Source organism: Burkholderia sp. BCC1999 (assembly GCF_905339975.1).
Lineage (GTDB): Bacteria > Pseudomonadota > Gammaproteobacteria > Burkholderiales > Burkholderiaceae > Burkholderia.
On sequence record NZ_CAJPHP010000013.1, the window covers coordinates 168,710 to 226,380 of the forward strand.

Annotated in this window: 48 protein-coding genes (2 of these 48 running past the window's edge); 21 read left to right on the forward strand and 27 right to left on the reverse strand. The window is 67.1% G+C overall.

The features are described 5' to 3' along the window. Positions 1–82: the 5' end (the start) of a hypothetical protein gene (locus U5809_RS20575; RefSeq protein WP_322087909.1), read on the reverse strand. The gene continues 203 nt to the left of window position 1, outside the view; the window shows 82 of its 285 coding nt (coding positions 1–82); the start codon lies at positions 80–82; its stop codon lies beyond the left edge, outside the window. A 295-nt stretch (positions 83–377) separates the two neighbouring features. On the opposite strand from U5809_RS20575, the gene U5809_RS20580 reads away from it, so the two are divergent. Continuing rightward, entirely contained in the window at positions 378–542 is a 165-nt protein-coding gene (locus U5809_RS20580; protein ID WP_322087911.1) for a hypothetical protein, read from the forward strand. A 199-nt stretch (positions 543–741) separates the two neighbouring features. Here U5809_RS20580 and U5809_RS20585 read toward each other — a convergent pair whose 3' ends face one another. Both U5809_RS20585 and U5809_RS20590 read right to left on the reverse strand, forming a co-directional pair. Continuing rightward, complete coding sequence (locus U5809_RS20585) at positions 742–945, reverse strand: cold-shock protein (protein ID WP_322087912.1); 204 nt, start codon at positions 943–945, stop codon at positions 742–744. A 235-nt stretch (positions 946–1,180) separates the two neighbouring features. Then, positions 1,181–1,465 carry a hypothetical protein gene (locus tag U5809_RS20590; protein WP_322087978.1) on the reverse strand — a complete coding sequence of 95 codons (285 nt, stop codon included), beginning with the start codon at positions 1,463–1,465 and terminating at the stop codon, positions 1,181–1,183. A 453-nt stretch (positions 1,466–1,918) separates the two neighbouring features. Here U5809_RS20590 and U5809_RS20595 point away from each other — a divergent pair, with 453 nt between their 5' ends. The 4 genes from U5809_RS20595 to U5809_RS20610 all read left to right on the forward strand — a co-directional run bounded on the left by U5809_RS20595 (position 1,919) and on the right by U5809_RS20610 (position 6,395). After that, complete coding sequence (locus U5809_RS20595; protein ID WP_322087913.1) at positions 1,919–2,134, forward strand: hypothetical protein; 216 nt, start codon at positions 1,919–1,921, stop codon at positions 2,132–2,134. Positions 2,135–2,283: 149 nt separating this feature from the next. After that, a complete protein-coding gene (locus U5809_RS20600; protein ID WP_322087914.1) occupies positions 2,284–4,668 on the forward strand; it encodes a DNA polymerase II in 2,385 nt (794 codons plus the stop codon). 155 nt (positions 4,669–4,823) lie between these two features. Continuing rightward, entirely contained in the window at positions 4,824–5,156 is a 333-nt protein-coding gene (locus tag U5809_RS20605; protein ID WP_322087915.1) for a DUF4148 domain-containing protein, read from the forward strand. A 111-nt stretch (positions 5,157–5,267) separates the two neighbouring features. Next, the gene (locus U5809_RS20610; RefSeq protein WP_322087916.1) at positions 5,268–6,395 is read left to right on the forward strand and encodes a molecular chaperone DnaJ; all 1,128 of its coding nucleotides are present in this window, start codon (positions 5,268–5,270) and stop codon (positions 6,393–6,395) included. A gap of 62 nt (positions 6,396–6,457) precedes the next feature. Here U5809_RS20610 and U5809_RS20615 read toward each other — a convergent pair whose 3' ends face one another. Both U5809_RS20615 and plcR read right to left on the reverse strand, forming a co-directional pair. Continuing rightward, a complete protein-coding gene (locus U5809_RS20615; protein ID WP_322087917.1) occupies positions 6,458–7,834 on the reverse strand; it encodes a pectin acetylesterase-family hydrolase in 1,377 nt (458 codons plus the stop codon). Between the two features lie 66 nt (positions 7,835–7,900). Further along, positions 7,901–8,614 carry a phospholipase C accessory protein PlcR gene (plcR, locus tag U5809_RS20620; protein ID WP_322087918.1) on the reverse strand — a complete coding sequence of 238 codons (714 nt, stop codon included), beginning with the start codon at positions 8,612–8,614 and terminating at the stop codon, positions 7,901–7,903. A 429-nt stretch (positions 8,615–9,043) separates the two neighbouring features. Between plcR and U5809_RS20625 the strand changes: the two genes are divergently transcribed. The 5 genes from U5809_RS20625 to U5809_RS20645 all read left to right on the forward strand — a co-directional run bounded on the left by U5809_RS20625 (position 9,044) and on the right by U5809_RS20645 (position 15,369). Beyond that, entirely contained in the window at positions 9,044–10,270 is a 1,227-nt protein-coding gene (locus U5809_RS20625; RefSeq protein ID WP_322087919.1) for an amino acid deaminase/aldolase, read from the forward strand. Between the two features lie 68 nt (positions 10,271–10,338). Then, a complete protein-coding gene (locus U5809_RS20630; RefSeq protein ID WP_322087920.1) occupies positions 10,339–11,739 on the forward strand; it encodes a D-arabinono-1,4-lactone oxidase in 1,401 nt (466 codons plus the stop codon). Beyond that, a complete protein-coding gene (locus U5809_RS20635; protein ID WP_322087922.1) occupies positions 11,736–12,920 on the forward strand; it encodes an MFS transporter in 1,185 nt (394 codons plus the stop codon). Before U5809_RS20630 ends, U5809_RS20635 begins: the two co-directional genes overlap by 4 nt. A gap of 138 nt (positions 12,921–13,058) precedes the next feature. Then, the gene (locus U5809_RS20640) at positions 13,059–14,255 is read left to right on the forward strand and encodes a porin (protein ID WP_322087923.1); all 1,197 of its coding nucleotides are present in this window, start codon (positions 13,059–13,061) and stop codon (positions 14,253–14,255) included. A gap of 94 nt (positions 14,256–14,349) precedes the next feature. After that, on the forward strand, positions 14,350–15,369 hold the full coding sequence (locus tag U5809_RS20645; RefSeq protein WP_322087924.1) for an AraC family transcriptional regulator: 1,020 nt from the start codon (positions 14,350–14,352) through the stop codon (positions 15,367–15,369). A gap of 27 nt (positions 15,370–15,396) precedes the next feature. Here U5809_RS20645 and U5809_RS20650 read toward each other — a convergent pair whose 3' ends face one another. Then, positions 15,397–16,674: a Zn-dependent hydrolase gene (locus tag U5809_RS20650; RefSeq protein WP_322087925.1), complete on the reverse strand. Its 1,278-nt coding sequence runs from the start codon at positions 16,672–16,674 to the stop codon at positions 15,397–15,399. After that, the gene (locus U5809_RS20655) at positions 16,671–18,056 is read right to left on the reverse strand and encodes a dihydroorotase (protein ID WP_322087926.1); all 1,386 of its coding nucleotides are present in this window, start codon (positions 18,054–18,056) and stop codon (positions 16,671–16,673) included. The genes U5809_RS20650 and U5809_RS20655 overlap by 4 nt, the downstream gene beginning before the upstream one ends. A gap of 99 nt (positions 18,057–18,155) precedes the next feature. Here U5809_RS20655 and U5809_RS20660 point away from each other — a divergent pair, with 99 nt between their 5' ends. From U5809_RS20660 to U5809_RS20690, 7 genes are all read left to right on the forward strand, one after another. After that, positions 18,156–19,046 carry a LysR family transcriptional regulator gene (locus U5809_RS20660; protein ID WP_176048700.1) on the forward strand — a complete coding sequence of 297 codons (891 nt, stop codon included), beginning with the start codon at positions 18,156–18,158 and terminating at the stop codon, positions 19,044–19,046. Between the two features lie 260 nt (positions 19,047–19,306). Beyond that, positions 19,307–20,398, forward strand: a complete 1,092-nt coding sequence (locus tag U5809_RS20665) for a DUF917 domain-containing protein (protein ID WP_322087927.1) — start codon at positions 19,307–19,309, stop codon at positions 20,396–20,398. A 15-nt stretch (positions 20,399–20,413) separates the two neighbouring features. Next, complete coding sequence (locus U5809_RS20670) at positions 20,414–22,054, forward strand: urocanate hydratase (RefSeq protein WP_322087928.1); 1,641 nt, start codon at positions 20,414–20,416, stop codon at positions 22,052–22,054. Between the two features lie 36 nt (positions 22,055–22,090). After that, positions 22,091–23,413, forward strand: coding sequence for an MFS transporter (locus tag U5809_RS20675; protein ID WP_322087929.1), 1,323 nt, complete (start codon positions 22,091–22,093; stop codon positions 23,411–23,413). A 17-nt stretch (positions 23,414–23,430) separates the two neighbouring features. After that, positions 23,431–25,065: an aromatic amino acid ammonia-lyase gene (locus U5809_RS20680; protein ID WP_322087930.1), complete on the forward strand. Its 1,635-nt coding sequence runs from the start codon at positions 23,431–23,433 to the stop codon at positions 25,063–25,065. Positions 25,066–25,212: 147 nt separating this feature from the next. Further along, complete coding sequence (locus U5809_RS20685) at positions 25,213–26,313, forward strand: porin (RefSeq protein WP_176048705.1); 1,101 nt, start codon at positions 25,213–25,215, stop codon at positions 26,311–26,313. A 66-nt stretch (positions 26,314–26,379) separates the two neighbouring features. After that, positions 26,380–27,450 (forward strand): porin, encoded by a 1,071-nt coding sequence (locus U5809_RS20690; RefSeq protein ID WP_322087931.1) that lies wholly within the window; start codon positions 26,380–26,382, stop codon positions 27,448–27,450. Positions 27,451–27,469: 19 nt separating this feature from the next. On the opposite strand, the gene U5809_RS20695 is transcribed toward U5809_RS20690, so the two are convergent. Beyond that, on the reverse strand, positions 27,470–28,174 hold the full coding sequence (locus U5809_RS20695) for a GntR family transcriptional regulator (protein WP_322087932.1): 705 nt from the start codon (positions 28,172–28,174) through the stop codon (positions 27,470–27,472). 183 nt (positions 28,175–28,357) lie between these two features. On the opposite strand from U5809_RS20695, the gene U5809_RS20700 reads away from it, so the two are divergent. The 4 genes from U5809_RS20700 to U5809_RS20715 all read left to right on the forward strand — a co-directional run bounded on the left by U5809_RS20700 (position 28,358) and on the right by U5809_RS20715 (position 34,936). Further along, positions 28,358–29,578, forward strand: coding sequence for a pyridoxal-phosphate-dependent aminotransferase family protein (locus U5809_RS20700; RefSeq protein ID WP_322087933.1), 1,221 nt, complete (start codon positions 28,358–28,360; stop codon positions 29,576–29,578). Positions 29,579–29,779: 201 nt separating this feature from the next. After that, positions 29,780–31,054, forward strand: a complete 1,275-nt coding sequence (locus tag U5809_RS20705) for an MFS transporter (protein ID WP_322087934.1) — start codon at positions 29,780–29,782, stop codon at positions 31,052–31,054. A gap of 52 nt (positions 31,055–31,106) precedes the next feature. Next, a complete protein-coding gene (locus U5809_RS20710; RefSeq protein ID WP_322087935.1) occupies positions 31,107–31,868 on the forward strand; it encodes a 2-keto-4-pentenoate hydratase in 762 nt (253 codons plus the stop codon). Positions 31,869–31,897: 29 nt separating this feature from the next. Further along, positions 31,898–34,936, forward strand: a complete 3,039-nt coding sequence (locus tag U5809_RS20715) for an FAD-binding and (Fe-S)-binding domain-containing protein (protein ID WP_322087936.1) — start codon at positions 31,898–31,900, stop codon at positions 34,934–34,936. 488 nt (positions 34,937–35,424) lie between these two features. Here U5809_RS20715 and U5809_RS20720 read toward each other — a convergent pair whose 3' ends face one another. From U5809_RS20720 to U5809_RS20810, 19 genes are all read right to left on the reverse strand, one after another. Beyond that, positions 35,425–36,132 (reverse strand): hypothetical protein, encoded by a 708-nt coding sequence (locus U5809_RS20720; RefSeq protein WP_322087937.1) that lies wholly within the window; start codon positions 36,130–36,132, stop codon positions 35,425–35,427. Positions 36,133–36,391: 259 nt separating this feature from the next. Then, positions 36,392–37,297 carry a LysR family transcriptional regulator gene (locus tag U5809_RS20725; RefSeq protein WP_322087938.1) on the reverse strand — a complete coding sequence of 302 codons (906 nt, stop codon included), beginning with the start codon at positions 37,295–37,297 and terminating at the stop codon, positions 36,392–36,394. Positions 37,298–37,374: 77 nt separating this feature from the next. Further along, on the reverse strand, positions 37,375–38,619 hold the full coding sequence (locus U5809_RS20730) for an acyl-CoA dehydrogenase family protein (protein WP_322087939.1): 1,245 nt from the start codon (positions 38,617–38,619) through the stop codon (positions 37,375–37,377). Between the two features lie 34 nt (positions 38,620–38,653). After that, positions 38,654–39,412, reverse strand: a complete 759-nt coding sequence (locus tag U5809_RS20735; RefSeq protein WP_322087940.1) for a glucose 1-dehydrogenase — start codon at positions 39,410–39,412, stop codon at positions 38,654–38,656. A 7-nt stretch (positions 39,413–39,419) separates the two neighbouring features. After that, positions 39,420–40,184, reverse strand: a complete 765-nt coding sequence (locus tag U5809_RS20740) for an SDR family oxidoreductase (RefSeq protein ID WP_176048715.1) — start codon at positions 40,182–40,184, stop codon at positions 39,420–39,422. Positions 40,185–40,242: 58 nt separating this feature from the next. Then, positions 40,243–41,274, reverse strand: coding sequence for a phosphotransferase (locus tag U5809_RS20745; protein WP_282508086.1), 1,032 nt, complete (start codon positions 41,272–41,274; stop codon positions 40,243–40,245). Between the two features lie 20 nt (positions 41,275–41,294). Continuing rightward, complete coding sequence (locus U5809_RS20750) at positions 41,295–41,969, reverse strand: histidine phosphatase family protein (RefSeq protein ID WP_322087941.1); 675 nt, start codon at positions 41,967–41,969, stop codon at positions 41,295–41,297. A gap of 167 nt (positions 41,970–42,136) precedes the next feature. Continuing rightward, positions 42,137–43,426, reverse strand: a complete 1,290-nt coding sequence (locus U5809_RS20755; RefSeq protein WP_322087942.1) for an acyl-CoA dehydrogenase family protein — start codon at positions 43,424–43,426, stop codon at positions 42,137–42,139. Between the two features lie 171 nt (positions 43,427–43,597). Further along, positions 43,598–44,275, reverse strand: a complete 678-nt coding sequence (locus U5809_RS20760) for a TetR/AcrR family transcriptional regulator (protein WP_176048719.1) — start codon at positions 44,273–44,275, stop codon at positions 43,598–43,600. A 167-nt stretch (positions 44,276–44,442) separates the two neighbouring features. Further along, complete coding sequence (locus tag U5809_RS20765) at positions 44,443–45,915, reverse strand: FAD-dependent oxidoreductase (RefSeq protein ID WP_322087943.1); 1,473 nt, start codon at positions 45,913–45,915, stop codon at positions 44,443–44,445. Between the two features lie 11 nt (positions 45,916–45,926). Continuing rightward, positions 45,927–47,168: a thiolase family protein gene (locus tag U5809_RS20770; RefSeq protein WP_322087944.1), complete on the reverse strand. Its 1,242-nt coding sequence runs from the start codon at positions 47,166–47,168 to the stop codon at positions 45,927–45,929. Between the two features lie 25 nt (positions 47,169–47,193). Further along, complete coding sequence (locus U5809_RS20775) at positions 47,194–48,747, reverse strand: AMP-binding protein (RefSeq protein ID WP_322087945.1); 1,554 nt, start codon at positions 48,745–48,747, stop codon at positions 47,194–47,196. A 39-nt stretch (positions 48,748–48,786) separates the two neighbouring features. Beyond that, entirely contained in the window at positions 48,787–49,917 is a 1,131-nt protein-coding gene (locus tag U5809_RS20780) for a saccharopine dehydrogenase family protein (protein WP_322087946.1), read from the reverse strand. Positions 49,918–50,090: 173 nt separating this feature from the next. Next, on the reverse strand, positions 50,091–50,762 hold the full coding sequence (locus U5809_RS20785; RefSeq protein WP_322087947.1) for a c-type cytochrome: 672 nt from the start codon (positions 50,760–50,762) through the stop codon (positions 50,091–50,093). Next, positions 50,762–52,240, reverse strand: a complete 1,479-nt coding sequence (locus U5809_RS20790) for a flavin monoamine oxidase family protein (protein WP_322087948.1) — start codon at positions 52,238–52,240, stop codon at positions 50,762–50,764. Before U5809_RS20790 ends, U5809_RS20785 begins: the two co-directional genes overlap by 1 nt. A 47-nt stretch (positions 52,241–52,287) precedes the next feature. Further along, positions 52,288–53,256, reverse strand: coding sequence for a WD40/YVTN/BNR-like repeat-containing protein (locus U5809_RS20795; protein WP_322087949.1), 969 nt, complete (start codon positions 53,254–53,256; stop codon positions 52,288–52,290). A 31-nt stretch (positions 53,257–53,287) separates the two neighbouring features. After that, positions 53,288–53,578 carry a hypothetical protein gene (locus U5809_RS20800; protein WP_322087950.1) on the reverse strand — a complete coding sequence of 97 codons (291 nt, stop codon included), beginning with the start codon at positions 53,576–53,578 and terminating at the stop codon, positions 53,288–53,290. A gap of 30 nt (positions 53,579–53,608) precedes the next feature. Beyond that, positions 53,609–55,969, reverse strand: coding sequence for an efflux RND transporter permease subunit (locus tag U5809_RS20805; protein WP_322087951.1), 2,361 nt, complete (start codon positions 55,967–55,969; stop codon positions 53,609–53,611). A gap of 62 nt (positions 55,970–56,031) precedes the next feature. Then, a protein-coding gene (locus tag U5809_RS20810; protein WP_322087952.1) for a DUF1302 domain-containing protein crosses the window boundary here: on the reverse strand, positions 56,032–57,671 show its 3' portion. The gene runs 205 nt beyond the window's last position; 1,640 of the gene's 1,845 nt are visible here — the last part of the coding sequence; its start codon lies beyond the right edge, outside the window; the stop codon is at positions 56,032–56,034.

The window sequence follows — 57,671 nt, forward strand, 5'->3', positions numbered from 1 at the left end:
TGTGCGGGCTGCCATTCAGCGCCGGCACGTGAGGGTAAATCAGTGGATAAATCTCGAATCCACGGTAGATATGCATGCTCATGACGAACTCCTGGCGTTCGGCCACGACGCATCGCATGGGCGAACACATCCGGCCTGCATCCCCGTTGCGGAGCGGCCGATAGGGTGAAAGGGACAACGTTGCAGCGCGGAGGCGGGGCGATGCAGCAAGCGGGTATCGGGAGGGGCGAGCGGCCGGTGAGCTGGTGCCGGCACGGATGAACCCATCATACGCGCATCGTTTGTCGGACGCCCAACTTATTCCGGGTTGCGCGCGGCAATGCGCGCAGGTGCGATCGCACGGCATACGGTATTCGGCCACGAGGCCGACGCAAGCCGTGCCGCACGATTCCGATCGCGATTACAGCGTCGGCACGCGCTTCTTCGGGCGCGATTTCGTGACTGCGGCGGGTTTGGGCGGAACCCAGTTCAATGCGGTGCCGAGCCTGGGCAGCACGATCGCCGGCTTGGCACGCGGCGGGGCCTTGTTGCTACGGGACTGACTTCGGGTCATGCGGGTTCTCCTGCCGCACCGCTCGTGCGATCCAATGAGCGTGACGCATCAAGTCACGTGCGCAACCGAACACGCACGCTGCGCTGCGTGTCCACGCAGCGGCGTGCGTACGGGCACGACGTCGGTGCGTCACCCGTGAAGCGGCGATGACGTGCCGCTTCGTGAGCGACGCGGACGGCCCGGGGCAATTACAGCGGGGTAATGTTCGACGCCTGCAGTCCCTTGGGGCCCGTCTTCGTCTCGTAGCTGACCTTCTGGCCCTCGGCGAGAGTCTTGAAGCCCTCGCCGCGAATCTCGGAGAAGTGGGCGAACAGATCGTCGCCGCCGCCGTCGGGCGTGATGAAGCCGAAACCCTTGCTGTCGTTGAACCACTTGACGATACCGGTATCCATGTTAGATCTCCTGAAAATATGGATGAGCGCACGTCCCCGGAAAGGACGCGGACACAAAAAATAATCAAGGAGGGAGAGGACAACGAATACCGCAGGCTGCGGTCGATGATGAGCAGCAATCGCGCTTCTTGAATACTTACGCGGCCGACAGTACGCCTCGCCAACAGGTGTGTCAAGCGCTTTCGGCCGCGGGGTAGAGCGCGCGGCGACCGTTCGCGCCGCCCCGACGACACCCTCAGAGGGAGGCCAGCAAACGCAACTGATGCTCGGTTTCGGTGCCGTTGATCAACGCAAAGAACCCGGTCTCGCGACGCTCGACCACCGACAGGCCCTCGGTGTCGGAGAAGATGTTCCACGCGACGTCGTCGACATGCGCAAACCCGCCGCGCGATCGTGCAAACGCCCGCAACAGCGGGCTCGCCTCGCGGCGAAGCACCAGGCGATCTTCATTCAATACGTACGGTGCCAAACCGGCACGCAGGACGAGGTAACAGGGAATGGCACTGCGATCGATTTTCATGGGCACGCCGTTTCTTCCGGAGGTACGTTGCCGATCTCGCTCGTGTCGACGCGAACCACTGAACAGCGCTTGCTTCACTATACGCGCACCGCTGCCCGGCACGCCATCGCCACCGCGCGAAGGCCCGTCACGGCTGCGGAGATCCGCTAGAAATTTCGCTATACAAACGGATTGAACGGCGTACCATCGAGGCGTCGGATGACCGGTGGCCGATTCCGGCGCATTGCGCTGCATACCTCCTTGAATTCGATCGGGCCCCTCACCTCGACCGATCGCCCCGGCGCCGTCGATCGGCATTGATGCCCCCTTCCTGCCCCGTCGCTTGAGCGTGGCTCCGAAGCAGTTCCGGAGCAGCGGGCCTTCTCCTCTCCCTGCGGGCGGCATCCGGTTTGCCGGTCCATCCTTTACCCTCCCGCGCCAGCCCACTCGCGGTAACCCGACAGGGAGGAGCCCATGCTCTTCGACACGACACGTTTCCGGATCGACCCGACACCGCGCAGGGCGGACGACGAATACATCGCGCATGCGCGGATCACCACGATTCTTCTGGATGGAGATGAGCAGGAAGTTCACGCCAGCGGCGACCTCGCCGGCTTCGATGCGCGCGATGACGCAGTAGCCTACGCGACCCACTGGGCCGAAGGATGGCTGAACGCGCAGTTCGGTTGAGCACGTACGATCCGCAACCGTGGAGGCGACCCGCAACGGCGGAACGTGAACCGTTCGAGCGATGCCGGCTTCGCGCACGGCCGGCGCGAGCGTGAACTCGTCCCAAGCGCTAAAATCCGCCGCCTGAGCATCCACGACGAGCAAGCGTTTTGACGGCGTTCGAGCAGGGTTTCATCCTCACCCGCCACTGGCGGGACACCGCATCCGGCATCGAGATCGAGTTCTGGCTGGCAACCGAACAAGGTCCGCGCCGCGTACGCTTGCGCCCGCAGGAAGCCGTCGCGTTCATCCCGGCCGATCAGCAGGCGCTCGCCGAACGCACGCTGGCCGGCGAGCGCGAAGCCGAGCTGCGCCCACTCGCGCTGCGCGACTTCCAGCAGCGGCCGGTCGTCGGCCTCTATTGCAAGCGCTACCGCCATCTGTCCGGACTCCAGAAGCGCCTGGCCGCGGCCGGCGTCGACGTCTACGAAGCCGACGTGCAACCGCCCGACCGCTACGCGATGGAGCGCTTCATCACGGCCTCGGTGCAGTTTCGCGGCCAGTCCGGCCGCGACGGCACGCTGACCGGTGGCGAACTGAAGCCCGCAGACGGCTACCGCCCGACGCTGCGCTGCGTGTCGCTCGACATCGAGACCAGCGTCCACGGCGAGCTGTATTCGATCGCACTCGAAGGCTGCGGGCAACGGCAGGTCTACATGCTCGGCCCGCCGAACGGCGACGCAAGCAGCGGCGCAGGCACGCCGGACTTCGCTCTCGACTATTGCGACAGCCGGGCCGCGATACTCACGCGGCTCAACGAATGGTTCGAAACACACGATCCCGATGCGGTGATCGGCTGGAACCTCGTGCAGTTCGACCTGCGCATCCTGCATGCGCATTCGGAGCAATACGGCATCCCGCTGAAGCTCGGCCGCGGCGGCAGCGTGCTCGACTGGCGCGCGCACGGCCAGCAGCCCGACCACTTCTTCGCGGGCGCGGCCGGCCGGCTGATCCTCGACGGCATCGACATGCTGAAATCCGCGACGTGGACGTTCCCGTCGTTCAGCCTCGAATACGTGTCGCAGGCACTGCTGGGCGAAGGCAAGTCGATCGACAACCCGTACCAGCGGATGGACGAGATCCAGCGCCGCTTCGATCACGACAAGCCCGCGCTCGCGCGTTACAACCTGAAGGACTGCGAGCTCGTCACACGCATCTTCGACAAGGCCGACCTGCTGTCCTTCGCGCTCGAACGCGCGAGCGTCACGGGCCTCGCGGCCGATCGCACCGGCGGCTCGGTCGCGGCGTTCACGCACCTGTACCTGCCGCGCATGCACCGGCTCGGCTATGTCGCGCCGAACCTCGGCGACGTGACGGGACAGAACAGCCCCGGCGGCTTCGTGATGGATTCGCGCCCCGGCCTGTACGACTCGGTGCTCGTGTTCGACTACAAGAGCCTCTATCCGTCGATCATCCGCACGTTCCTGATCGATCCGGTCGGCCTGATCGAAGGGCTCGCGAACCCCGGCGACGACGCATCGGTGCCCGGCTTCCTCGGCGCGCGCTTCTCGCGCACCGCGCACTGCCTGCCCGATGTCGTACGCCGCGTATGGGAAGGCCGCGACGATGCGAAGCGGCAACGCAACGCGCCGCTGTCGCAGGCGCTGAAGATCATCATGAATTCGTTCTACGGCGTGCTCGGCTCGACGGGCTGCCGCTTCTTCGACCCGCGCCTCGCGTCGTCGATCACGATGCGCGGCCACGAGATCATGCATCGCACGCGCGAGCTGATCGAAGCTCAGGGTTACGAAGTGATTTACGGCGATACCGATTCGACGTTCGTGTGGCTCGGCCGCGCGCACGACGACGACGAAGCCGGCATCAAGGGCCGCGCGCTCGTAGAGCACGTGAACCGCTGGTGGCACACACACCTGCGCGACCACTTCGGGCTCGACAGCGCACTGGAGCTGCAATACGAACGGCACTACCGCCGCTTCCTGATGCCGACCGTGCGCGGCGCGGAAGAAGGCAGCAAGAAGCGCTACGCGGGCCTCGCGGCCGCGGCCGATGGCGGCGAGGACCTCGTGTTCAAGGGGCTCGAAACGGTGCGCACCGACTGGACGCCACTCGCGCAGCAATTCCAGCGCGAGCTGTACCGGCGGGTGTTCCGGCGCGAGCCGTACCAGGATTTCATTCGCGACACCGTGCGACGCACGCTGGCCGGCGAATTCGACGATCAGCTGGTCTACCGCAAGCGCGTGCGCCGGCCGCTGCGCGAGTACGAGCGCAACGTGCCGCCGCACGTGCGCGCGGCGCGGATCGCCGACGAGTTCAACCACGCGCAGGGCCGGCCGCTGCAGTATCAGCGCGGCGGCTGGATCAGCTACGTGATGACGACGGCCGGCCCCGAGCCGCTCGAAACGATGCGCTCGCCGATCGACTATGCGTTCTACCTGAGCCGCCAGCTTCAGCCTGTCGCCGACGCGATCCTGCCGTTCCTGCGGGACGATTTCGAGCGCGTGATCTCCGGGCAGGGGCAGTTGTTCGGCGACTGACGTCGTGGCGGCACGGCGACGCGGCCCGCCCGTCGCGCACTGTGGCGTATTCCGGAAACACAGTTCACCTGGAATCGGCATTTATCCGGCCGGCTTGGATTCCTAAACTTGCGTCGTCGGGTAAGCCAACCGCCACGCAACCGTCTGAGGAAACCATGAAATCGATCGCTGCCACCATCGCCACCGTCGTCGCCGTCACCGCTACCGCGACTGCCCTGCTCGCCGCTCCGGCCGTGTCCTACGCGCAGTCGTCGCACTCGACGCTCACGCGTGCGCAGGTTCGCCAGGAACTGTTCGACCTCGAAGCCGTCGGCTACGACCCGGTCGCCAGCAACGGGGACAACTATCCGGGCGACATCGTCGCCGCGCAGGAACGCCTGACCGCCAAGCGCCTCGCCGAACGCAAGAACGCCGAGGCAGCCTACGGGTCGAATGGCGCACCGGCTATGGAAGCAGGCACGCCGGCAGTTGCAACCGTGAAGCAGTAACGCGCGCGGCCGGTCGCGTCGGAAAAGAGCGCCGCTCCGGGCCGCCCGCGGCCCGTCCGGCTAAAATACCGGCCTGCCGCGCGTCCCGCCGCGGCCGGAGGACATTCAATCATGACCGCACGTCGCGGTGCCGCGGTCGCCATCGCACCCGGACACGAGACAGCCAGCCTGTCGAAAGCCCAGAACACGTTCAATACGCTCGTCAAGCAGATCGAAAAGCGGCGCGAGCGGCTGGGCGCCTGGGACGCCGTGATGCCGGCCTTCCAGAAGAAATTCGTCGACGGGCTGCTGCCGCTCGAACAGGCCTCGACGGCGTTGCGGATCCGCTTGCTCAATCTGCTCGACGACGCATTCCTGCAGAAGGGCTTGAGCAAGGCCGAACAGCGCACGCTGTCCGGGCTGATCGCCGACATGGCGCGCAACCTGCTCGACTTCAGCGACGACGCGCAGTTGAAAGTCATCTACAACCGGCACCACGCATCGGGCGACGACGGCCGCGCAGCGGCCGACCGCGCACCGGCAAGGCAAGAACCGGAGCCGATTCCCGACGTTGCACCGGCGGACGATCTCGATTCGCTGTCGCCCGACGAACTCGCCGAGCGCATGCAAGCGGAACTGGACGAGCAGTTCAGGCGCGACATGGCCGAGCACGAGGCCCGCGAAGCACAGCGTGCGAAGCGCAAGAAAGCGCCCCGACAATCGGCCGCGCAAGCGAAGCGCGAGGCCGAGCAGGCCGAATCGAGCAAGTCGATCCGCGAGGTCTATCGCAAGCTCGCGAGCGCGCTGCACCCCGATCGCGAAACCGATCCTCAGGAACAGGCACGCAAGACCGTACTGATGCAGCGGGTCAACCACGCGTATGAGAAGGGCAATCTCCTGCAACTGCTCGAACTGCAACTGGAAATCGAGCAGATCGACCGGCGCGCGATCGACGGCCTGAGCGAAGCACGGTTGACGCGCTACAACGGCATCCTGGAGGAACAGCTCCGCGAGCTGGATCAGGAGATTCAGCACGTCGAAACCGGCTTCCGGCGAACTTACGGGATCGCGCAGTCGGTCAAGGTCGCGCCCGATACCGTGATGCGCATGCTCACGCGCGACATTGCCGGCATGCAGCGCAGCAACCACGACCTCACCGTGGCGCTGCGCGAGTTCGACGATCCGGAAAACGTCCGGGTCTGGCTGAAGGACATGAAGCGCCGGCCTGCTTCGTCCCGCTTCGACGACGATTCTTTCTAGGCGCGGTTCGACCCTGCGGAAACGGCGGCACACCACGCCGCCGCCCGCCCGGACACCCTGCCTTACGCCTTGTGCCCCGAGATCGGCCCTGCTTCACCGGTCAGGTTGAACACGCTGTCGATCCACGCGAGAAACGTCGAGAACGTGAAGTCCGACCACTGCTGCGTGCGGAACGCCTTCATCACCGGCGTATCGGCCGGGTCCTGCTGGTTCAGCAGGTTGTCGACGAACGTGCCGATGTCGGCATCGGTGCCGTTCTCGTGAATCCCCGACCCGGTGAAGCTGACGGCCGTCACCTGGTGGTCGTCGATGAAGTCGTTGCGCGCCCACGGCATGAAGTAGCCGAAGTTCGGCAGCGGGTTCAGCGTCTGCTTGAGCCCGTCCAGTTCCTTCGCGAACATCGCGAGCGACAGCGAATCCTTCGTCGCATCGTCGGGCGCCGCCATCACGGCCGGCACGAACGCGCGATAGTGATACGCGGCGATGATCTTGTCGCGCTGGTAGCTGGAAAAACCGAAGCGATCATGCGGAAAGGTCGCCGACAACGCCGCGTACGCGCTCCCCATGTTGCCCGGATCGAAACGGCTGGTCAGCCGGCTGTTCACGGTGATCATCCCGTCGGGGCCCGTCATCCCCCACTCGGTGCGCACCTTGTCGTACAGGCCGACCGACGGATGCGCGGCCGCATCGGCATCGAACGGCGTGTTGAACACCGTACCGGCATCGTCGAGCAGCGAACTATGCGCCTGCGGCTGCAGCGTGTTGCGCAGCGTCGCGTAGTTCGCGAGCGTGCCGTAGCCGCCCGCGCTCATCCCGTACACGAGCAGCCGGTTCGGCTTGCCGAAGCCGTGCGATGTCAGCCACTGCGCGACCGCCTGGATGTTCTTCAGCCCGCTGTAGTGCTGGAGGCGCCAGTCGCCGGAGGGCGACGTATAGTTGCGCACCGCGCTGCCCATGTGGATATCTCCGGTGCAATAGGGCACGAAAACCTGTGTCCATTGCTGCGTCTCGACCTTCGGCTCGCCGACGAGAATGTGCGCGAGATCCATGCGGGTGAGCAGCGGCGACAGGAACGACGACAGCAGGCTCTCGTTCGCGGTGCCGTTCATGTAGTTGTGCGGGATGCCGTCCGGATTGAAGCCGCCGAGGCCGGCCTCGGCGCCGGTCGACGTCTGCGTGCAGGTACCGTAGTTCCAGCACGCGCCGCCCGGCTCCATCATGTACAGCAGGTTGTCCGACTGCGCGCGATTGATGTAGAAGCGCATCGGCGTGCCGTTGCCGCACGATGCGCCGCTACTCTCCGGCAACGTCACTTCGTACCACGAATAATAGGGAATCGACGGATCCGGCATGGTCGTATCGGCCGCGTGGCCGTTCAGTGCCGCGCAACCGAGCAGCGTCGCGACGGCGACGCGCAGCAGGCATCGTGCTGTGGACATCTCCCCTCCTTGTCGATGGACATGACGCGGCCGCCGGGCATCGTCCCGGCGTCGCGGATTCGGCGCTCAATGCGCGCCGGACGGTGAAGCGCCGTCGAACAGCTGGACACGCAACGCCTGCAGGCGCTGCGCGATGACGGTCTGTTGCTGGTCGGGATCGGCAATGCTCGCCTGAACCTGCCGGACGACGTCGCGGCTTTGCCGCTCGTACGCGAGATAGCGCGGATCCTGCGCGGGCGACGGGCCGACCGTCTGCTGCGCATACGTATCCCATTGCGCGCGCATCGACCGGATCGCCGCGCTGCGTGTCGCAGGATCGGCCTCGGTATCGGTCAACAACGCCGCGCTGAGCGCTTCCGCCTGCACGGGCACGATTTCGTTGCGCGCGACATGGTCGGGAAGTTCGTCGAGAATCCGGCGCGCGAGCGCGTCGCGCTCGCCTTGCGGCAGGCTGTTGCGGCGATCGCCGTACGCGGCGACTTCATCGCGGAACCGCGCGAACGCGACGATGCGCTTCACTTCCGCGTCGGCGTCGGGGCGCCCCGCGAGGCTGCGGCGCAGCGCGTCGACATCGAGCCGCCGCTCTTCGGGGCCGGGCGTCGCGGCGCCGGTGCCGAACGCATCGGCCGCGCCTGGCTGCGCGCTCGCCATCGCAGCCGTCGTGCCCGATGACGCGGCTTGCGCCGGTGTCGCTGCTTCATATCGCCAGATTGCAACGACGGCCACGCCGATCGCCGCGATCGCGCCTGTGCGCCGCCAGAGTGCCCTGTCCTTCTTCACGTCGCCTCCTCGTCACGTCATGCCGTTCTGCGCCGGTGCACCGCGAGTAGGTTCTAGGTCGAATCCGGCACGCAGTCAAAAGCGGCGCTAGAACGCAGGCACTAAACCTGCTCGCCTCGGCCGCGCCCGGCAAAACGTTTGAAACGCGTTTCGTTGCCGCTCGGGCACACGCGGCATGTCGCGCGCCACGCCCGTGCGGCGGCGGTTCGGGCCGGTGCACGTCCTGCGAGTCGCGGCGCCAAGCAAGGCACGGTCCAGCCGAACGTCGCGCGGCGGCGCCCGTTCGGCGTGGCCGATACGGATGGCCGGATCGGACCCGTCTAACGACCCGCTCAGCGCTTGGTCACCATTTTGGCCAGCCCTATGCTGATTTCCGACACGCGCCGAACGGTCGACGCGACACACACCCGAACCAGCCGAGCCCGTTCCATGAGCCGTGCAGACCTTCCGCTTCGCGCCCCTGCGGCCGTCCGCGACTACCGTTACTACCGCGACGCGCTCGCGGGCCGCCGGCTCCCCGCCGCGTTCGTCGATCTCGATTGCCTCGACGCCAATCTCGCCGACCTGAAGCGCCGCGCGCACGGCATGCCGATCCGGCTCGCGACGAAGTCGGTGCGCTCGCGCGAGCTGATCGGCGCCGTGCTGGCCGCGGGCCCGTTCATGCAGGGGCTGCTGTGCTATTCGGCCGCGGAGGCCGCTTGGCTCGCGGACGGCGGGTTCGACGACATCGTCGTCGCCTATCCGACCGTCGAGCCCGACGACCTGCGCGCGGTGGCCGCGCAACTCAGGCTGGGCCGCTCGATCACGCTGATGGTCGACGACGGCGCTCAGGTGGACGCGATCGACCGGATCGCGTACGACGAACGCGTAACGATCCCGCTCGCAATCGATCTCGACATGTCATCGGCATATCCGGGCCTGTACTTCGGCATGTACCGCTCGCCGGTACGCGACGTGGCCGGCGCACTCGCGCTCGCCAACCGCATTCGCGAGCGGCAGCACGTGCGGCTCGACGGGCTGATGGGCTACGAAGGGCAGATTGCCGGCGTCGCCGACACCGAACCGGGCGGCGGCGCACGCAACGCGCTGGTGCGCCACCTGAAGCGCCGCTCGGCGCGCGAGATCAATGCGCGCCGCCAGGCCGCCGTGCAGGCGCTCGTGGCAGCCGGCCACACGCTGCGTTTCGTGAACGGCGGCGGCACCGGCAGCTTCGAGAGCACGCTCGGCGACGCGTCCGTCACCGAGCTCGCGGCCGGCTCCGGCCTCTACGCGCCGGCGCTGTTCGATCACTACGCGGCATTCCATGCGCAGCCGGCCGCCGGCTTCGCGCTGCCGGTCGTGCGGATGCCGCAGTCGGGCATCGCGACCTGCTCCGGCGGCGGCTATATCGCGTCCGGCCCGGCCGGCAAGAGCCGCCTGCCGCGCCCCTGGCTACCGGCCGGCTGCACGCTGATCGCCAACGAAGGCGCGGGGGAAGTGCAGACACCCGTGCGCGTGCCACCCGGCTTCGCGCCGGCCATTGGCGATCCGATCCTGTTCCGCCACGCGAAAGCCGGTGAGCTGTGCGAGCGTTTCAACACGCTGCTGCTGATTCGAGGCGGCCGCGTGGTCGGCGAGGCGCCCACCTATCGCGGCGAAGGCAAGAGCTTCTTCTAGCGGGCTGCGTGGTCCTCATTCAAACCGCTCAAACCAAACCATTCAAACGAAACCCACGGAGACAACGCATGTGGCGCAACTGGTCCGGATATGTCTGCAGTCCTGATGCAACCGTATCGACGCCCGCGTCGCGCACCGCGCTCGCGGCCGTGCTGCGCGATGCGGCGGCTTCGGGCGCCACCGTGCGCGCGGCGGGCGCCGGTCATTCGTTCTCGCCGCTCGTGCAGACCGACGACGTGATCCTGTCGCTCGATGCCATGCAGGGCGTGATCGACGTCGACCGCGACCGGCGCGTCGCGCGCGTGCATGCGGGCACGCGGCTGTGGGCGCTGGGCCCCGCGCTCGCCGCGCACGGCCTCGCGATGGAAAACCTCGGCGACATCAACGTCCAGTCGATCGCCGGCGCGACCAGCACCGGCACGCACGGCACCGGCATCACGCTCGGCAACCTGTCGACGCAGATCGACAGCCTGACCTTCCTGTGCGCGGACGGCAGCGAGATCCGCGCGACGGCCGACACGCATCCCGACCTGTTCGCGGGCGGCCGGATCGGGCTCGGCGCGCTCGGTGTGCTGACCGAGATCGGCCTGCGCCTCGTGCCGGCGTTCAACCTGCGCCTCGAGCGCGGCGGCATGCGGCTCGACGATTGCCTCGCGCAAGCGGACGCGCTGATCGCGAAGCATCGCTCGTTCGAGTTCTACTGGTTCCCGCACACCGACACCGTGCTGACCAAGGCGTGGGACATGACCGACGAGCCGGCCGACGCCGTGCACTGGGCGAGCCGCGCCTCCGAATCGTTCCTCGAGAATACGGTGTTCGGCGCGCTATGCGGGCTCGGCCGGCGCGTGCCGTCGCTGTGCCCGGCGCTGAGCCGGCTGTGCGCGTCGACCGTGTCGGCCGGCCGGCATGTCGATGCGGGTTACGCGATGCTGTCGACGGTGCGTCGCGTGCGCTTCAACGAAACGGAATGGTCGGTGCCGGCCGAACGCGGCGCCGATGCGCTGCGCGAAATCCGCGACTTCATCGCGCGCCGCAGCTTCCCGCTGATGTTCCCGATCGAATACCGCTGGGTGCGCGGCGACGACATCTGGCTGAGCCCCGACTACGGGCGCGACAGCGTGCGCATCTCGGTGCACCAGTATCGCGGGATGCCGTTCGACGCGTACTTCTCGGGCGTGCAGGCGATCTGCCGCAATCACGGCGGGCGGCCGCACTGGGGCAAGGTGCATACGCTGCGCGCGGCCGAGCTGGCCACGTGCTACCCACACTGGGACGACTTCCTCGCGCTGCGCGAACGGATGGACCCGCACGGCCGCTTCCTGACGCCGTACCTGCGCACGCTGTTCGGGCTACGGCAAAGCTCATCGGCACCCGCGCCGGCTTCCACGGCCCGCCGAGGGACACACCCGATGCACGAAACGGCCGGCGTCGCGCAAGATCGGCCGCGTTCCAGCCAGGAGGCTTCATGAGCACCGCCACGCTGCACACCGCCGCACCGTCGCGCCCCGATCCGTCGACCGGCGCCGTCGTGCGCCTCGCGCTCGCGTTCGCGGCGGCCACCAACGGCCTGATCCTGTCGCCGTTTCTCGTCGCGGCCGTGATGACGCGCTTCCGGCTCGACGAAGGCACGGCGACCGCGCTCGTCAGCGCCGAGATCCTCGGCATCGCGATCAGTTGTGCGCTGCTGTCGCACCGGATCGCGCGCGCCGCGCGGCCGTTCACGCTGGCCGGCATCGTCGGCACGATCGTCGGCCAGGCGGCCAGCGCGGTCGCGCCCGGCGTCGCATCGGCGGCCGCCGCGCGCGGGATGACGGGGCTGTTCGAAGGGATGCTGTTCGTCGTCGTCGCATCGGGTGTGTCGCAGCGCGCGTCGACCGACCGCCTGTGGGGGCAAATCAACCTGCTCGCGGGCGGCATCAACGGCGGCATCCTCGTGCTGATCTCCGCGCTGCCGGCCGCGTGGCTCGGCCGCTGGGTGTTCGCGCTGCTGGCTGCCGTCGTCGCCGTGCTGGCGCCCGCGATCCGCGGCATCGACGCGTTCGCGAGCGCGCAGTCGCAGGCCCGCGTACGCGGCCACGCGCTGCCGTGGCGGCCGGTCGTCGCGATCTGGGTCGTGACCGCGCTCGTGTACGGCGTGCAGGCGTCGCAATGGGCGATTGCCGGCTTCGTCGGCGAGCGGGCCGGGCTGTCGCCGACGACGATCGGCGTGCTGCTGTCGGTGTCGTCGCTGCTCGGCTTCGTCGGCGCGGCGATTCCGTCGCACCCGGCCAGCCACAAGCACCGCCTCGTGCTGATCTGGGCCGCTCAGCTCGCGATGATCGGGTCGATCGAATGGTTCTTCGCCGCGCGCGGCGGCAGCGCGTACTTCCTGAGCCAGTTCGTGTTGAACAGCGCGTTCTTCGTCATCGTGCCGTTCCTCACTGGGATGCTGTCCGACGTCGACCCGGACGGCTCGCTCGTCGCGCGCACGCTCGTCGTCACGTTCTTCGCGGCCGGTATCGGCACCGCGCTGTCCGGCGCGCTGCTCGACCGCTTCGGCGGCACGCATGTCGCCCACGTGCTGTGCGTGGCCGTGCTGGCGGCCGCGCCATGCGTGCGCATCGCGTTGCGTCGCGCGGAATCGGGCGCCGTGGCCCGCGCGTCGTCCTGATCGCACTGCGCAACGGCGTGGCCGCGACGCACCACGAGATTGGCCGCCACGGCCGTGGCCCGCGCAAATTTGGTTTTCTACAGTCGTTTCCGGCAGTGCAACGCTGCCGGCCCCCTGACCGATGTGGAGTCCAGAAGAATGAATCGTCCCGATAGCATTCGCGCGGCGTGCTGCGCGGTGATGGTCCTGGCCAGTGCCGGCGCGCATGCGCAAAGCAACGTGACGCTCTACGGCGTGATCGATGCGGGCATCCGCTACGAGACGCACGGCGTGTCCTATGGCGCCGACGGCACGCCGGTGTCGACCGGCCGCAAGATCTCGATGGCCGACGGCGGCGGCCTGACCGAAAGCTACTGGGGCCTCAAGGGCAATGAGGATCTGGGCGGCGGGCTGTCCGCGCAGTTCAACGTGGAAAGCCACTTCGGCCCGAACAGCGGCGCCATCGTGCCGGCCGGCTCGCCGAATTTCTTCCAGGTCGCGTACGTGGGACTGACGTCGACGTCGCTCGGCCAGCTCTCGCTCGGGCGCCAGTACAACGTGCCGTTCGAGATGGTGTCGCTGACCTTCGGCTCGAACCTGTGGGCCGGCCCGCAGGACCCGTACTTCAACCTGTTCAAGCCGGAGCAGACGATGCTCGCGGGCGCGCGCACCAGCAACATGATCCAGTACGGCGCGCAGCTCGGCAGCTTCTACCTGCTCGCGCAATACGCGCCAGGCGGTCACGCGGGCGGCGGCGTGAACGGCGGCCAGCTCGGCGCGGCCGCCGCGTATGCGCCGGACAAGGGGCCGTTCACGGTCGGCGCATCGTTCATGCGCAGCTGGGACGACGTCACGCACGGGAAATTCGACATCTGCACGGGCGGCGGCTCGGTGACGATCGGCAACGCGACCGTCAACGCCGGCTATATCGAGAACGCGCGCGACAACGACTTCACGTCGTTCGAGAACGGCCCGTTCAGCCCGACCGACCTGGCCGGGCTCGGCATCATCTCGCCCGCGCAGGTGGTCGACCCGACGACACCCGGCGGGTTCCGCCGCCGCAAGATGGCGCTCGCGGGGCTGACGTACCGCTTCACATCGGCGTTTACGGCGGCCGTCAACGCGTGGTGGACCCAGCAGTCGGGCTACACGTCGGACTTCGACGGCCGCGCGCGCCAGTTTCAGGTGATCGCCGGCTACAGCCTGTCGAAGCGCAGCATGCTCTATGCGGAAGTCGACTATGCGATCTACCGAGGCGGGCTGGTCGGCGCGCAGCTGGTCGGCGTGAACGGGCAGGCGCCGAGCACGAGCACCACGCAGCTCGGTGCGACGGTCGGCCTGCGCCACTACTTCTGACGCGGGGTCGCATGGCATGTGGGCGATAACGGTCGGGGCGGCACCCCGGCCGGGCGGGACGAGTACAATCCGTGGAAAAAAACAGGGAGCATCCATGGACGATACCGCCCGTTATACGACGGCGAATCTGCCGGTGCATTTACTGCGGTGCCTCGCGGAGACAAGCAAGGAACTGGGCATCGATCCCGTGCGGCTGTGCCTCGGGCTCGGCTTCGACGTGGCCGACCTGTCGAATCCGTCGTGCAGGATCTCGTTGCGCCAGGCGAGCACGATGATCCGGCGTGCGCTCGAAATGGCGCCGCGGCGCGCGCTCGGCCTCGAACTCGGCACGAGCGAGACGATCGCGTCGATCGGGCTGGTCGGCTATGCGATGCTGACGAGCCCCACGCTGAAGGACGCGATCACGGTCGGCCTCGAGTTGCAGCGCCACACGGGGCCGCTGATGCGCTTCGACCTCGTGTCGGACGCGCGCACGCTGTCGATCCGCGCGACCAACGTCTTTCTCGAACCGGATATCGAGGCGTTCCTCGTCGAGGAAGCGTTCGGCAGCTTCATGAAGATCGGGCGTTCGCTCGTCGGCCCGACGTTCCAGCCGAAGGTGATCGACCTCAGCTACCCGCCGCCCGCGTACGCGGAGCAGTACGCTCGCGTGTTCCAGTGCCCGGTGCGCTTCGAGCAGGAGCAGAACCTGCTGTCATGCGACGCGTCGCTCGGCAACCGCGCGATCGCGACGCACGATCCGCTCGCGCATCGCCAGGTGCTCGAATTCCTGCAGGACGCACTGCCGCCCGAATCCGAAGGCACCGAGTTCCTCGAATCGATCGAACGGATCATGCGGCGCGACCTGCGGCATACGCCATCGCTCGCCGAGATCGCCGCGCAGTTGTGCATGAGCGAGCGTACGCTGAGGCGGCGGCTCGCCGACCAGGGCGTGTCGTATCAAACGGTGATCGACACGATCCGCCGCAAGCGCGCATTTACGCTGCTGAGCAACCCGCGGCTGTCGATCGAGGATGTTGCGCACGAAGTCGGGTTCAGCGACGCGCACAACTTCCGCCGCGCGTTCAAGCGCTGGACGGGGCATGGGCCGCGCGAGGGGCAGCGCACGGCGTAGTAGCCCCGCCGCACGGCTGCCATGACGTTACGCCGCGCCCGCCAGCGAACGATCGAGCGCGACGAGCGTCTGGTACAGCACGCGCGTGCCGTCGAGTAGTTGCTGCGGCTCGATCCATTCCTCCGGGCAATGGCTGCGGCCGCCCAGGCACGGAATGAAGATCATCCCGATCGGCCCGGTCGGCGCGACGTACACGGCGTCGTGCCCCGCGCCGCTCGGCAGCCGCATGCTCGGATAGCCGAGCTGCGTGGCCGCCTGCTCGACCGCGTCCATCACGAGCGGCTGGCAGTCGGTCGGGCGCGCACGACTCACGTGCTCGGCGCTTGCACTCAAGCGCAACGCATCGAGGCGTGCGGCCGCACCGGCCAGCAGCGCCTCGGGGAAAGCCTCGAGCACCGCGTCGCTGTCGCTGCGCACTTCCAGCATCAGCTCGACATGGCCCGGCACCGCGTTCGGCACGTTCGGCGTCATCGCGATCCGCCCGATCGTCGCCACCACGTAATGCGGGTTGCCCGACAGTGCCGACGCGCGCGCGTGCGCGGCCTCGATCAGGTGCGCGGCGCCGACGAGCGCGTCGCGGCGGATATCCATCGGCGTCGTACCCGCATGATCGGGCTGGCCGGTCACGGTGATCAGCACGCGCCGGATGCCGACGATGTTGGTCACGACGCCGATCGGCAAGCCGCGCGTTTCGAGTACGGGGCCCTGTTCGATATGCAGCTCGACGAACGCTGCCGTGCTGCCCGGCGCGCGCAGCGGCTCGTGCAGCGCATCCGGGTTGCCGCCGATGCGGCGCAATGCTTCCGCCAGCGTTTCGCCTTCGGCGTTCGTCGCGCGCAGCATGCCCGCGTCGAGCACGCCCGACAATGCACGGCTGCCGACGCACGAGATGCCGTAATCGCTCGGCTCCTCTGACAGGAAGTCGATCACCTCGAACGGATGGTCGAGCACGATCCCCTGCTCGTTCAGCGTATGCGCGACCTCGATGCCCGCGAGCACGCCGATGATGCCGTCGAAGCGGCCGCCGCCGACCACCGTGTCGCAGTGCGACCCCGTGACGAGCGGCTTCGTGCAGCGGCCGCTGCCTTCGCGGCGGCCGATCAGGTTGCCGCCCGCGTCCATCGACACCGCGAGCCCGGCTTCGGCGAATTGCGCGGCAAGCCATGCACGCGCCTCCGTGAAGAGCGGCGAGAACGCGCGGCGCGTCCACGGAACGTCGGGCCGCGTGAAGCGCGCCAGTTGCTCGACGCGCGCGTTCAGGCGTTCGGCGTTCAGCGGCGGGAAAGGGAAAGCCGTCGGGTTCATGCCTGCTCCTGTTGCGTGGCGATCGACCGGCTGCCGTGCGGCTTCAGGAAGCGGCCCGAGCCTGCCGTGTTGACGATGCGCTCGCCGTCGTACACGAGCGCGCCGCGACAGTAGGTGGCGGCGACGCGCACCGTGAATTCCATCCCTTCGAATGCGCTCCACTGCACGGCCGACAGGCTTCGCGCCGGATCGAACGCGTAGCGTTCCGGCGTGAGGATCACGAAATCCGCATCGGCGCCGACGTCGAGCGAGCCCTTGCGATCGTCGAGCAGGAAGTGCCGCGCAGGATTCGTCGCCAGCAGTTCGGCCACGCGCGTCGGCGCGATCCCATGCTGTTCGCAACCGGTCCAGAATGCCGGCAGCAACGTTTCGAGCCCCGGGCCGCCCGATGCATTGCGGAACACGTTCGGGTCACCCTTGCGTTCGAGCCCCCAGCTCACGTGATCCGACGACACGAACGTGCATTCGCCGCGCGCGATGTGCGTCCACAGCAGGTCCTGCTCGGCGCGCGGCCGGATCGGCGGGTAATGCTTGGTTTTCGCGCCGAAGCGCTTCGTATGCGTCTCGTGATCGAGCATCAGGTACTGCACGCAGGTCTCGATACTGGCGCGATGGCCGGCCTGCCGGAACATGTTGCACAGCGCGAAGCCGCGCGACGTCGACACATGCACGGCGTGCGCACGGGCGCCCGTCTCCGCGCCGATCTCGTAGATCAACGCGGTCGCGAGGTTCTCGATCAGCGGCGGATGCGCGCGCAGGAACGCGTCCCAGCCCGTGTCGCCTGCCTCGATCATCCGCGCGACGTTCTTGCGCGTCATGTCCTGCATCTGGTTGTGCACGCCGCATGCGAGGCCCGACGGCGCGATCAGCCGGAACGCGTCGTACAGCACGTCCTCTTCCACGCGCGGGAACCGGCCGGGCGTCGCCTCGAACGTCGAGAACTTGAACGCGCACACGCCGCCGTCGATCAGCCCGGCCGCCGCTTCGAGGCCGTGCTTCGCGTTGAGCGTGCCGTACAGCGCGACGTCGACGTGGCAGTCGCGCCCGGCTTCCGCGATCTTGCGGTCGAGCTGCGCACGCGACGCGACCGGTTCCGGATCGTCGTACGGCATGTCGACCATCACCGTCACGCCACCCGCGGCGGCGGCACGCGACGCGTGACCGAGCCCCTCCTGGTTGGCCTGGCTGGCCGCATGCACCTGCCCGTCGACGACGCCCGGCAGCACCCACTGCCCGCGCGCATCGATCGTGTCGCGCGCCGCCGGCGGCACGCCCGCGCCGCGCGCGGCGATCCGTCCGCCCCGGATCGCAAGCCAGCCGTCGTCGACCACCTCGCGCGCATCGACCAGCCGGCCGCGCACTACCTGCTCGAATTCGCTCATCTTCGCCTCCTGCTTTTTTGATCACGAGCAGTTTAGGCAGCGCTCTGCCAGAATGTCTCATGCCGATTTATCGCCCCCACATAACATGGAGTTAAGGCTGTGCGTCTGAACCTGCGCCAGATCGAGGTGTTTCGCGCCATCATGCTGACCGGCTCGATCAGCGGGGCCGCGAAGCTGCTGCACGTATCGCAGCCGGCCGTCTCGCGGCTCATTTCGTATGCCGAACAACGGCTCGGCCTCGCGCTGTTCGAGCGCATCAAGGGGCGGCTCTACCCGACACCGGAGGCGCAGCGGCTGTTCGTCGAAGTGAACGCGGTGTACCAGAGCGTGCAGCGCGTCAACGAAATCGCGGAAGACCTGATCGAGAACCGGATGGGCCACTTGCGCATCGCGTGCAGCCCCAATCTCGGGCAATCGCTGCTGCCGCGCGCGATCGCGGCGTTCTACGAGCGCTTTCCCGACGTGCGCATCATCCTGCACACGATGATCCCGAGCGTGCTGCTGCAAGCGGTGCTCACGCAGCAGGTCGAGCTCGGCATCGCGTTCCTGCAGGACACGCACCCGAACGTCGAGAGCCAGCCGCTCTATGAAAACCGGATGGTCGCGGCCGTGCCCGCATCGCACCCGTTCGCGCGCCGCAAGACGCTGGCGGTGCGCGATCTCGCGAACCAGCCGCTGATCGGCTATGGCAGCGACATTCCGCTCGGGCAGCTGGTGCGGCGGCTGTTCAGCGACGAAGGGCTCGTGCCGCAGGTCAAGATCGAGGTGCAGCAGGCGCACGTCGCATGCGCGCTCGCGCAGGCCGGCACCGGCATCGCGCTGATCGACGAACTGACGGTCGCGGGGCCGGTGTGGCCGCAGATCGTCGTGAAGCCGATCGTGCCGACCATTTCCGCGCCGGTCAGCGTGCTGCACCCCGTACTCGCACCGCTGTCGCGGCTCGCGCACGAGTTCATCGACACACTTCATACGCTATCCGCGAACGCATGAATTCCGGCGCCGAAACGCGCTGAAATCGTTGTCCAGCCTGCGTTTCGCCGTCGCGCCGCCAGCCGCCGATCGCGGCGCCGGCAGCCCGTCGCTCGGGCGTCACCGGGATTACCCTACGCTTAACATCGCGTTATGAAGTCTCCATAAAATAGCAATAACGCTCAATATTCGGCGTCCCTAGAATCGTTTGGACAGTACCGCCACACAAGGCTTTCCGGCCGGCGCGTACAGCCCTTTTTCCCTCTCAGGACAAACGACACATGGGACGCATTCTGTCTTCGAAGGACGTCGAAGCCGCCGTCAAGGGCGGTTCGGTTTTCGCATGCGGTGGCGGCGGCTGGGCCGACCACGGCCGTGAACTCGGCACGCTCGCGGTCACGATCGGCCGCCCCGAACTGGTGAGCATCGACGAGTTGCCGGACGACGCATGGATCGCCACGGCTGCCGCGATCGGCGCGCCGGGCGGCCTCACCGACTGGCAAATGCTCGGCGCCGACTACGTGAAGGCCGCGCAGCTCGTCCAGGACGCGCTCGGCGAGCCGCTCGCGGGGCTCATCATCGGGCAGAACGGGATGTCGAGCACGCTGAACGCATGGCTGCCGTCCGCGCTGCTCGGCACCAAGGTGGTCGACGCGGTGGGCGACATCCGTGCGCATCCGACCGGTGACATGGGCTCGCTCGGCCTCGCATCGAGCACCGCGCCGATGATCCAGGCGGCGGCCGGCGGCAACCGCGCCCAGCATGCGTACATGGAAGTGATCGTGCGCGGCGCGACCGCGCGGGTGTCGCCGGTGCTGCGCAAGGCGGCCGACATGGCCGGCGGCTTCATCGCGAGCTGCCGCAACCCGATTCGCGCATCGTATGTGCGCCAGCACGCGGCGCTCGGCGGCATCAGCCGCGCGCTCGCACTCGGCGAAGCGATCATCGACGCCGAGCGACGTGGCGGCAGCGCGGTGATCGATGCGATCTGCGCAACCACGCACGGCGAGATCATCGCGAGCGGCAAGGTCGAGCGCAACACGCTCGAATACACGCGCGAAGCGTTCGACGTCGGCCTCGTCTACCTCGGCAGCGGCGCGCAGCGCGCGGTCATTCACGTAATGAACGAACACATGGCGGTGGACGACGCACACGGCGAACGGATCGCGACCTACCCGGACGTGATCACGACGCTCGATGCCGAAGGCCGCCCCGTCAGCGCCGGACAGTTGAAGGAAGGGATGGAGATCCACGTGCTGCGCGTGGCGAAGGCGCACATTCCGCTGTCGTCGTCGGTATTCGATCCGGCCGTGTATCCGCCGGTCGAAGCCGCGCTCGGCATCTCGATCGCCGACTATGCGCTCGCGCGCTGAACGGAGGGCGACACCATGACCCGCACCTTCGAAGTCACGTCCGGCAACACGCTGCGCTGCAAGGGCTGGCGCCAGGAAGCGCTGCTGCGCCTGCTCGAGAACGTGCTCGCCGTCGGCGAGGACCCCGAACAATTGATCGTCTACGCGGCGCTCGGCCGCGCGGCGCGCGACTGGCCGTCGCACGACGCGATCGTGCACACGCTGAAGACGATGGACGAGGACCACACGCTCGTCGTCCAGTCCGGCAAGCCCGTCGCGCTGCTGCGCACGCATGCGAGCGCGCCGCTCGTCGTGATGGCGAACTGCAACCTGATCGGCCAGTGGGCGAAAGCCGAACACTTCTACGAACTGGAGCGGCGCAACCTGATCTGCTGGGGAGGCCTGACGGCCGGCGACTGGCAGTACATCGGCTCGCAGGGCGTGATCCAGGGCACGTATGAAATCTTCTCGCGCATCGCCGAGCGCCATTTCGACAACGACCTGCGCGGCCGCTTCATCCTGACCGCCGGCCTCGGCGGGATGGGTGGCGCGCAACCGCTCGCGGGCCGGATGGCGAACGCGGCGACACTCGTCGTCGAGATCGACCAGTCGCGCATCGACAAGCGGCTGCAGATCGGCTTCCTCGAACGGCAGGCGCGCGATCTCGACGAGGCGCTCGCGCTGATCCGCGACGCGCAGGCGCGGCGCGAGCCGATCTCGGTCGGCCTGCTCGGCAACGCGGCCGACGTGTTCCCGGCGATCCTCGCACGCGGCGTCGTGCCCGACATCGTCACCGACCAGACGGCCGCGCACGATCTCGTCTACGGCTACGTGCCGTCGGGCTTCACGCTCGACGAAGTGCGCGCGCTGCGCGAGCGCGACCGCACGAAGCTGATGGATGCGAGCCGCGCGTCGATCGTGCGGCACGTCGAGGCGATGCTGGGCTTCAAGGATCGCGGCGCGATCGTGTTCGACAACGGCAACCTGATCCGCACGCATGCGAAGGACGGCGGCGTCGCGCGCGCGTTCGAGATCCCGGTGTTCACCGAGGCATTCCTGCGCCCGCTGTTCTGCCGCGCGATCGGCCCGTTCCGCTGGATCGCGCTGTCGAACGACCCGAACGACATCCGCATCATCGACGACTACCTGCTCGAACACTTTCCGGACAACCGGATCGTCACGAACTGGATCCAGCGCGCCCGCGAATGCGTGCCGTTCGAAGGGCTGCCGGCGCGCATCGCATGGCTCGGCCACGGCGAGCGCACGCGGCTCGCGCTTGCGGTCAACGCGATGGTGCGCGACGGCGTGCTGGCCGGTCCGGTCGCGTTCACGCGCGACCACCTCGATGCCGGTGCGATGGCGCACCCGAACATCATGACCGAGAACCTGCGCGACGGCTCCGACGCGGTGGCCGACTGGCCGCTGCTGAACGCGATGATGAGCTGCTCGTCGATGGCCGATCTCGTCGCGATTCATTCGGGCGGCGGCGGCTACAGCGGCTACATGACGAGCGCGGGCGTCACCGTCGTGGCCGACGGCAGCGCGGCGGCGAACGAGCGGCTCACGCTGTCGATGACCAACGACACAGCGCTCGGCGTGATCCGCTACGCGGATGCCGGCTACGAAGAAGCGCTCGACGAAGCGCAACGCAAGCAGATTCCGCACATCCGGCTGTAACGGCCGGCTCGCACGACGACAAGACAGGAGATCGAAGTGAAGCAAACCGCGGTTCCCCTCGACACGGCCACGGCCGTGTCGCCCTCCGCCTCGCGTGCCGGGCGCGCAATCGCCGCGGCATCGATCGGCAATGCGCTGGAGTGGTACGACTTTTCCGTCTACGCGTTTTTTGCCGTGTACATCGCGCAGAACTTCTTCCATCGTGGCAACACCGGCACCGAGCTGGTCGAGGCGTTCATGGCGTTCGGGATCGGCTTCATCGCGCGGCCGCTCGGCGCGCTCGCGATCGGCGTGTACGGCGATCGCGCCGGCCGCAAGGCCGCGCTGACGCTGACCATCCTCGTGATGGCGGCCGGCACCGGCATCATCGCGTTCGCGCCGCCGTTCACCGCGATCGGCATCGGCGCGCCGCTGCTGATCCTGTGCGGCCGGCTGCTGCAGGGCTTCTCGGCCGGCGGCGAAGTGGGCGGCGCCGCGGCGTTCCTGATCGAGCACGCGCCCGCGGACAAGAAAGGCCGCTACGCATCGTGGCTGCAGGCGAGCATGGCCGCATCGAACATCCTCGGCGCGCTGGTCGCCACCGCCGTGACGCTCACGCTGTCACATGAACAGATCGGCGACTGGGGCTGGCGGATTCCGTTCATCCTCGGTCTCGCGATCGCGCCGGTCGGCCTGTGGCTGCGCAAGACGCTCGACGAAACGCCGCATTTCCGCGCGGAAATGGCACGCGCCGCGCACGCACCGGCCGAGCGCAAGACGCCGCTGCTGCAGGTCGTGCGCGACTACCCGCGCGCGCTCGTGGTCGGCACCGGGTTCTCGGTGCTGTGGGCCGTGTGCGTGTATGCGCTGGTGATCTACATGCCGACGCACGTACAGCGCGCGCTGCATTTCGACGGGCGCGATGCGTTCATCGCGTCGCTGGTCGGCAACTGCCTGATGGCCGTCACCTGCGTGTGCGCCGGAAGCTGGTCGGATCGCTTCGGGCGGCGCAAGGTGCTGACGGCCGGCGCGACGTTGATGCTCGTGTCGGTGTATCCGCTGCTGCACTGGCTCGCCGACGTACACACGCTCGCCGCGCTGATCGTCGTGCAAAGCGCGTTCTGCGTGATGGTCGCGATCTTCACGGGTGTCGCGCCCGCCGCGCTGTCGGAACTGTTCCCGACCCGCGTGCGTGCGACCGGCATGTCGCTGTCCTACAACATCGCCACGACGATCTTCGGCGGCTTCGCACCGGCGATCCTCGCGTGGCTCACGCAACGATCGGGCAACCCGTTCGCGCCTGCCTGGTATGTGATGGTCGCGAGCGTCATCGCGCTCGTGTCGATCGCCGCGCTGTCTTCCACGTCACGTCACGCCTGAATTCGGAGAACTGATTCATGCAACGCTTCCTCATGCGGAGCGCGGTCGCGCTCGCGCTTTTCGCCGCCGTCCCGGCCTTTGCGGACGTCACGCTCGACGGCCGGTCCGCCACACCCGAATCGATCGCCCGCATCGCCGACGGCGAAGCCGTGTCGATCGCACCGACCGCCCGCCAGCGCGTGGTCGCCGCGCACGACGTGCTGCTGAAGGCCGCCGCGGCCGGCCAGCAGATCTACGGGCTGACGGTCGGCGTCGGCCTCAACAAGGACCGCGAGATGGTCGATGCGCACGGCAAGCTGTCGCAGGAAGTCGTCGACGCATCGACGCGCTTCAACATCGGGCTGATCCACGCGCACTCGGGCAGCGTCGGCCCCGACATGAGCGTACGCGTGGCGCGCGCCGCGATGGCCGCCCGCCTGAACGCGATGCTCGACGGCGGCGCCGGCGTGCAGCCGGCGATCGTCGACGCGTACGCGCAGTTCCTCAATCGCGGCGTCACGCCCGCGATGCCGGCGGACGGTTCGATCGGCGAAGCCGACATCACGATCCTGAGCCATGTCGGCCTCGCGATGCTCGGCGAAGGCGACGTGTACTACCAGGGCCGCAAGGTCGCGGCCGCCGACGCGCTGAAGTCGACCGGCATCGCGACGATCCGCCCGTACGGCAAGGACGCACTCGCGATCCTCAGCTCCAACGCGTATTCGGCCGGCATGGGTGCGCTGGCGCTCACCGACATGGCGCGGCTCGCGCAGGTGTCGAAGGTCGTGTTCGCGCTGAGCCTGCAGGGGCTGAACGGCAACGTGTCGCCGTTCCGCGAGGACACGCTCGCGCTGCGGCCGTTCCCGGCGACGCTGCGCGCCGGCGCCACGCTGCGCACGCTGCTCGCGGGCAGCAGCTTGTGGAACAAGGACCCGGAGCGGCCGCTGCAGGATCCGCTCAGCTTCCGCTCCGGCGTCTACCTGCTCGGCGAAGAAGATCGCACCTATGACGAGGCGCGTGCGTTGCTGCAGGTACAGCTCAATTCGAGCGACGACAATCCGGGTGTCGCGGTCGGCGTCACGCCGAAGTCGAGCCGCGCACAGGATGCGGCCGGCTACGTCGACGGCGGTGGCGCGGTGCTGCCGAGCGCGAACTTCGAGCCGCTGCCGTGGGTACTCGTGTTCGAGCAGCTCGGGCTCGCGCTCGGCCACAACGCACTCGCGTCCGCGCAACGCATCGTCAAGCTGAACGACCCGCACCTCACCGGCCTCTCGCGCTTCCTCGGCACCGAGGACACCGTGCATGCGTTCGGCGCGATGGAGAAGCCGCCGACCGCGCTCGCGATGACGGTGAAGTCGCTCGCGATGCCCGTGTCGCTCGACTACCTGCCCGTTGCGGGCGGCATCGAGGACATCGCGACGAACGCGCCCGACGTCGTGCAGCGCGTGCAGAAGCAAATCGACGCGAGCTACACGCTGCTCGGCCTCGAACTGATCGAGGCATCGCAGGCGATCGACCTGCGCCAGCGCAAGCAGCCGTCGTTCACGCTCGCGCCGGCCACGCAGCCGCTGTACCGCGCACTGCGTACCAAGGTCGACTTCCTCCAGCGCGACCGCCCGCTCACGCCCGATTTCAGGGCCGCCGATGCGCTGCTGCGCACGTATCGCGACTGAGCGGCGCACCGCCCTTTCTTCGTTTCACCCGTCGGCTGTCCCACCCGCCGCCGCGATCGACGTCCGATCGCGGTGCGGGACCCGAAGGTCCGTTCGTATAGCACCGCCGCTCGCCGTCTTTCAACCATTCCGCACCGGAACATCATCATGAAAAGAATCCTGTTCGCGCTGCCGCTCGCCGCGGCCGCTACCGCTCACGCGCAAAGCAGTGTCACGCTGTACGGCATCGTCGAGGACGGCGTCGACTACGTGTCGAACGTGCAGGGCAAGCATCTCGTGCAGCTCGCGTCCGGCGTGACGGCCGGCAGCCGCTGGGGCGTGCGCGGCACCGAGGATCTCGGCGGCGGCCTCAGCGCGATCTTCCGGCTCGAAAGCGGCTTCGACCTCAACTCCGGCCGCCTCGGCAGCGGGCTCGCGTTCTCGCGCAACGCATACGTCGGCCTGAACGACACGAAGCTCGGCACGCTCACGCTCGGCCGCCAGTGGGATTCGATCGTCGACTACGTCGAGCCGTTCACGCTGAACGGCAACATCGGCGGCTACTACTTCGCGCACCCGAACGACATGGACAACACCGACAACGGCTTTCCGATCTCGAATGCGGTCAAGTACCGCAGCCCGACGATCGCGGGCATCACGTTCGGCGGCCTCTATGCGTTCGGCGGGCAGCCCGGCCGCTTCTCCGACAATGCGACGTTCAGCGTCGGCGCGAGCTACGCGGCGGGCCCGGTCGGCTTCGGCATCGGCTATCTGCGGATCAACAACCCGGGCGTGTCGACGCAGGGCTACCAGAATTATCCGGGCTTCACGAACGCGATCTACGGCAACTACCTCGATGCGGCGCGCGCGCAGAAGGTGTTCGGCGTAGGCGCGTCGTATCAGGTCGTGCAGTGGCTCAAGGTGCTCGCCGACTTCACGAACACGAACTTCCAGCAAGGCAGCGCGGGGCACGACGCGACGTTCCAGAACTACGAGCTGTCGACGCTCGTCACGCCGACGCCGGCCGTGACGGTCGGCGCCGGCTACACGTACACGACGGGCCGCGACCACGCGACGAACGCCGAACCGAAGTATCACCAGTTCAACCTGAGCGTCGAGTACGCGTTGTCCAAGCGCACGAGCGTCTACGTGATGGGTGCGTTCCAGAAGGCGGCCGGCGACGCGCCGGTCGCGCAGATCGCGGGCTTCAATCCGTCGAGCAACCAGAAGCAGGCCGTCGGTCGTGCGGGTATCCGCCACGTATTCTGACGCGCCGTTCGACGGGTGCCGCCGCGCACCCGTCCGGCCTTTCTTCCTTCACGCCATTCAATCAGTATGCCTATTCATTTGATCCGGGGCGCCGGCAGGCGCCACCGGCTGCTGTCGACCCTCGGCGCATCGCTGATCGCCTGTACGATCGCCGACGACGCCACGGCCCAGTCGTCCGTCTCGCTGTACGGGCTGGCCGACGTCTATGTCGGCACGCAAAAGAGCCTCGGCAAGCCGCGCGCGTATGCCATGAATTCGGGCGGCTTCACGACGAGCTTCTGGGGAATCGGTGGCCGCGAGGATCTCGGCGGCGGCTACGCGCTGCAGTTCGCGCTCGAAGCGTTCATGCGCCCGTCGAACGGCGGCGCCGGCCGCTTCAGCGGCGATACGTTCTTCGGGCGCAACGCGTATGTCGGCGTCGCGGCGCCGTACGGCGTGCTGCGCGCGGGGCGCAACACGACGCCGTATTACGTCTCGGTCGTGCGCTTCAACCCGTTCTCGACGTCGTTCGGCTTTTCGCCGGCACTGAACCAGATGTACAAGGGCGTATCGGGGCAAGGCCTCGTCGGCGACAACGGCTGGAGCAATTCGGTGCTGGTTTCGACGCCCGGCGAGCACGCGCTGCAGGCGAGCCTGATCTATGCGACCGGCAACGCGCCCGGCCACGCGGGCGCGAACCAGTGGGGCGGCAGCGTCACCTACGACGGGCGCCGCGCGTTCAGCGCGACGCTCGCGTTCCAGCAGGCGAAATTCGACCGGACGCCAGGCGACCTGAACGCCGCCATCACCGGCTTCACGCAGCAGGACGCCGTGCTGGCCGGCGTCGGCTACGACCTGAAGGTCGTGAAATTCACCGCGTTCTATCAGTACGTGCACGATGCGATCGACGGCGGCGGGCTCGGCACGCACAGCGCACAGGTGGGCGCAGCGGTGCCGATCGGCTTCGGCACGGTGCTCGCGTCGGTGATGGCCGCGAAGAGCCACGGGCGCGACCGCCCGTCGAGAACGACCTGGGCGCTCGGCTACGACTACCGGCTGTCGAAACGGACCGACGTGTACGTGGCCTACATGCGTGACCGTGCGAGCGGCTACGGCAATGGCGACTCGGCCGGGCTCGGGCTGCGCACGGCGTTCTGAACCCGCGCGTGGTGTGCGCTTACGCGTCGACTTCCGCGTGCAGCAGCAACACCGCGTCGCGCTTCTCCAGCAAGTGCCGCCGCAGGATCGCCGCGAGCGCCTTGCCGTCGCGCGCCTCCAGCGCCTTGATCATCTCCTCGTGATCGTGCACCGCGCGATCCCACTTCTCGACGTGCTGGTTCGAGCGGAACCGCATCGACATGATCCGGCGGTTGATCGCCTGGTACGTGCCGCGCAGCGCCGAATTGCGCGCGGCCTCGTTGATGCGGTCGTGGATTTCCTGGTTGCGGCTGTAGTAGCCGGGCAGATCGTTCTGCATCCGGCACGCGAGCATCGAGTAATGCAGCGCCTTGATCTCCGCGAGTTCGGCCGGCGTGATGCGCTCGCAGGCCAGCTCGCCTGAAAACGCCTCCAGCCCCGACATCAGCTCGAACGTCTCGCGGATCTCCGATTCGCTCATCCGGTACACGCTCGCGCCGCGGTTCGGCGACAGCACCAGCAGCCCCTCGGACGCCAGCACCTTGAACGCCTCGCGCAGCGGCGTACGCGAAATGCCGAGCGTCTCGCACAGCTCGCGCTCGTTCAGCCGCATGCCGGGCGTCAGCACGCCTTCGACGATGAACTTGCGCAGGTGCTCGACGACCGTGTCGTGCAGCCGTTGCCGCTCCAGTTTCGGCAATGCCGGCGCGCCGCCGGTTTGCTCCAGATCATTCAAATCTTGCATGCAAAGTCCTTCCCTCTTGCTTCCCGCGATTCTACTGCAACTCGCCCGACCCGAATATCGCCACGCCAATATCGGGTAAACACCGGCATTTTCGGCTAAATCGGCGCTTGGTTCAGCCGCGATCTGTCTGCTAAAGTATTTTGCATGCAAAATTCAAAATGCAACCAAGGAGACAGAACGACCATGCTGCAACTCGACTTTCACCCGTCCGGCCGCCACTTCCTGCAGATTCCGGGGCCGAGCCCGGTGCCCGACCGCATCCTGCGGGCGATGAGCTACCCGACCATCGACCACCGTGGCCCCGAATTCGGCGCGCTCGGCCTGAAGGTGCTGGCCGGCATCAAGAAGATCTTCAAGACCACCCAGCCGGTGGTCATCTACCCGGCGTCGGGCACCGGCGCATGGGAAGCCGCGCTGACCAACACGCTGAGCGCCGGCGACACCGTGCTGATGGTCGAGACCGGCCACTTCGCGACGCTGTGGAAGAAGATGGCCGAGGCGCTCGGCCTGAAGCCCGAATTCCTCGGGCTGCCGGGCATCGAGGGCTGGCGCCGCGGCGTGCAGCCCGACATGATCGAAGCGCGCCTGCGCGCCGACACAGCGCACGACATCAAGGCCGTGTGCGTGGTGCACAACGAGACGTCCACCGGCGTCACGTCCGACATCGCCGCGGTGCGTCGCGCGATCGACGCGGCCGGCCACCCGGCGCTGCTGATGGTCGACACGATCTCGGGGCTCGCGTCCGCCGACTACCGCCATGACGAATGGGGCGTCGACGTGACGGTGTCGGGTTCGCAGAAGGGGTTGATGCTGCCGCCCGGCATCAGCTTCAACGCGGTGTCGCCGAAGGCGCTCGCGGCGAGCGAGCACGCGAAGCTGCCGCGCGCGTTCTGGGGCTGGCACGAGATCATCGAGGCGAACAAGAACGGCTACTGGCCGTACACGCCGAACACCAACCTGCTGTACGGGCTCGCCGAAGCGCTCGACATGATCCTCGGCGAAGGGCTCGACAACGTGTTCGCGCGCCACCAGCGGCTCGCGGAAGCGACGCGCCGCGCGGTGCGCGCATGGGGCCTCGAGATCCAGTGCGCGGACCCGGCCGTCTACAGCCCCGTGCTGACCGGCGTGATGATGCCCGACGGCGTCGACGCTGACGCCGTGCGCAAGCTGATCTACGAACGCTTCGACATGTCGCTCGGGCAAGCGCTCGGCAAGATGCGCGGCCGCATGTTCCGCATCGGCCATCTCGGCGACTGCAACGACCTCACGCTGATGGCCACGCTCGCCGGTTGCGAGATGGGATTGAAACTCGCCGGCGTGCCGGTTGCCGCGAGCGGCGTGGTCGCGGCGATGGACTATCTCGCGTCGAACACCCACACGCCCGCGCTGCGCGCGGCGGCCTGACCGCGGACGGCGGCGCGCGCGATCTCGGTGCACCGCCTGACGCACCCGCTCCCCTTCACGGGCGGCCGCACGCGGTCGTCACGACGCACACCGTCCGCTGCCGACGCGCGCCCGCCCCCCGCTTCATCAGCACGACCCGCCCAGATGCCGGCCTCGACGCCGGCACGGGCAGCAAGCCAGACAACATTCAGGAGACGCAACATGAAGCTGTTCCGAGCGACCGGCATCGTGCTGGTGATGCTATGCGTGATGTACTTCATCACGTACCTCGACCGCGTGAACGTGAGCACGGCTGCCGCCGGGTTCGGCCGGGAATTCGGGCTGAACAAGACGGAGATCGGCCTCGTGTTCTCCGCGTTCGCGTATCCGTATCTCGTGTTCCAGATCATCGGCGGCTGGGTCAGCGACCGCTTCGGCGCGCGCCGCACGCTGCTCGCGTGCGGGCTGCTGTGGGCCGTGGCGACACTGCTCACCGGGATGGCCGGCGGCCTCGCGTCGCTGCTCGCCGCGCGCCTGCTGCTCGGGCTCGGCGAAGGCGCGACGTTCCCTGCGGCCACGTCGGCGATGTCGCGCTGGGTGCCGCGCGAGAAACGCGGCTTCGCACAGGGCATCACGCACGCGTTCTCGCGCGTCGGCAACGCGGTCGCGCCGGCCGCCGTCGTCGCGGTGATGGCCGTGTACGGGTGGCGCGAATCGTTCTACATCTGCGGCGTGATCAGCATCGTGTGGGTCGCGGTCTGGGCGCTCGTCTACACCGAGCATCCGAAGGATCACCCACGCATCACCCAGGCCGAACTCGATGCGCTGCCGCCGCCCAAACAGAAGCCCGCCACCGTGCCGTGGGGCCCGCTGTTCCGCCGGATGATGCCCGTCACGATCGTCTACTTCTGCTACGGCTGGACGCTGTGGCTGTTCCTGAGCTGGATTCCGCAGTACTTCCTGCACAGCTACGACCTCGACCTGAAGAAATCGGCCGTGTTTGCATCCGCGGTGTTCTTCGCGGGCGTGATCGGCGACACCCTCGGCGGCATCGTCACCGACCGCATCTATGCGCGTACCGGCAGCCTCAAGCGCGCACGCAGCTGGATGGTGTCGATCTGCATGCTGCTCACGCTGCTGGCGCTGTTGCCGCTGCTGTTCATGCACGACCTGTACGTGTCGATGGCGTGCCTCGCGGCCGGCTTCTTCTTCGCCGAAATGACGATCGGCCCGATGTGGGCCGTGCCGATGGACATCGCGCCGGAATACTCGGGCACCGCGAGCGGGATGATGAATTCCGGCTCCGCGCTCGCGGCGATCCTGTCGCCCGTGATCTCCGGCTTCGTGATCGACCGCTTCGGCAGCTGGGAGCTGCCGTTCATCGGCAGCATGGTGCTGATGGGCGTGGGCGTGCTGCTCGCGTTCCGCATGCAGCCGGACAGCCGCTTCGCCGATGCGCCTGCAGAACAGCCCGCAACCCACCGCTCGCCGGCCTGATGCCAACGGGGCGCTGCTAGCGGCGTCCCCCCACTTTTTCATACCGCAAACCATGACCCAAGCTACCCACGACCTCGCCGTCCGGCTCGCCGACGGCTGGCAACACGGCATCGCGTTCGCCGCGCTGCCTTCGGAACTCGTCCCCGCCGATGCCGACGCCGCCTATGCGGTGCAGGCGCAAGTACTCGCCGTGCGCGGCGCCGCGATCGGCGCGTGGAAGGTCGGCGCGAAGCAGCCCGATGGCCCGATCCAGGGCGCGCCGCTGCCGGACGACTGCCGCCATGCGAGCGGCGTCACGCTGCCGCGCGGCGCGTTCCGGCCGCTCGGCCTCGAACTGGAAATCGCGTTCCGCTTCGGCCGCGACTTCGCACCGCGTGCGACCGCCTATGCCGACGACGAAGTGTTCGACGGGATCGCTCAGATGGGCGCATCGATCGAGATCGTCGCGAGCCGCTTCCGCGAATGGCCGGACGTCGCGACGGCTGCGCAGCTCGCCGACCTGCAGAACCACGGCGCGCTCGTGCTCGGCGAGATGACCGGTTATCGCGCGGATTTCCCGTTCGTCGCGCCGGCCCCGATGTTCACATTCGACGGGCAGGACATCGCCGGTGCCGCATCGGGCACGAACCCCGCAGGCGACCCGCGCCGCCTGCTGCCGTGGCTCGTCAATCACGCTTCGCGGCGCGGCATCGTACTGCCGGCCGACACCGTCGTCACGACCGGCTCGTACACGGGGATGTATTTCCCGCAGGCCGTCGGCACGGCCGTCGGCCACATCGCCGGGCTGCCGCCCGTCAGCGTCACGCTCGCCTGATCCGCTTTCATCCAATACCGACCGCCGCCATGAAATCCGCCGTCTCGCCCTCGCTGGTTCGCCCCGTCCATCTCGTGCCGTCGCAAGGCGCCGCGCTGTCGCCGCTGTTCGAGCGGCTGCGCACGGAAATGCGCGGCGACGTCCACGCCGATCGCGCGAGCCGCGGCCGCTACGCGACCGACGCATCGATCTACCAGATCATGCCGCTCGGCGTGGTCGTACCGCGCGACCAGGACGACCTGCGCATCGCGCTCGACATCGCGCGCGACCGCAAGATCCCTGTGCTCGCACGCGGCGCCGGCACGAGCCAGTGCGGGCAGACGGTCGGCGAGGCGCTCGTCGTCGACAACAGCAAATGGTTGAACCGGATCGTCGAATTCGATGCACAAGCGCGCACCGTCACCGTCGAACCCGGCATCGTGCTCGATCACCTGAACGCGTGGTTGAAGCCGCACGGGCTGTGGTTCCCGGTCGACGTGTCGACCGGTGCGCAATGCACGATCGGCGGGATGGCCGGCAACAACTCGTGCGGGTCGCGCTCGATCGAGTACGGCAACATGGTGCACAACGTGCTCGCGATCGACGCGATCCTCGCCGACGGCAGCGAGTGCCGGTTCGGTTCGCTCGCCCAGCCCGTCACCGACCGCCGCACGCTCGAGCTGCTGCACGGCGTCGAACGCATCGCGACACGCGAGCGCGACGAGATTGTCGAGCGCGTGCCGAAGGTGCTGCGCCGCGTGGCCGGCTACAACCTCGACCTGTTCGACTGCCAGAACCCGCGCGCGTACACCGACGATGGCCACGCGAATCTCGCGCACCTGCTCGTCGGCTCGGAAGGCACGCTCGCGTACAGCCGGCAGATCACGCTGAAGCTCGCGCCGCTGCCCGCGCACAAGACGCTCGGCGTCGTGAACTTCCCGACCTTCTACCAGGCGATGGATACCGCGCAGCACATCGTGAAGCTGAAGCCGGTGGCCGTCGAGCTCGTCGACCGCACGATGATCGACCTGTCGATGGAGAACCCGGCGTTCCGGCCGGTGATCGAGCAGGCGCTCGTCGGGCAGCCGCAGGCGATCCTGCTCGTCGAGTTCGCGGGCGAATCGCGCGATGCGCAACTGACGCAACTCGACCGGCTCGCCGAACTGATGGCCGATCTCGGACTGCCCGACAGCGTCGTGAAGATGACCGATGCCGGCGCGCAGAAGGCGCTGTGGGACGTGCGCAAGGCCGGGCTGAACATCATGATGAGCATGAAGGGCGACGGCAAGCCGGTGTCGTTCATCGAGGATTGCGCTGTGCCGCTCGAACACCTCGCCGAATACACGCGCCGCCTGACCGACGTATTCCACAAGCATGAAACCGAAGGCACGTGGTATGCGCATGCCAGCGTCGGCACGCTGCATGTGCGGCCGATCCTCGACATGCGGCGCGACGGCGCGACGCGCATGCGCGAGATCGCCGAGGAAGCGGCAGCGCTCGTGCGTGAATACAAGGGCGCGTATTCGGGCGAACACGGCGACGGGCTGTGTCGCGGCGAATGGGTCGCGTGGCAATACGGCCCGCGCCTGAACGCGGCGTTCGCGGAGATCAAGGCGCTGTTCGATCCCGACAACCGCTTCAACCCGGACAAGATCGTCAATCCGCCGAAGATGGATACGCGCGAACATTTCCGTTTCGCGCCTGGCTATGCGGCGCTGCCGCTGCGGCCCGCACTCGACTGGTCGGCCTGGAACGTCACGCGCGACCCGCTGACCGGTGAAGAAACCGCGCCCGGCTCCGGCACCGACATCACGCACGGGCTCGCGTCGGCCGTCGAGATGTGCAACAACAACGGCCACTGCCGCAAGTTCGACGCGGGCACGATGTGTCCGAGCTATCGCGTGACGCGAGACGAGCAGCACGTGACGCGCGGCCGCGCGAATACGCTGCGGCTCGCGGTGACGGGCCAGCTTGGCGCCGACGGCCTCGCCAGCGACGACGTGAAGGCCGCGCTCGACCTGTGCGTGTCGTGCAAGGGCTGCAAGCGCGACTGCCCGACGGGTGTCGACATGGCGCGCTTCAAGATCGAGGCGCGACATGCGTGGAACCGCAAGCACGGCACGACACTGCGCGAACGGCTCGTCGCGTACCTGCCGCGTTATGCGCCGTGGGCCGCGCGGATGCGTGGCGCGATCGCGTTCGCGAATGGCGTGCCGGTCGTGGCGTCGTGGATGAAGCGATGGATCGGCCTCGCGCCGCAGCGGGCGCTGCCTGCGTTTGCGCGGCCGTTCCTCGCGAATGTAGGTGCTGGCGCGAGTACGTCGGCACCTTCGCAAAAAGGCGCGGCCACCCGCGAAGTGCTGCTGTTCGTCGATACGTTCAGCAACTACCAGGAACCCGACAATGCACGCGCCGCGCAGGCCGTGCTCGAAGCGGCCGGCTACACCGTGCATTTCAACGTGCGCGAAGGCGAGCGGCCACTGTGCTGCGGCCGCACGTTCCTCGCGGCCGGGCTCGTCGACGAAGCGAAGGCCGAGGCGAAGCGCACGCTCGATACGTTGCGTCCGTATCTCCAACGCGGCGTCGCGATCGTCGGGCTGGAGCCTTCGTGCCTGCTGTCGATGCGCGACGAGTTTCTTGCTTATGGCTATGGCGACGAAGCGGCGCGACTCGCAAGCCACGCGTTCCTGTTCGAGGAGTTTCTCGTGCGCGAACAGGAGGCCGGCCGGTTGTCACTGCCGCTGCACGCAATCGATGCGAAGGAAGCGCTCGTGCACGGCCATTGCCATCAGAAGGCGTTCGGCGCGTTCACGCCGGTGCAGACCGTGTTGCGCTGGATTCCGGGGTTGAAGGTGTCGCCGCTCGAATCGTCGTGCTGCGGGATGGCCGGCAGCTTTGGCTATGAAGCCGAGCACTACGCCGCGTCGCAGGCGATGGCCGAACTGTCGCTGCTGCCGGCGGTGCGGGCGCGAGTCGAAGGCGCGATCGTCGTCGCGGACGGCACGAGTTGCCGGCATCAGATTCAGGATGGCGCGCAGACGCAAGCCGTGCATGTGGCGCGTGTACTGGCGCAGGCGCTGCGCGGTTGACGGCCGGCGCCACGGCAGCCGAGAAATTGGCTCGGCGTGGATATGCTCGTGGTCGTCGATATGATCAACCACCCATTACGTCATTAATGCCACTCTCTATCGACGCGCAGGCGGTCTGCTCCATACATGGGGGCACGGTAAGCCATTCGAGCAGGTAAGCCACTGGAGCAGCTTTGGCGGGTTTGAAAAGAGATATATCGGGCCCGCCAAGTAATTTCAACACTTTGCGTTAAACACGGTCAGAGCAATCCTTGAGCTTACGAGTATCTTTGAGCTCGACATAAATTTTTTCGTTCGCCCTCCATTACCCTCCCCGAACTGATTGATTTCGAGGTCGGCTGAAAGAGCACGGTGTACTCTGTGTCAAGAAAGACCAGCATAGTCGTGGCCTCTTGGGAGAAGAACTGGAACGTGATTGCTCGGTAGCTTTCGAGCGCACAACTGATACGTGCCGCTGCAGTCTCTCTGTCGGCAGTCAATCGGACTCGCTATTGTGTCGGGACGAATAACTGATTGATCAATTCACTGACGATCTCGAATGTGCGTGAGACCGTGTTGTGAAGGACACCTGAGCCATGAGCGTATTCGTTGCGAATCCTGGGCAATGTATCAATGAATATGCCGATCCAGTCATCGAAATCCTCGGGCATCGGCTCTACATTCGAGTAGTCGATCTGGACCGTCGTCAATCCGAGGCGCTGCATCTCTTGGAGTTTCTGGTGTTCGGCTCGATGTCTGGCGCGCTGCAGTGCTTGCTCCCGTGACCACGAAAACCTGTCGTTAGATATCGCCTTTCGCTTCATTGCTTCTTTCAGCAATTTGTTCAAACCGCGAGGCGGCTCGGCCCTGACCAGCGACGATCGCTCGATCTCGGTAGTTAACCACTCGCGCAACGCGAACTCCAACGATGTCAGGGCTTGCTGTTCCGCTACAGGATAGAAGCGATAGACGAACCACGCATATGCATAGAGATTTTTTGCCGTCTCGAAATGGATCCGAACCGACTCTGGCACATTCACGCTGAGTGTGAACAATGCTACGTCCTCGAGATGCTCGGCTGCAGTGCCTGGCCGGAAATTCCCAATGGTCCTGTCGAACCGAGAAAAATATCCGTTTCTGATGTCGGGCTCATAAAGCGAGTCGATCGTCCTCAGCAAATCGCATGGATGTAGAGTATCCAACGCCTTTTCTTCCATTTCCGGCCTACATTCCAGTTAATTGTCCGGATCGACTGAACGATCCTCGCCAGCCGACGTCTCCACGAATGCTGTTCCGATCAACAACCTCACCTCGGGCGACAAAAATTCTCACCCCGACCAATTATCAATTGACGGCCATCAGACTGACCGCTGCTTGTCTGAACGAAGCAGATCGTAAGCGTGCCCACGCGAGATCCTCAGGAACTCTCGCACCTCAGCCAACATTATCAGCAGTACTTTATCGCTACGGCATCTATCACTGCGGCCCGCCCATTCCGCCCATCAGCGTCATCAGCTGTTCACGCAGCCACCGGCTGCCCTGATCCTGATCCGCGCTGCGATGCCAGTAGCAAAAGTAGTCGAGCCCCGGCATCTCGAACGGCAGTTCGAGAATGCGCGCCGGATAGCGCTGCAGCAGCCGCAGCGGCGCCGTCAACGCGAGATCGCCGCGCATCGCGATCAGCGGCGCGACCATGTAGTGCTGCACGCGCATCTGGATGTCACGGCGCAGCCCGAGGCGCGTCAGCTCCGCATCGACGTGCCCGCTGCCCTTGCGGCGACTCGACACGTGGATGTGCCCCATCGACAGGTAGTCGCCCATGGTGAGCGTGTCGCCCTTGAACGGGTGATCGTCGCGGATCATGCAGGCGTAGCGGTCTTGCACGAGCAGCGCCTGATGGAGGTGCGGATCGCCGATCAGCGGCGCGTCGATCGCGATGTCGACGGAACCGTTCGCGAGCGCGGTCGCGACCTCACGGCGATCCATCGTGTAGCTGCGCACGTGCATGCCCGGCGCATGCGTCTGCAGCAGTTCGCCGAGCGCCGGCAGCAGCAGCGCTTCGGTCAGGTCGCTCATGCTGAGCCGGAACACGCGCTCGGACGACGCCGGATCGAACACGTCGCCCTCGTGCGCGCTCGAATCGAGCAGTTGCAGCGCTTCGCGCACGCGGCCGACGATGTTCTCGGCCATCGGGGTCGGCATCATCCCGGCCGGCGTGCTGACGAACAGCGGATCGTTCAGCGTCTTGCGCAGCCGCGCCAGCGCGTTGCTGACGGCCGGCTGCGTGAGGTTCAGCACCTCGGCCGCGCGCGTCAGGTTGCGCTTGGTGTAGATCGCGTCGAATACGACGAACAGGTTCAGGTCAATCTTCGAAAGGCGCATCGCCGGATCTCCTTGCCGGCATCTTACGGCGCGCGCCTCCCGTTCGTCCATGTTCGCCAGGCGAATCGTGCGGCCGGTCAGCCGCGCGGCGGCGGCGTCAGGTACGGTGCGGTCGAACCGGGCTCGCCGTCCTTGATCTCCATCCGCGCGATCGCCTGCAGGTGCACCTCGTCCGGGCCGTCGGCGAAGCGCAGCGCGCGGCCCCAGGTCCACAGGTCGGCGAGCGGCGTATCGGGACTCAACCCCGCCGCACCGAACACCTGCATCGCGCGGTCGCACACATCGGTATAGACGGTCGGCACGAGCGCCTTGATCATCGAGATCTCCTTGCGCGCGGCCTTCGCGCCTACCTTGTCGATCATCCACGCGGCCTTCAGCACCAGCAGGCGCGCCTGGTCGATCTCGATCCGCGAACGCGCGATCCATTCGCCGACGGTGCCGTGCCGGTTCAGCGGCTTGCCGAACGCGACACGCGACTGCGCGCGGTCGACCATCAGTTCCAGCGCCAGTTCAGCCGCGCCGATCGAACGCATGCAGTGGTGGATGCGGCCAGGCCCGAGGCGCGCCTGCGCGAGCGCGAAACCGCTGCCTTCCTCGCCGAGCAGGTTGCGCGCCGGCACGCGCACGTTGTCGAACGTGATTTCGCAGTGCCCTTCCGGCGCGTAGTGATTGACCACCGTGATGTTGCGCACGACCGTCACGCCCGGCGTGTCGCGCGGCACGAGAATCATGCTCTGCTGCTGGTGCGATTCGGCTTCGGGATCGGTCTTGCCCATTACGATGAAGATCTTGCAGTTCGGATGCGCGGCGTTCGTGATGAACCACTTGCGGCCGTTGATCACGTACTCGTCGCCAACGCGCTCGATGCGCGTCGTGATGTTCGTCGCATCCGACGACGCGACGTCGGGCTCCGTCATCGCGAACGCCGAGCGGATCTCGCCGCGCAGCAGCGGAAGCAGCCACGCCTCGCGCTGCTCGGGCGTCGCGAACATGTGCAGCAGCTCCATGTTGCCGGTGTCCGGCGCATTGCAGTTGAACACTTCCGACGCCCAGCTCACGCGCCCCATGATCTCGGCGAGCGGCGCGTATTCGAGGTTCGTCAGGCCCGTGCCGGGCTCGTCGTCCTTCAGGTGCGGCAGGAACAGGTTCCACAGCCCTTCCGCCTTCGCGCGCTCTTTCAGCTCCTCCATGAACGACACGGGATACTGGCCCGCATGCACTTCCTCGTTCCACTGACGGATGCGCGGCACGATGTGCGCGTCCATGAATTCGCGCACGCGTTCGCACAGTGCTTCCACTTTCGGGGTGTAGCCAAAGTCCATGATCGACTCCTCGAGATTTTCGTGTTCCGTTCGGTCAGAAAGCCGAGACACCGCCGTCGACGGCGACGGCCTGCCCGGTCAGATACGTGTTTTCCTTCGCGCACAGCGTCAGCATCGTCGCGACGATTTCGTCGGGCCGGCCGAGCCGCTTCATCGGCGAGCCCTGCGCGAGAAAGTCCTGGCGATCGCCGATATCGCTATCGGTGACCATCGGCGTCGCGCTGTAGAACGGGCATACCGCATTCACGCGAATGCCGTGGCGCGCGTATTCGAGCGCGGCCGTCTTCGTGAGCCCGACCACCGCATGCTTCGACGCCGCGTACGCGGCCAGCTTCGGCGCGCCGCCGAGCCCGGCCATCGACGCGACGTTCAGGATCACGCCTTCGCGCTGTGCGAGCATCTGGCGGATCTGGTGCTTCATCCCGAAGAACACGCCCTTCGCGTTCACCGCGAAGCTCAGGTCGAGATCGGCTTCGTCGGTGTCGATCAGCGCCTTCATCGGCGGTGCGATGCCCGCGTTGTTGATGCCGACGTCGAGCCGCCCGAAGCGGGCGGCGGCTTCATGCACCAGCGCCGCCACGTCCGCTTCGACGCGCACGTCGCAGCGCTGCTCGATCACGTCGGCGCCGGCCGCGCGCAGCGGCGCGGCCACGCGTTCGAGCGCTTCGCCGTTCAGGTCGCCGAGCGCGAGCCGCGCGCCCATCGCGGCGAGTTCGTTCGCGAGCAGCGCGCCGAAGCCGCTCGCGGCGCCGGTGATCATCACGGCCTGGCCGGCGTAGCTGTCGATTTTCATCGCGCGCTCAGATCGTCAGGCCGCCGTCGACGACGATGCATTCGCCGTTCGTGTAGCTCGCCGCGTCCGACACGAGATACAGCACGGTGCCGGCCATTTCGCGCGGCTCCGCGTGGCGGCGCAGCGGGATCTTCGCCTTCCAGGTTTCGTAGATGTCCTTGTCGGCGAACAGCGCGCCCGCGAACTTCGTCTTCGTGAGCCCCGGCAGCAGCGCGTTCACGCGAATACCGAGCGGCCCGCACTCCTTCGCGAACGCCTTCGTCATGTTGACGACGGCCGCCTTCGTGATCGAGTAGATGCCCTGCCGGTCGCCCGGCTGCAGCGCGTTCACCGACGCCGTGTTGACGATCGCGCCGCCGCCGTGTTCCTTCATCAGCTTGCCGGCCTCGACCGACATGAAGAAGTAGCCGCGGATGTTCACGTCGACGGTCTTCTCGTAGGCGGCGAGATCCGTATCGAGGATGTGCCCGAAATACGGGTTCGCGGCCGCGTTGTTCACGAGGATGTCGAGCCGCCCGTGCCTGCCGCGGATGTGCTCGAACGTCGCCGCGATATCTTCCAGCCGGCCGACGTGACAGGCCAGCGCCTCGGCGCGGCCGCCCGCCGCGACGATCGCGTCGGCCACGGCCTGACAGTCGTCGAGCTTGCGGCTCGACACGATCACGTGCGCGCCCTGCTCCGCGAGCAGTTTCGCGATTTCCTCGCCGATGCCGCGGCTTGCGCCCGTCACCAGCGCGATCTTGCCGGTCAGGTCGAACAGATTCGTTGCCATGTTGTCTCGCTCCTCCATTGATGGGTGTGTCGTGTGGCCGCGTACGATCGCGGCGCTTTCAGCGATGCGCGTCGATCACGCTCACGGCCAGTTCGGCCAGCCGGCCAGCCATCGCGCCGACGCGCAGCGCCTGCTCGCTCGACGCGTTGCCCTGCAGCGCGCGCGCCTTCACGCCCTGCGCGATCGACGCGAGCCGGAAGAAACTGAACGCGAGATAGAAGTGCCAGTCGCGGATCGGCTCGATCCCGCGCAGTTCGCAGTAACGCGCGACGATCGCCGCTTCGTCAGGAATGCCGAGTTCGGCCCGATCCTGGCCCGCGAGCCCGCGCACCTGCCCGCCCGACGGTAGCCGCAGGCACATGCAGAAATAGGCAAGATCGGCGAGCGGATTGCCGAGCGTCGACAGTTCCCAGTCGAGCACGGCCTGCACGCGATAGCTGTCGCGCGCAAACATCAGGTTGTCGATCCGGAAATCGCCGTGCACCAGCGCTGGCCGGCCCGTGTCCTCGGGGCAGGCTTTCGGCAGCCAGTCGATCAGCGTCTCCATCGCGTCGAGACGCTCGGTTTCGGCCGCGCGATACTGCTTCGTCCATACGCCGATCTGGCGCTCGAAGTAGTTGCCGGGGCGGCCGTAGTCGGCCAGGCCCACCGCGTCGACATCGACGTCGTGCAGCGCGGCCATCGTCTGCAGCAGCGCGTCGTAGCACGCCGCGCGATCGGCCTTCGGCAGTTCCGGCAGCGCGGGATCCCAGAAGATCCGGCCGTCCTCGAAACTCATCACGTAGAACAGGCTGCCGATCACGTCGCGGTCTTCGCACAGGTGATACGGCCGTGCGACCGGCACCGCGGTGCCCGACAGCGCGGTCAGCACGCGGAATTCGCGGTCGACCGCGTGCGCGGACTTCAGCAGTTCGCCCGGCGGCTGGCGGCGCAGCACGTAGCGGCCGCTCTTCGCGTGCAGCAGGAAAGTCGGATTCGACTGGCCGCCGGCAAACTTCTCCGTGTCGACCGGGCCTTCGAAGCCCGGCACGTGCGTTTCCAGATAGCGCGTGAGGCGGGCTACGTCGAGTTGCTGGGAAGGGTTCGTCATCGTCGCGTGTCGTTCGTGGGTCAGCCGTAGGTCCGCCATGCGTGCCGTTCGGGATCCTCCAGATGCGGGATGCCGTTGAACGACGCGAGGTGGAACGCATCGGCGTTGAAGAAAAACTGCGAAAGACTGCTGTTGCGGATCTGCAGGTTCAGCGCGATCGCGCTCGGCGGCGGCGCCGCGAGCACCTGCTGAACCGTGACCGCGATCGGGCCGCCGGAGCTCACCGCGAGCACGCGCTGGCCGCCGCCGTGGCGGATGGCCGCGCGGGCATCGGAAACGCGCTGCTGGAAATGCGACCAGGTTTCGGGGGCCGCGTCGCCGAGCTTGTCCTCGGTCCACAGCTGCAGCACCTGCCGGAGCGCGCGGAAATGCTCCTTCATCGAGCCGGCGGCAAGCCGTGCGATCTCTGGGTAGTCGTGGGCGGCGGCCGCGAACAGCCCGTGGAAGTCGTATTCGTTCAGGCCGGGATGGCGGTCGACCGGCACGCCTTCGCGGCCCATCCCGCGCAGGATCGCGTCGACCGTCTGCGCGTGGCGGGTCATCGTGCCGCAGATCACGCGGTCGAACGCCAGGCCCTGCCGCGCGAAGTATTCGCCGAGCCAGACGCCCTGCTGCTCGCCCGCCGCGGAAAGCCGGTCGTAGTCGTCGGTGCCGAACGACGCCTGCCCGTGCCGTACCAGAAAGAGTTCAGCCATCGCATGCCCGCCTGAGTGAAGGATTCAGCATAGCCAGCGGGCGGCCATTTTTAAAATTTATTTGATGAATGAGCGGGTATTCACCATGGGAATCCCCAATTCACCGGGACGGAACGTGTCGCCGGACCGGCCGAACCGGCACACGCCCCCCGCTCCCCCCGCGCCGCTTACTCGCGCGTCCACCCGTTCTGATAAAGCTGCCCGGCCAGCACGCCGAGGCGCGACGCTAGAACGTAGTTCTCGCCATCCTCGATCAGCGCCGAACGCACGTCGCGGAACAGCTTCTCGATCGGGAATTCGCGCGTGGTGCCGTTGCCGCCGAACAGCTGGAACGCCTCGTGCGTGATCTTCATCGCTTCCTCGGTCACGCTCACCTTCGCCTGCGCGGTCGCGTACGGATGGCTCTGCGGCGACATCCGCGAGAACGCGAGGCTGCGGCGCGCGATCGCACGCGCCATCTCGAGCCGGCGCAGCATCTCGCCGACGCGCAGGTGCGTCATCTGGTGATCCATCAGCAGCGCGCCGCCCTGCTTGCGCTCGTGGCAATACGCGAGCGCCAGTTCGAACGCGGCGCGCGCCGCGCCGACGAACACCTGGCACATGTGCGTGCCCGCATACGACCACGTCGACGCGAGGTTGCCGAGATAGTCGTCCTTCAACGCCACCGCGAAGCGCTTCGGCACCTTCACGTTGTCGAAATAGATTTCGCCCTGCGGCAGCGAACGCTGGCCGATCTTGTCGAGCGGCTTGCCGCGCGATATGCCCGGCAGGTCGAGCGGCAGGATCATCGCGATGCCGTTCGTGAACGCGCTGCGCTCGCCTTCGCCGTAAAAGCCGTCGCCGTAGTCGGCCGCCATGTACGCGAGCGCGACCTGCGCGACCGAGCCGTTCGAGATCCAAGCCGAGCTTTGTCCGTTGATCACGATCTCGTCCGCGCCGACCTTCGCGGTCACGTTGCCGACCGGCTGCCGGCCGTTCGCGCCGAGTTCCTGCCGATACAGGATCGCCGCGTCCGACCCGCGATCGGGCTGCGTGTTCATCCAGCAGCCGACCTTGCCCGCGCACATCTCGACCAGTTCGGGATTGCCGACCGTATGCGCCATCATCAGCGGCATCGTGGCCGCGCCGATCGACACGGCGAGGCCCGAGTCGCCCCAGCCGAGCTCCTCGCCGATCAACGACTCGATGCGCACGGCCGTTTCCGGCGGAAACTGCGCGATCAGTTGCGGATCGAGCCCGAGCTTCGCGCTCTCGACGATCGCGGCCCAGTATGGCGAGCCGGGCGCGATCACCTCCTCCGCCGTCATCCGGTCGAGCTCGCGGCCGATCGGCCGCAGCACGTCGCGCGCAAAGCGGTGAACCGTGTGCTGGATTGCGCTTTCCTCTTCGCTCAGCGGCGTCTCGAAGCCGGTCATGCCGACCACGGGCAGCGCCGCGGACTTGTTCAGACGAATCATCTCCGTTCTCCTCCTGGACTCGAATCATGTTGGCCGGACAGCGGATGCGCCCGGCCATCCCACACCTAGTAATACATACCAAACATAGGTCATCATGACAAACACAGGAAGCAAAAAAAAGACAGGGTATTCCCCTGTCTCTTCTCGCATTGCCGCTGTGGGCTCGCGCGGTTACTTGCCGGCCGGAACCGCCAGCGTGCCGTATGCGATCGCGCGCGAGGTCGCGGTGAAATACGCGTCGAGCGCCTGCGTATGGCGCCCGGTGCCGTATTGCATCGCGAAGCCGTCGGCCAGCGCGATCAGCATCGTCGCTGCATGCCGGCTATCGGCCGCGCTGTGCGCGGAATTGACCGCGCGCAGTAACTGCGCGAGGTCGCGCGTGAGCGATGCATACCATTCATCGTAGAGCTTGAAGCACTCGGGATCGGTGGCCGCGAACGACAGGAAGTGCCGGAACAATGCGTTGTACTTGGCATCCTTTGCATCCTTGATCGAACGCTCGAGGATCTCCTCGAACACGTCGCGCGGCGATGCGTCGCTGCTGATCGCGCGCTTCATGTCGTCGAGGTACGTATCGATGACCGGCTCGATGACGGCCCGCAGCACGGCGATCCGGGTCGGGAAGTAGTACTGCAGATTGCTGACGCTGATCCCGGCGGCCGCGGCAACCGCCCGCTGCGAGAATTCCAGCGGGCCGCCTTCCAGCAACAGCTTGCGTGCGACGCGAATGATCGTGTTGCGCGTGCGCAGGCCTTGCGCGCGCAACCCGTCCGGGTTGCCGGCTGCTGCGGGGGTGGCAGTCGAAGTGCGCCGCTTCTTGCTGCTGCGCGGTTCGTTGGACACTGTCATCGTGTTCGTCGTGAAGGTGGCGTTTCGGCTTCGTCGAATGGACGCTCCGTACCTTACGGAGCGCAAACGACTATACCCGATGCGCGCTTCATTTTCCATCGAGCGGCCCTTCTGCCGGGCCGCACGGCCGGACCCACGTTGCCGCGTCGCGACGCGCGCGTGCGCCGCTACATCGGCCGCACCTTGCGGTTCACGCGCTCGTCGAGCAGGTTCGCGACGCCGAGCATCCCATTGACCGCACACCATCGCAGCGGCTCCGGCGGCACCGACGGGGTCTTGTGCGCCAGCGCGTCGAGCAGCGGCGATTGCCCGTCCCCGATCCGCTCGGCCAGCAGGCGCCCGACCAGCGACTGCGTGCCCACGCCATGCCCCGAGCAGCCGGCCGTGTAGAACACGTTCCCGTGCGCGCCGGCCGCGCCGATCACCGGCAACGCGTCGCCCGCAAACGAGATGTAGCCGCTCCAGCAAGCGCGCACCGGCACGTTGCCGAGTTGCGGAAAACGCGCGTGCAGCGTCTTCAGAAGCGCGCGATACGCATCGTCGTCGGGCACGTTCGGGGTTTGCGATCCGTACACGTAATGCAACCGCTTGGTCGTCAGCAGCAGCGTGTTGCGCGCCGTGAGGCGATGGCTCTCCATCGTCAGGTGCGGCGTGACGATGCCCTCGCGATTCGGCCAGTCCAGCGCCGCGAGCTGCGCATCGGACAGCGGCTCGGTTTCGAGCGCCGACACGCGCAACGGCATCACCTTGTCGCCAAGCAGGCCGAGCTGCGGCGTATACGCGTTGGTCGCGAGCACCAGCACGGGCGCACTCGCGCTGCCGCGTGCGGTGCGAACGCGCACCGTCTCGCCTTCCTCGAATTCGAGCAGCGCGGTGTTCTCGTAGAGCTTGACGCCGGCCGCGAGCGCCGCGCGCCGCAACCCCGTCACGTACTTGCCGGGATCGAGCGTGCCGCCGCCCGGCACGTACGCGCCGAACAGGAAGGCCGGCGGAATCCCGCGTTCGCGCATCGCCGCGCCGTCGAGAAACTGCGCGGGCGAGCCGAGTTCGATGCCGGTCGCCATGCTCTCGCGCAAGCGCTTCTCCTGCGACGGATGCACGCCCGCGCGAATGATGCCCGACGCACGGTAGTCGCAATCGATCGCGTATTCGGCGAGCTTGCGTTCCACATACGCGACGCCTTCGTCGTAGAAGCCGACGATCCGCTTCGCCTGTTCGCGGCCGACCCGCTTGAGAAACAGGTCGTACTCGAGCCCCTGGCCGCCGGCGAGATAGCCGGCGTTGCGGCCGCTCGCACCGAAGCCCGCGAACTCACGCTCGAGCACGACGACGCTCGCGCCGCGCGCGGCCAGCTCGAGCGCGGTTGACAGGCCGGCAAAGCCCGCACCGACGACGATCACGTCCGCGCGGACGTCGCCTTCGAGCGGCGGCTGCACCGGCTCGGGCCGCTCGATCCATCCGCCGACCGGACGATACTTCCGCAACGCCGCATCGGCGCGGATTTCCTCGCCCCAGCGGGCCAGCGGCCCGGCCGCGTCGGCGCCCTCTGCCTGCATCGACGCAGCCGCGCCGACACCGCCCGACGCCTGCCCCGTCTGTGCTACCTGCCCGAACGCCATCGCGCCGTGTGCGTTGCCCATGTCCGCCTCCGTCAGTCCCTGCTCAGAATGTGAATCGCCAGCGCGGCCTCTTCGACGCCCTGCAGGCCGCCGCCGTTCTCCTGGATCGCATGGCGTGCGCCGTCCACCTGCCGCGCGCCCGCTTCGCCGCGCAACTGCGTGACCAGCTCGTACAGTTGCCCGATGCCGGTCGCACCGAGCGGATGACCCTTCGATTCGAGGCCGCCCGACGTGTTGATCGGAATGCGCCCGCCGAGCGTGAATTCGCCGCGCTCGGCCGCCGGGCCGCCTTCGCCGAGCGGCACGAAGCCGAGGTTCTCGGCCTGGATGATTTCGCCCATCGCCGACGCGTCGTGTACTTCGGCGACGTCCATGTCCTCCGGCCCCACGCCGGCCTGCTCGTACGCTTGCAGCGCGGCGAGCCGGCCGATGTGCTTGTGCGGCTCGTCGAGGCGCCGCCGCGTAAAGCTGCGCAGCACGCTCGCGGCGATCCGGATGCAGCGGCTACGATCCGCGCCGATGCGCTCCAGCCCTTCCTCGGTGCAAAGGATCGCGGCCGCCGCGCCATCCGACAGCGGCGCGCACATCGGCAGCGTGATCGGGTACGTGATCGGCGCGGCCGCCAGCACCTCGTCGATCGTGAACGGCTGCCGGAACTGCGAATACGGGTTGTGCACCGAATGCCCGTGATTCTTCGCCGACACGGCGGCAATCTGCCGCTGCGTCGTGCCGTACGTGTGCATGTGATGCCGGCACATCGCCGCGTAGATCTTCATGAAACGGCTGTACGGGCGATCGGATTCCGACCCGGGCGGCGGCTCGATCCCTTCGCCGAGCCGGGCGAGCGTCGCGAAATTCTCGTCGACACGCGACACGTCCCAGCCTGCCTCGAACAGCGCGAACGATTTCGCCTTGTCCGCGACGTTCATCTTTTCCGCGCCGAGCGCGAGCGCGACGTCACACGCGCCCGACTGCAGCTCCCGCACGGCGAGGTGAACGGCCGTGCTGCCGGAAGCGCACGCATTCTCGACGTTGAACACCGGGACACCTTCAATGCCAATCTTGCTGAAGATGACCTGGCCGGGAATCGACAGCTGCCCCTGCAACGCGCCGTTGGTGATGCCCGAATAGAACGCCGCGCGGATCGCGTCGGCATGGCAGCCGGCATCCCGCAACGCGCGTTGCAGCGCCTCTCTCGCCAGGTCGTCGAGGCTGCGGTCGAGATGCCGGCCGAACACGGTCATCGCAATGCCGGCAATGTAGATGTTGCTCATCGTATGGAATCCGTATGAATCAGGCTCAGATCCTGCGTTGCTGGCCCTGCCAGTATTGTTCGCGCAGGTCCTTCTTCAGCACCTTGCCGGCCGTGCTGCGCGGCAGCGCGGCGACGAAGTCCACACTCTTCGGCGCCTTCACCGAGCCGAGTTTCTCCTTGCAGAGCCCGACCAGTTCTTCCGCGCTCACCTGCTGGCCGGCATTGAGCTCGACGACGGCCTTCACGGCCTCGCCCCATGTATCGTCGGGCACGCCGATCACCGCGCAGTCCTGCACCGCCGGATGCGCCCAGATCACCTGCTCGACCTCGCTCGGATAGACGTTGAAGCCGCCGCTGATGATCATGTCCTTCTTGCGGTCGGTGATGTGCAGGTAGCCTTCTGGATCGAGATGACCGATGTCGCCGGTGTGCAACCAGCCATCGACGATCGTCTCGGCCGTCTTGTCCGGCGCGTTGTAGTAGCCCTTCATCACGAGATCGCCACGCACGCAGATTTCGCCGGTCTCGCCCTGCTTCAGCACGTCGCCGCGCTCGCCGACGATCTCGACGCGCACCAGCGGGTTCGGCCGTCCGACCGACGCCAGCCGCGTGTCGGACGCAATCTTGCCGTCGACGAAATGCTCGGCCGGCGTCAGGTACGAGATCGACGCGGGCGCCTCGGTCTGACCGTAGCCACCCGTCATCACCGGGCCGAACACGTCGATCGCGCGCTTGAGCTTTTCGACCGACATCGGCGCGGCGCCGTACAGGAAGTAGCGCAGCGACGAGAAATCGACCTTGTCGATGCCGGGGATGTCGAGCAGCCGGTAGATCACCGTCGGCGGCAGGAAGAACTCGGTTACGCGGTGCTTGACGATCGCGCCGAGCAACAGCGCGGGGTCGGGTTTCGGCAGCACGACGACCGTGCCGCCACGCGCGGTGCACGGCAGCGACATCATGCCGGCCGTGTGCGTCATCGGCGCCGCGGCGAGATTCACCGGGCGCGCGTCGCCGTATGTCATCGCGATCATGAATTGCGCGAAGTACGTCTGCAGCGAACGGTGTGTGTTCATCACGCCCTTCGGCGCGCCGGTCGTGCCGCCCGTGGCGGACAGCGCGACGACGTCGTCCATCGCGTAATCGACGGCCGGCAGCGTCGCCGGCTGGCGCTCGCTCCAGGTGGCCAGCGACGGCGCCCACGGCAGGTCGGCATCGAGGCACACCCACAGCCGGATCTTCGGCAGGCTCGGCCGCAACGCGTCTATCGCGGCCGCGAACGCCTGGTGGAAGAACAGCACTTCGCAGTCGAACGCATCGAGCACGTACTGGTTCTCGGCCACCGCGTTGCGCCCGTTCACCGGGATATATGCGAGCCCGGCACGCCACATGCCGAGCGCGCAGCTCCAGCCGATCACGTCGTTGTCCGCCCACACCGCTGCCTTCGCCTCCTTCGCGAAGCCGGCGGCGAGCAGCCCGTTTGCGATGCGGCACGACAGCTCGCCGATCTCCTGGAACGTGTAGCTGCGCTCGTCCTGGATATAGGCGATGCCGTCGGGATTGAGGCGCCACCCGCGGTCGTAGAAATCGATAATGGCCATGTCACAAGTTCCGTTGGGTCTGGTCCGGTGCGGCGGCCGTCACAGTTGCGTGACCGTGGCGCGCGCGAGCCCGCGCTGTTCGAGGAAGCCGAGCAGGTAGCGATGGCCGAATGCCTTCGAGCCCGACGCGAAGCCCGTTCGCGCGACGTCGCCGTCGAGCAGCTTGAGCACGCCGGCCGCGTGGATCGCACCCGTCGAGATGTACGGCGTGATGCCGTGCACGGTCGCGCGCACCGATGCGAGCTGGCCGCGGCCGATCGCGAAGTCGACGCTGCGCTGGATCGTCGTGCGCTCGCGCGGCGGCATCGTCGGCGTGGTCGACGCGACCACCTGCTTCAGCACCGCGTCCTGCTGCTCGCGCGGCAGGTGCTTGTATTCGGCTTCCCACTTCTGCCCGAACTGGTGCACCAGCTTCATCACGTTGTTGTCGTAGAAGCCCACGCACGAGATGCAGCTGCGCACACGCGGATCGCGCTCGAAGTAGACGGGCAGCGACGTGCCGCCCCACGGCAGGCAGAACACCGGCTGCATGAGTTCGGGCGTCGCGACGGTAAACGATGCGTCCGGCGCGTGCGGCACGAGCGCCTTCTCCCACAGGTAGCAGGATTCGTGGCGTGCGCCGTCGAAGATCGTCGCGGTCGAACCGATGCTCACGCCGGCCGAGCCACGCGGGCCGCGCGTCAGCGTGGCTGTTTCCAGCGCGTCGATACCCGGCGTCTCGAGCGCGAGCTCGGCGGCGATCTCCGCGAACGTGTACATGTACGCGTTCGACGACGACACCAGCAGGCCGGCCTGGCGGTACAGCTCGCCGAACTGGTCACGCACGTCGCGGATATACGACTGTTCTCCCGTCGTATCGAGGTGGTGGCAGCCGGCCTTCAATGCGGCTTCCACGCCGACGAGCCCGAAGCTCGAGAACGGCCCCACCGTATTGCACACCACCTTCGCGCCGCTGAACGCCTTCACGAGCGCATCGACGTCGTGCTCCGCCTCGATGATTTCGTATTCCGCGGATTCGAGGCGCACGACGCGCTGCGCCATCATTTCCTTCGTGCGGCCCGCGTTGCGAGCGACCGCCGTGAACGGGATGTTCTGGTCGATCAGCCAGTCCATGATCAACATGCCGGTGTAACCGCTTGCGCCATATACGACGACGGGGTGCTTAGCCATGGTTGTCTCCTGATACGTGAGTTGTTGAAAACCGGTTCGGTCAAAAGTCGGGTACTGCCGCTTCACATCCGCGCTGCCATTTAATAGAACACATTACCAATATTAGGTCACTATGACAAAGTAAACGGCAAAGAAAAAGGCAGGGTATTCCCGGCCCTGACGCCCTTCGTGCATCATCTGGCCGCCCCGTCCGGCGACAGGCCGGCCAGATAGTGCGCCACCGCACGCGTGTCGTCGCCCGACAACGTCGCGGCCAGCCCGTTCATCGCGCCGGTCGGATCGCGCCGCTCACCCGAGCGGAACGCCGCCAGTTGCGTTTCCAGGTAAAGCTGCCCCTGGCCCGCTAGGCGCGGCGCCGGATCCTTGCCCGTCAGCGCCGTGCCGTGGCACGCGCGGCAGCTTCGCGCCTCCACCAGCGCCATCCCTCGCCTGTCGAGCGCGGCATCTGCCGCTACGGCCTCGTTGCGTGCCGGCGCCTGCCGCGCGAAATAGGTCGCCAGCGCGTCGATCTTCGCGTCGTCGAGTTCGCGTGCGAGCGGCGCCATGTATGCGTTGCTACGCTGGCCGGTCGCGAACGCGCGCAGTTGTGCGGCGATATAGGTGGCCGGCTGACCGGACAGCGACGGATACCATGCATTCTGCGACTGGCCATGCACGCCATGGCAGAAGAAGCACGTCTCCTGCGGCTGCGGCCATGCGCCGCCGTTGGCCTTGTCGGCGCCGCCGATCGCGGCCATCGCCCTCTGGTAACGCATGCCGTCGACGAGGTCGGGCCCGTACAGCACGCCGCCCGCCACCACGCCCGCGACCGCCAGCGCGGCGCCAATCTTCCAGATTCGTTTCATCAGACCTCCCCGCCGCGGCCGGCCAACTTGCCAAGCGCCTGCAGCGCCGCGCGGTGCCCCGAGCGCACCGCGCCATCCATCGCACCGGGCCACAGGTCGGCCGTTTCGGTACCCGACCAGATCAGGCGGCCGGCCTCCGGACGCAGGTACCTGCCCCATTTCGTCCAGAAGCCCGGCGGCAGCGGATGAATGCACTGCAGCGTCCACGGATCGATGCGGCCCCAGTCGTAGTCGTGGAACTGCGTCGGATTCAGCGCCTTGTCGCCGAACGCGCGAGCGAAGATGGCCGACAGCGTCCGTTCGGCGGCCTTCGGTTCAGCCGGCAGCGCACCCGGCGCAACGAACGCGGCGAGTACACCGACCGAACCGTCCGGCGGTGAGTTGTCGTACGCCATGAACACGGGGCCACCCACCTCGAAGATCTGCCCGTTGCAGCCGTCGTCGCGCCAGAACGGACGGTCGTACACGTGTACCGTCTTGCGCATCGGCGCATTCGCCGGCCAGTTGCGCTGCAGTTGCGCGCGGCCGTCCGGCAGCGGCGGATCGAACGCGATCTGCTGGCACAGCGCCGGATTGAGCGCGACGATTACGCGCCGCGCACGGAGCACGCCGCGATCGGTCTGCACATCGACCACGTCGCGATCCCAGCCTGAAATCTTGCGCACCGGGCAGGACAGTTGCACCTTCTCGCCGAGTTCGTTCGCCATCCGGATGCTCAACACCTGCGAGCCGCCGACGAAGCGCGTCTCCTGTGCGCCGCCCTTGATCGATTCGAGCTTCGCATAGTCGCAGTCGGCGCTGTTGATCATCGACAGGTAGTGCAACAGCCCGAGCTGCGCCGGTGCGCCGCCAAGCGACAGCTTCGCGGCGAGGCCGAGAAAGTAGCCGTCCTCGTAGGTCACGCCCTGCTTGAGCAGCCAGTCGCCGTAAGTCAGCTTGTCGAGCTCCGCCGCATGTTGCGCGGTCCAGGGTTCGCGAGACGGCACACCGCGCGCAAGTGCGCCGAGCTTCGCGCCGATCGCGTCGTCTCCGCCCGAACCGCCCTGGAAATCCTGCGCGACGCGCGCGTCGCCGGCCAGCACGACCGTCTTGCCTGCGTAATGAGTCGGGAACGTATCGACACCGAGCTCACGCGCAAGGTCGGCGATCGCCGTCTGGCCCGGGCCGATCCACTGGCCGCCGGCTTCGGACACCACGCCATGCCCGAGATCGTGGTTGTAGGTCCGTCCACCGACGCGATCGCGCGCCTCCAGCACGACGAACGACTCGCACCCTGCGCGCTTCAGATCGCGAGCGGCGGTGAGCCCCGCAAGCCCGGCGCCGATGACGACGACATCGAACACGCCACGATCGGGAGCGGCCGATGCCGCGCCTTCCGCGAACGACACCTCGCCGGCCGCGAGCGACGCGGCGCCCGCAGCCGCGGCGCGCAATATCCGCCGCCGGGCCTGCATGTCCGGCCTGTACTTGTTCTTCATTTTGCGTACTCCATCCTTCCTTGCGTTCTTGCGGGTTCAACCACAACTCATGGCGCAGCCAGCACGCCGTCCTGCGAAAACAGCACCGGCTTGCCGCGTGCATCGATCAGCGCAGCGGTGAGCGTCGCGCGATCCACGCGCTGTGCGACGTCGAACGGGCCGCCTGCCACGCGCTGCGCGAACGTCAGTCCGTCGAGGCCGACGCCGACCAGCCCGCCGCCCGTCGCGACGAGATCGGTGATCGAGCTGCGCGTGCCGGTGTGCTGCGCGGCCCACGTCGTGCCGCCGTCGCGGCTCTCGAACAGGCTGCCGAGCAGCCCGCCTACCACGATCCGCCCATCGGGCATCGCGACGCCCGACCACAACGTGCCCTTGCCGCCCGTCGGCAGATAAGTCCAGTTCGTGCCCGCATCGACCGACTTGAGCACCATCCCCTGCTCGGACACGATGTAGAGCGCGTGCTCGGCGTCAGCGAACACGTGATAGAGATTGCGGTCGGCCTTGCCGCCGCCCGGCGGCTTCGGCAACTTCGTGCGCACCCACGTCTTGCCGCCGTCATGCGTCTGCAGCATCAGCGACCACAGGCCGACCGCGATGCCGTCTTGAGCATTCGTGAACAGCACCGAGAACAGCGGCTGGTCGACCGACGTGTCGAGCCGCTGCGCGACCCACGTGTCGCCGCCGTCGTCGGTCGCGAGAATCGTGCCCCACTGGCCGACGGCCCAGCCATGTTTCGCATCCGCGAACGTCACGGCCGACAGCGTCGCCGACACCGGCACGCGCCGCGCCTGCCGCCAGTTCTTGCCGTCATCGTCGGACAGCAACACGATGCCGTGCTCGCCAACCGCCACGATCCGCGACCCGGCGCGGGTGGCGTCCATCAGCATCATGTGTGTCGGCGCGGGCCACACGTGCGCGGGCTTCGCGGTCCAGGCCGCGACCGTTCCGCCCGGCGGTTGCGCGAAAGCCGTCGCGGCAAAGCAGAGCGCGGTACAGGCAACTAGCGTCTTGATCATGGATGAACCTCTGTAGTGGTATGCGCGGGCATCAGTGGCTAAACAACGCCGGCCAGCCCGAATTCGCTACGCCGAGCGCAACGATCGGCGGCTTGTTCGCCACCTGCGCGGCCACGGCGGCCGTCTGCCGCTCGGCGCTGCCGTCATTCGGCGATGGAGCGACGCCCGGTTCGTCCGGCGTGGCGTGACGCACGGCGACGCGTGTTGCGTCGGTCGTGAACGCATGCGCCGGCGCGGGCCGGTCGGCAACCGCTTCATGGAAGCGTTCGAAGGCAGCGGCCGCAACGCAAAGTACGCCGCAAACTGCGAGAGTCTTGACCATGAGTGAATCTCCGTCGGGATGTTGTCGGCTTCAGTGGCTGAACAGGCCCGGTGCGCGGGCGGGCTTGCGGCGCGGGAACCAGCGTTCGAGCAGCGACGCGAGTGCAGGCAGCGCGGTCATCGCCATCACGAGATTCACGACGAACATGAACGCGAGCAGCTTGCCCATGTCGGCCTGGAACTTCAGTGCCGAGAAGCTCCACGTCGCGACGCCGATCGCCAGCGTGATCGCCGTGAAGATCGTCGCGACACCCACTTCGAGCATCGCGTGCTGCACAGCCTTGACGATGTCCTGACCGCCCGCGAGATGCGCCTGCAGCCGGTTGTAGATGTAGAACGCGTAGTCGACACCGATTCCCACCGCCAGCACCATCACCGGCAGCGTCGCCACCGTCAGCCCGATCTGCAGTTCCTTCATGAACCAGTAGCCGATGAAGGTCGCGACCGACAACGGCAGGCAGCACGCGAGCATCGCGCGCCAGTCGCGGTACGCGAGAAACACGAGGATCAGGATCGCCGCGTACACGTAAAGCATCATCGGCAACTCACTCTTCTCGACTTCGTCGTTCGTCGCGGCGAGTACGCCTGCATTGCCCGCGGCCAGCCGCACCGTGATGCCGGGGAACGGATGCGACGCGCGATACTGCTTCACGTCGTCGAGGATGCGGTTGATCGTGGTCGCCTTGTGATCGGTCAGGAACAGGTGCACGGCCGTCATTCCGCAATCGCGGCTCATGAAACCCTTCATGCGCGACACATCGACCGACACCGCGCCATAGTTCTCGCCGTCGATCGGCACGACGTTCATCTTCGGGAAGTCCTCGTTGTAGCCCTGGTTGTATGCCCGCAGCATCGCCGAGTACGACTGCACCGACACGACACCCGGTTCGGTGCGCATCGCGGCCGAGAAGTCGTCCTCGTACAGGCCGACCGCCGCGTTGTCGCAGGCCTTTCCATTCGACTCGATCGCAACCGTCAGCCAGTCGAGGCCCATGTCGTAGTTGCCGGCGATCGACGTCGCGTCGCGGTTGAAGCGCGCGTCCGCGCGCAGTTCCGGCGCGCCCGGTTGCAGCGTGCCGATCACGCGATCGCGGCTCTGCCAGGCGGCGAGCGCGAAGATCGCCACAGTCAGCGCGACCGTGACGTTCGCGTACTTCGGCTCGGCCACGCGGGCTAGCACGCGCAGCGGCTTCGCACGCTGCTGCGCACGCTTGAGCGAGTTGTCCGCGTAGGACTTCTTGAAGTTGAAGCAGGACGCCGCAACCGGCAGCAGGATCAGGTTCGTGACGATCTTGTACGCGACGCCGAGCGATGCGGTGATCGCCAGTTCGCGCACCATCGGAATCGGAATCAGCAGCAGCGTGATGAACGATACGAACGCGGTAATCAGCGCGAGCACACCGGGGATCAGCAGGCCGCTGAAGCTGTGGCGCGCCGCATCGAACGAACTCTGCCCGTGCGCGATCTCGCGGACGATGAAGTTCACCTGCTGCACACCGTGCGACACACCGATCGCGAACACGAGGAACGGCACCAGCACCGCGAGCGGATCGAGCCCGAAGCCGAGCAGCTTCAGCGTGCCGAACTGCCACACGAGCGATGTCAGCGAACACGCAATCAGCAGCACCGTGAAGCGCACCGAATGGCAGTACCAGTACACCGCGAGTGCCGTGAGCAGCAGCGCGACCGCGCAGAAGCCGAGCACGGCCGTCGCGCCGTCGGCGATATCGCCGATCTGCTTCGCGAAACCGATGACCTGGATCTCGTAGCCGGCATCCTCGAACGGCTTGCGGATCTTGCTTTCGAGCAAATGATTGAACGCAACGTAGTCGAGCACCTTGCCGGCGCTGTCGCGCTCGTTCAGCTCGGCCGTGATCATCGCGCTGTCCTCGCCGTGCGACACGAGCGTGCCGACGTAGCCGCCGAGCGTCGTCGCACGGCGCACGCGCGCCACGACGTCCGGCGTCAACTGGTCGGGCGTGACCGTGCCTGAAATGATCGGCTCCGCGCGAAAGCCTTCGTCGGTCACCTCGTTGACGAACGCGTTCGGCGTCCACAGCGAGCGCACGCCGATCCGGTCGACGTTCGGCAGGTACGTGACGGCCTGCGTGACGTCGTACAGCCGCGTCAAGCCTGCCTTCGACCAGATCGACCCGTGCTTCGCCCGCACGACCACGGTGATCCGGTTCGCGCCGAGCAGGTCGTTGCGGTATTGCTGGAACGTGCGGATGTACTCGTGCCCGATCGGCATCTGCTTTTCGAAGCCGGCATCCATGCGCAGTTGCACGGCAAACACGGCCATCGCAACGGTGAACAACGCGATCGCCGCGAGCACGAGCGCACGATGACCGAAGAAGAACCTTTCCAGGCGACTGACCAGACGATTGAGCACGACCTTACTCCCTCATGTATTGCGGCCGCGTGCGATGCACGCCGCCAGCCATCCCGCCACTGTCAGAAATTCCGCGTGACGAACAACCCGACGAAATTCCGGTCCGCGTACGGCTGACCCACCGTGTTGTGGCCGCCCCAGAACGCGGTGAAGTTGATACCGGCCTGCCAGTTCGGCGGATTCTGGTTGAACAGCACGTAGACGTTCACCGACTTCGCGCCCTGCATGTAATTTGCGGTGAAGGTCGGCGTGTAGCCGTACAGGCCGTCCGAAAACGTCACGCCCGGCGTGACCTGCCAGCCGGGAATCAGCGAGCCGTCATAGGTCCAGTTGAAATCGATCGTCGCGCCCACCGAGCTCGAGGTGCCCTGGCCCATCCCGATCGGATAGCCCGCAGCCGATCCGTTGTTCAGCCACGGCAGGTAGCCGGTCTGCGGCACCTGCGTAACGGTCTGCCCGTTGATCGTGCGCGTCACGCCGCTCGAACTCAGCCCCGGGTAGTAGATCCACGTCAGCTCCCATGTCAGCGCGGCCGAATCGGCGCCGAGCAGTTTCAGGAACGGATATTCGCTGCGCGTCAGCGCCAGCAACCCGTTGATGTCGTACTGGAATTTCTTCTTGTCGACCCACTGCTGGCAGTCGATACCCGCCACGCCGTTCGTGTTCAGGTCGAGCGGGCCGCCCGCGCCGTAGCAGCTCGACAGCGCAACCGCATCGCGCGGCCGGTACGACAGTTCGGTGCCGATCGCCCAGGGCCCGATCCCGAAGTTCGCGCTGACGCCGAACAGCTGGCGCCGGCCGAGATACGACCATTGCTCGGTCCCGTTCGCGAGCGACGCGAGCACCGGCGACTTGTCCGTGTAGTTCAGGTAGTAGAACGCGAAGTTCGCATCGAACGAGCGCGGCGAATAGTTGAACTTCACACCGAACTGCGGCCGGTATTTCGCCGGCAGGTTCGTTGTGCTCGGCAGGCCGATGTCGTTGAACGGCGGCCCCGCATACGTGCCGTTCACGAGCCCGTTCTTGATCGCGTTCAGCGTGTCCTGGTTACCAGCCGCCCCCGATCCGCCAATCGCGTTGGCGATCGTGCCCGCGCTCGGGCCGATCACGTTCAGGTTGTTCGTGTTGATCGTGAACGGCTCGGCGCCGCGGCCGAAGCCGTTCGTCACCGACCAGTACGAGCCGACCGGCGGGTAGCGGTTGCCGTTCCACTGGAACTGGTAATACGCCTCGGTGCTGAACCCGTGCGACAAGTCCGCCGCGAAGCTCGCCATCGGCGCCGGCAGCAGCGCCTGCTTGAGCTGCGAGCCGGGAATCAGCAGCTTCTGCACGTCGATCGAGTTGGTCGCGTTGATGCCGCTCTGCGCGAACATGCTCTCGCCCCAGTTGATCACCTGGTTGCCGAGCCGCACGTGCGCGTTGCGCCCGCCGATCGTGAAATCCTTCTGCGCCCACAGGTCGAGCAACTGCGCGTTGTAGACGACCTGCGCGGCCGCCGTGCTCGACAACGGCGTGCGGTTCGTGTTGCCGGCGAGGAAGTCGTACATGCCGGTGCCGCGCACCATGAACTTCAGTCCTTCGCCCGGCATCTTCAGCAACAGCTCGCTGGTCGCGCTGACGTAGGTGCTGAACGGCTGGCCCTTGCGATAGTTCAGGTCGCCGTTGTCCGCGTAACCCCACTGGTTGGTGTTCGCGGCCGCGC

What these genes read in the sequence shown, in the direction of transcription:
- U5809_RS20760 (WP_176048719.1), bottom strand. Translation starts at nt 44,275, where the DNA reads ATGACAGTGTCCAACGAACCGCGCAGCAGCAAGAAGCGGCGCACTTCG.
- U5809_RS20585 (WP_322087912.1), bottom strand. Translation starts at nt 945, where the DNA reads ATGGATACCGGTATCGTCAAGTGGTTCAACGACAGCAAGGGTTTCGGC.
- U5809_RS20630 (WP_322087920.1), top strand. Translation starts at nt 10,339, where the DNA reads ATGTGGCGCAACTGGTCCGGATATGTCTGCAGTCCTGATGCAACCGTA.
- U5809_RS20755 (WP_322087942.1), bottom strand. Translation starts at nt 43,426, where the DNA reads ATGATTCGTCTGAACAAGTCCGCGGCGCTGCCCGTGGTCGGCATGACC.
- U5809_RS20770 (WP_322087944.1), bottom strand. Translation starts at nt 47,168, where the DNA reads ATGAGCAACATCTACATTGCCGGCATTGCGATGACCGTGTTCGGCCGG.
- U5809_RS20665 (WP_322087927.1), top strand. Translation starts at nt 19,307, where the DNA reads ATGGGACGCATTCTGTCTTCGAAGGACGTCGAAGCCGCCGTCAAGGGC.
- U5809_RS20655 (WP_322087926.1), bottom strand. Translation starts at nt 18,056, where the DNA reads ATGAGCGAATTCGAGCAGGTAGTGCGCGGCCGGCTGGTCGATGCGCGC.
- U5809_RS20690 (WP_322087931.1), top strand. Translation starts at nt 26,380, where the DNA reads ATGCCTATTCATTTGATCCGGGGCGCCGGCAGGCGCCACCGGCTGCTG.
- U5809_RS20650 (WP_322087925.1), bottom strand. Translation starts at nt 16,674, where the DNA reads ATGAACCCGACGGCTTTCCCTTTCCCGCCGCTGAACGCCGAACGCCTG.
- U5809_RS20775 (WP_322087945.1), bottom strand. Translation starts at nt 48,747, where the DNA reads ATGGCCATTATCGATTTCTACGACCGCGGGTGGCGCCTCAATCCCGAC.
- U5809_RS20595 (WP_322087913.1), top strand. Translation starts at nt 1,919, where the DNA reads ATGCTCTTCGACACGACACGTTTCCGGATCGACCCGACACCGCGCAGG.
- U5809_RS20700 (WP_322087933.1), top strand. Translation starts at nt 28,358, where the DNA reads ATGCTGCAACTCGACTTTCACCCGTCCGGCCGCCACTTCCTGCAGATT.
- U5809_RS20685 (WP_176048705.1), top strand. Translation starts at nt 25,213, where the DNA reads ATGAAAAGAATCCTGTTCGCGCTGCCGCTCGCCGCGGCCGCTACCGCT.
- U5809_RS20615 (WP_322087917.1), bottom strand. Translation starts at nt 7,834, where the DNA reads ATGTCCACAGCACGATGCCTGCTGCGCGTCGCCGTCGCGACGCTGCTC.
- U5809_RS20730 (WP_322087939.1), bottom strand. Translation starts at nt 38,619, where the DNA reads ATGGACTTTGGCTACACCCCGAAAGTGGAAGCACTGTGCGAACGCGTG.
- U5809_RS20790 (WP_322087948.1), bottom strand. Translation starts at nt 52,240, where the DNA reads ATGAAGAACAAGTACAGGCCGGACATGCAGGCCCGGCGGCGGATATTG.
- U5809_RS20635 (WP_322087922.1), top strand. Translation starts at nt 11,736, where the DNA reads ATGAGCACCGCCACGCTGCACACCGCCGCACCGTCGCGCCCCGATCCG.
- U5809_RS20740 (WP_176048715.1), bottom strand. Translation starts at nt 40,184, where the DNA reads ATGGCAACGAATCTGTTCGACCTGACCGGCAAGATCGCGCTGGTGACG.
- U5809_RS20765 (WP_322087943.1), bottom strand. Translation starts at nt 45,915, where the DNA reads ATGGGCAACGCACACGGCGCGATGGCGTTCGGGCAGGTAGCACAGACG.
- U5809_RS20715 (WP_322087936.1), top strand. Translation starts at nt 31,898, where the DNA reads ATGAAATCCGCCGTCTCGCCCTCGCTGGTTCGCCCCGTCCATCTCGTG.
- U5809_RS20745 (WP_282508086.1), bottom strand. Translation starts at nt 41,274, where the DNA reads ATGACGAACCCTTCCCAGCAACTCGACGTAGCCCGCCTCACGCGCTAT.
- U5809_RS20605 (WP_322087915.1), top strand. Translation starts at nt 4,824, where the DNA reads ATGAAATCGATCGCTGCCACCATCGCCACCGTCGTCGCCGTCACCGCT.
- U5809_RS20785 (WP_322087947.1), bottom strand. Translation starts at nt 50,762, where the DNA reads ATGAAACGAATCTGGAAGATTGGCGCCGCGCTGGCGGTCGCGGGCGTG.
- U5809_RS20640 (WP_322087923.1), top strand. Translation starts at nt 13,059, where the DNA reads ATGAATCGTCCCGATAGCATTCGCGCGGCGTGCTGCGCGGTGATGGTC.
- U5809_RS20725 (WP_322087938.1), bottom strand. Translation starts at nt 37,297, where the DNA reads ATGCGCCTTTCGAAGATTGACCTGAACCTGTTCGTCGTATTCGACGCG.
- U5809_RS20795 (WP_322087949.1), bottom strand. Translation starts at nt 53,256, where the DNA reads ATGATCAAGACGCTAGTTGCCTGTACCGCGCTCTGCTTTGCCGCGACG.
- U5809_RS20780 (WP_322087946.1), bottom strand. Translation starts at nt 49,917, where the DNA reads ATGGCTAAGCACCCCGTCGTCGTATATGGCGCAAGCGGTTACACCGGC.
- U5809_RS20670 (WP_322087928.1), top strand. Translation starts at nt 20,414, where the DNA reads ATGACCCGCACCTTCGAAGTCACGTCCGGCAACACGCTGCGCTGCAAG.
- U5809_RS20750 (WP_322087941.1), bottom strand. Translation starts at nt 41,969, where the DNA reads ATGGCTGAACTCTTTCTGGTACGGCACGGGCAGGCGTCGTTCGGCACC.
- U5809_RS20720 (WP_322087937.1), bottom strand. Translation starts at nt 36,132, where the DNA reads ATGGAAGAAAAGGCGTTGGATACTCTACATCCATGCGATTTGCTGAGG.
- U5809_RS20645 (WP_322087924.1), top strand. Translation starts at nt 14,350, where the DNA reads ATGGACGATACCGCCCGTTATACGACGGCGAATCTGCCGGTGCATTTA.
- U5809_RS20590 (WP_322087978.1), bottom strand. Translation starts at nt 1,465, where the DNA reads ATGAAAATCGATCGCAGTGCCATTCCCTGTTACCTCGTCCTGCGTGCC.
- U5809_RS20735 (WP_322087940.1), bottom strand. Translation starts at nt 39,412, where the DNA reads ATGAAAATCGACAGCTACGCCGGCCAGGCCGTGATGATCACCGGCGCC.
- U5809_RS20610 (WP_322087916.1), top strand. Translation starts at nt 5,268, where the DNA reads ATGACCGCACGTCGCGGTGCCGCGGTCGCCATCGCACCCGGACACGAG.
- U5809_RS20680 (WP_322087930.1), top strand. Translation starts at nt 23,431, where the DNA reads ATGCAACGCTTCCTCATGCGGAGCGCGGTCGCGCTCGCGCTTTTCGCC.
- U5809_RS20695 (WP_322087932.1), bottom strand. Translation starts at nt 28,174, where the DNA reads ATGCAAGATTTGAATGATCTGGAGCAAACCGGCGGCGCGCCGGCATTG.
- U5809_RS20800 (WP_322087950.1), bottom strand. Translation starts at nt 53,578, where the DNA reads ATGGTCAAGACTCTCGCAGTTTGCGGCGTACTTTGCGTTGCGGCCGCT.
- U5809_RS20625 (WP_322087919.1), top strand. Translation starts at nt 9,044, where the DNA reads ATGAGCCGTGCAGACCTTCCGCTTCGCGCCCCTGCGGCCGTCCGCGAC.
- U5809_RS20705 (WP_322087934.1), top strand. Translation starts at nt 29,780, where the DNA reads ATGAAGCTGTTCCGAGCGACCGGCATCGTGCTGGTGATGCTATGCGTG.
- U5809_RS20710 (WP_322087935.1), top strand. Translation starts at nt 31,107, where the DNA reads ATGACCCAAGCTACCCACGACCTCGCCGTCCGGCTCGCCGACGGCTGG.